Raw genomic sequence first — 57,001 nt, 5'->3', positions numbered from 1 at the left:
GCGCGGCTTGCCGCCGCCCGGGGCGAGTTCGGCGACGGTCGCCCACACCGTGGTCTCGGTCGGCCCGTACGCGTTGAAGACGCGCCGGCCCGGCAGCCAGCGTGCCGCCGACTGCTCGGGCAGCGCCTCGCCCGCGCAGACCAGCACGGCGAGGTCGGGCAGCGGGACGACCGGCAGGGTGGCGAGCACCGACGGCGGCAGGGTGACCAGGGTGATCCGCAGGTCGCGTAGTGCGTCGGCGAGTTCCGGGCCGGGCGGGATGTCCGCCCGGTCGGCGAGCACCAGCGTGGCCCCGGCCGACAGCGCCATGACCACCTCGAACACGGACGCGTCGAAGCTGGTGGGGGCGAACTGCAGGATCCGGTCGCCCGGCACCACCCCGAAGGTGCGGGCCTGTGCCCGGGCGAGGTGCACCAGGCCCCGGTGGGTGATTTCGACACCCTTGGGGCGGCCGGTGGAACCCGAGGTGTAGATGACGTACGCCAGGTCCTCCGGGCGGATCGCGGGCCGCGGCTGCACACCGGGGTTGCCGCGAGCGGGAGTTGCGGCGGGGGGCGCGGCGGGGGCTGTGGCGGGGGAGCCGGTCGGGTCCAGGAACTCGACGCCGCGGGCCGGCAGGTGCCCGGCCGTGGCCGGGTCCGCGATCACCAGCGAGATCCCGGAGTCCTCGATCATGTACGACAGGCGCTCGGCCGGGTAGCCGGGGTCGAGCGGGAGCCAGGCGCACCCGGCCCGCAGGACGGCCAGCAGTGCCACCGGGAAGTCGGGGGAGGCGCTCGCGGCCAGGCCGACCAGGGTGCCGGGGGCGATACCGCGTGCGGCCAGGGCGGTGGCGAGCGCGGCGGAACGGGTGTCGAGTTCCCGGTAGGTCGTCCGCAGCCCGCGGTACTCCACGGCGACCGCGTCCGGTCGGGCGGCGGCGACCTCGTCGAACACGTCGCGGAAGTTCATGCCCCGGCCGTCCCCGCCGAGTCGGGGAGGGACGGGAGGGACGGGACGTCCCCCAGCGGGGCGTCCGCCTTCGAATCCCTCGGCTCGTCGAAATACCAGCGCGCGGTGCCCCGTTCGACGACCAGGCGGGAGGTTTCCCCGAAATCGAATGCGGCCTGGTCCGGAATTCCTCCGGCAGGGGGGTCGGCGAGGTCCATCTCGATTTCCAGAACGCGTTCCGCGGAGTTCTCCGTGTAGGTCAGCAGCAGCCGCAGGCCGTACCCCTCGACGGACAGGCCGACGTCGACCGGGGTGCTGGTGTAGCCGAAGGCGGCGAGCGCCGCGGCGATCGCGGCGGCCCGGGCGGGCCGCAACGCGAGGGTGACGCCGACGACGTCCCGGAGCAGCCGGGGGCCGTCCTGCGGGGTGCCCAGCGTCGCGTCCAGGTAGGCGCTCCGGGGCATCGAGCCGTCCGGTGCGGTGCGGGCGCCGATCGCGTCGAAGTACTCGGGCGTCACCTCGTTGAGGAAGAGCAGTACCGGGCTCGCCTCGCCCAGCCCGACGCTGATCAGGTGGTACCAGGGCTGCCGTTCGTCGCTGCCCTCGACCGCGCGTCGTACCAGGTCGTAGTGGTGCACCACGGTTCCGGAGGCGTCGAGCAGGCCGCGCGCGGCGGGGGAGGAGCCGGGTTCCTCGAAGGAGAAGACCAGGCCGGCGGTGATCGGGGAGGTGCTCGGCAGGCCGGTGCCGAAGCACTCGACGAGGGTGTTGCGGCCGGCCACCCCGAGGGTGGAGTACTGCCCCGCGAGGGAACTGTCGGCGTCCTTGCGCTTGGTCCGGCCGAAGCGCTGCGCGAGGAAGCCGCTGTCGGCCGCGGAGCGGTAGGCCGGCTCGTCGAGCAGAACCATGACGTGGTCGAGGCGGGGCACGGGGCGCCCGCCGTCGAGTGCGGATCCGGTCGTCACTCAGTCACTCCGATCGGCGTCGGCCAGGGTGGGGAGCCGGGGGCGGCCCGGTGCGGAAATCCTGGCAGGACGGCCCGCCGGAACGTCATTGGGGGAATCCCCGGGACCCCCTGGGTCGCCCCTGTCCCCGACCCTGTAGCGGGTCCTGGCAGTTCCCCGGAAGGGAATTGACCGCTTGACATTCCTTTCGCGCGGCGACAACCATCGAATACCCGCCGAACTACCGAGGAGAGCCGTGCGCATTGAGATTCTCGGCACCGTCTCCGTGTACCCGGACCGGCGCGAGCAGCCGATCGGGGCCAACAAGGTGCGCGCCCTGCTGGCCACCCTGGCGCTGGACCCCGGCCGCTCGGTGTCGGCCGTGGAACTCGCCGACGAGCTGTGGTCGGGCCAGCCCCTCGGCAACGTCCACAACGCCCTCCAGGCCCACGCGACCCGGCTGCGAAAGATCCTCGACGGGCCGCAGCGGCGGCCGTCCGGAGCGACGGTGCTGCGCGCCGTGCAGGGCGGCTACATCCTCGACGTGCCCGGCAGTTGCGTGGACGCCAACCGGTTCCTGGGGCTGGCGGCCCAGGGCTCCGCGGCGCTCCCGGCCGACCCGCGACGCTCCGTGCGCCTGTTGGAGTCGGCGCTGCGGCTGTGGCGCGGCCCGGCCCTGCTGGACGCCGGCGACGGACTGCGCTGCCGGGCCGCGGCCGCGCTGTACGAGGAGCGCCGGCTGATGGTGTGGGAGAACCTCGCCCTCGCCCGCCTCGCGGTCGGGGACGCCGGACAGGCCACGGCCGAACTGCGCCGCCTGGAGACGGAACACCCGCTGCACGAACGCTTCTGCGAGCTGCTGATGATCGCCCTCTACCAGTCGGGACGGCAGGGCGAGGCACTGCACGCCTACCACCGGATCCGCGAACGCCTGGACCGGGAACTGGGGTTGGCGCCGGGCGCACCGCTGCGCGAGCGGCACATGGAGATCCTCGCCCAGCGGCCGGTGCTCACCCTGACCTGACCGGCCCGGTACGCCCTGCCGCGTCGCACCGCACCGTCACTTCACCACTTCACACCCTGGAGTCACCGTGTACGAGAAGCTCGCCGACATCCTGGTCGACCACTTCCAGGTGGAACGCGCCGCGATCACCCCGGACGTCACCTTCGAGGACCTCGAGATGGACTCGCTCTTCCTGGTGGAGCTCCTCGTGGTGGTGGAGGCCGAGCTCGGCGTCAAGATGGGCGACGTCCCGGCCACCCCCCGTGACACCATCGGCACGGCCGCCCGGATCATCGCCGAGCAGGCGGAAGCGGCGGCGTCCTCGTGAGCAGGGCGGCCGTCGCGGTCACCGGCCTCGGCCTGGTGACCGCTGCGGGAATCGGCGTGGAGCCGACCTGGCAGGGTGTGTGCTCCGGAGTGTCCACGGCCCGCAAGGACCCGGCGCTGGCCGGGATCCCGGTGGACATCTCCTGCACCGTCCCCGGCTTCGACGCCCGGAGCCTGGTCGGGCGGCGCAGCGCCCTGGTGCACGACCGCTTCACCCAACTGGCCATCGTGGCGGCCCGCGAGGCCGTTGCCGACGCCGGACTGGACCCGACGGGCTGGGACGGCGCCAGGGTCGGCGTGGTCGTCGGCTGCGGGCTCGGCGGCGTCGCGACCTGGGAGAAGCAGCACCGGTCGCTGCTGGAGGCGGGCCCGCGGTCGGTCTCGGCGCTGCTCATCCCGATGCTGATCCCCAACATGGTGGCCGGCCACGTGGCCATGGAGTTCGGCGCCCGCGGGCCCAACCTCGTCACCGCGACCGCCTGCGCCTCCGGTGCGACGGCCATCGGCACGGCCCTGGACCTGTTGCGGAACGACGTCTGCGACGTGGTGCTCGCCGGTGGTACGGAGTCCGGCGTGGTCCCGCTGATGGTGAGCGGGTTCGCGCAGATGGGGGCGCTGTCCGCCGGCCGGCTCGACGACCCGTCGGCCGCCTCCCGGCCGTTCGACGCCGACCGGGACGGCTTCGTGATCGCCGAGGGCAGCGGCATGCTGGTCCTGGAGCGCCCGGAGGATGCCCGGGCCCGCGGCGCCCGGGTCCGGGCCCTGGTGGCCGGGTACGGCGCTTCCGCCGACGCGCACCACATGACCGCGCCCGACCCCGAGGGCACGGGCATGACCGCGGCCCTGCGGTCGGCACTGGCCCAGGCCGGTGCGGACCCGCAGGATGTCGACCACGTCAACGCCCATGGCACCTCGACCCCGCTCAACGACGCCGTCGAGTCGCGGGCACTGCGCAAGGCCCTGGGCGCCGGAGCGGCGGTGACCTCGACCAAGGGCGTGCTGGGACACGCCCTCGGCGCCGCCGGGGCCATCGAGGCGGGCCTGACCGTCCTGGCCGTCGAGCGGTCGCTGGTCCCGCCGACCGCGAACCTGTCGACCTTGGACCCGGAGGTCGAGGTGGACGTGGTGACCGGCGCCGCGCGCCACCGTGACATCGAGGTCGCGGTGAGCAACTCCTTCGGCTTCGGCGGCCAGAACGCGGTGCTCGCCTTCACCGCCGCGTGACCCGCCGGGCGGACCGCGGCAGTGCACCGCACGGCACCCCACCGACCACGACCCGCGGAGGAGCGGCACACGTGACGAACTCAGACGGTTACGGCTCGCCCACCGGCGACTACGACGTCATCGTGGTCGGCGCCGGATCGGCGGGCTGCGTGGTGGCCCGCCGGGCGGTGGACCGGGGTGCGAGGGTCCTCCTGCTGGAGGCGGGCGGCCCGGCAGACAACCCGGCGATAGCCGACCCCAGGCGCTTCGGCGAGCTCTGGACGAGCCCCGAGGACTGGGCGTACACGACGGTCGAGCAGCCGCACGCGGCGGGCCGCCGGCTGTTCTGGCCGCGGGGGAAGGTCCTGGGCGGCTCCAGCGCGCTCAACGCGATGATCTATGCGCGCGGCGCGGCCGCGGACTACGACCACTGGGCCTACCTGGGCAACGACGGCTGGTCCTGGCGGGACGTCCTACCGGTCTACCGGAGCATCGAGGACTTTGACCAGGGAGCGGGCGAGCACCACGGTGCGGGCGGCCCGTTGCGGGTGCTCTCCGACTACCGGGTCGACCCGGTCCACGCGGGGCTGATCGAGGCGGCGGCGGAGATCGGAATCCCCTACCAGGAGGACTACAACACGGGCTTCCCGGAAGGCATTTCACGCACCCAGTTGACCATCCTGGACGGCCGGCGGCAGAGCGCCGCCGACGCCTACCTCGCCCCGGTGCTGGGCCGGGCCGAGCTCACGGTGAGGACCGGGGCCCGGGTCCGCAGGCTGCTGCTGGACGGTACCCGGTGCATCGGGGTGGAGTGGGCGCAGGATGGCGGGCTGCACACCGCGCGTGCCGCCGAGACGGTGGTGAGCGCCGGGGCGCTGGAGTCGCCGCGGCTGCTGATGCTCTCGGGCATCGGCGAGCCCGAGCACCTCCGCTCGGTCGGCCTCGCCCCCGTGGTCGGGTTGCCGGGCGTCGGGCAGGGGCTGCACGACCACGTCCTGGCCCCCGTGGTCTTCGCCACCGAGCGTGACCCGGGCCGCAGTTCGGCCGGGCTGTCCCCGGCTCAGACCCACCTGTTCTGGCGCAGCCGCCCCGGCCTGCCGGTGCCCGATCTGCAACCGCTGCACTTTCCGGTGCCGATGTACCCGCCGGGAGTAACGGGGCCGCCGACCGGATTCACCCTCCAGGCGGGCATCGTCCGGCCGACCAGCCGGGGCACCATCCGGCTCACCGGCCCGGATCCGGAGGACCACCTGCTGGTCGACCCCGCGACGCTGCGCACCGCCGCGGACCGGGCGGCACTGGCGGCGGCGGTCGAGCTCTGCCGGGAGCTGGGGGCGGCGCCCTCGCTGCGGGCGGAGTGGGGCGCTCGGGAGGTGTACCCGGGGCCGGACGCGAGCGACCCGGAGCGCGGGCCGGCGGCGTTCGACCGGCTCCGGAGCACGGTGGCGACCTACCACCACCCGGTGGGCACCTGCCGGATGGGCACCGACGCCGACGCGGTGGTCGACCCGCGGCTGCGGGTGTACGGCACCGAGGGGCTGCGGGTCGCCGACGCCTCGGTCTTCCCGGCGGTGACCACCGGCAACACCCACGCGCCCGCCCTGCTGGTGGGGGAGCGGGCGGCGGCGTTCATCGGGGGGTGAGGGAGCGGGGCGGGCCCGGTCGCGGTCAGGGCCGTACGGTCGCGGCCAGCCGCGCGGGGGCGTGCTGTTCGACGAAGTCGGCTAGCTGATCGGCGGTCAGGTCCAGCGGCGGGACGACCACCAGACGGTCCACGCCGAGGCCGCCGTACGCCCGGACCACGTCCGCGTCGAGGCGGCGGGCGGGCGCGACCGAGACGTGCAGCGGCCGGTCCCGGCCGCTGCGGCGCGCAGCGCGGCCAGGTGTTCGGCGGTGGCGCGCAGGCCCAGCAGGTAGCCGAACCAGGCGTCCCCGACGGTGACCGCCCGCCGGTGCGCCGCCGGGCTGTGCCCGCCGATGAACAGCGGGACGCGCTCCTGGAGCGGGCGGGGGTGGGCGTCGACGCCTTCGAAGTCCACGTGCTTGCCGTGGAAGGCGGGGCGCTCGTCGTACCAGAGGCTCTGCACCGCGCGCAGGTGTTCCTCCGCGCGGTCCCGGCGGTGGGCCGGGTCCACGCCCAGGGCCCGCAGTTCGGGCTCCAGGTAGCCGATGCCCGCCCCGAACAGCAGCCGGCCCGAGCTGAGGACGTCCACCGAGGCCAACTGCTTGGCCAGGAGCAGCGGATCGCGCTGCGGCAGGACGACGACGCCCGTACCGAGCAGGACGTGTTCGGTACGGGCGGCCAGGTGCGCCAGGGCCACCAACGGGTCCAGCAGCGGCGTCTCCGGAGCCAGCGGGGACTCCTCGGTGCGCGGAGAGGGCAGGACCACGTGGTCGGCGACCCAGAGGGAGTCGTACCCCAGCCGCTCGGCGAGCCCCGCGATCCGACCGGCGGTCGCGGGGTCCGCGGCGGCGTTCATGTTCATGGCGAAGAGCCCGACGGTGGGTGTCATGGCGGCCATGCTACTCGTCGTCAGGCGTCGGCCCGGTCGATGAACTTCCTTGCCAGTTCGAGAAATTGAGCGGGCTGTTCGAGGTGGGGGTGGTGGCTCGAAGCCTCCAGGACGGCCCGCTCGGCGTTCGGCAGCCCGGCGTACAGCTCGTCCGCAGCCGCCGGGGTGACCTCGTCCCGGCGCCCCGAGACGACCAGGACGGGGGAGCGCACCAGGTGCAGCCGCTCGCGGATGTCCCAGTCGCGGAGGCTGCCCGTCATGGTGAACTCGCTCGGGCCCATCATGGCCAGGCACACCGTGGGATCCGCCCGCATGGCCGCCACCGAGCGCAGCAGGCACTCCGGCGCCGGGCGGGCCAGGATGACGTGCCGACGGTAGAACTCCAGCATCGCCTCCTGGAAGGCGGCAGACTCCGTGGTGCCGGCCGCCTCGTGCTGCTCGATCACGGTACGCGTCGTCTCGGGCAGGGCGTCCACGAGTGCGCGCACCTCGGTGATGTACGTCCGCGAGGCGGCGTACGCCCCGACCGTGGTCAGCGAGCGCAGCCCGGCGGGTCGGGTGACCGCCAGCTCCAGGCCCAGCATCCCGCCCCAGGAGTGCCCCAGCAGGTGGAAGCCGTCCTCGATCCCCAACCGGGCCAGCAGCAGGCGGAGTTCCTCCAGGTAGAGATCCACCGTCCAGTGCTCGGCGGGGGCGTCGGGGCGGTGACCGGAGCGGCCGGCGCCGTACTGGTCGTACAGCACGCAGGGCCGGCCGCCGCCGGCCGGTCCGGACATCGCCTCCGCGAGCGGCAGCAGGTAGTCGTGGGGCAGGCCCGGCCCGCCGTGGACCAGGACCACCGGCGGGCGTCCGCCGTCGAGGTCGCCGAGGATCCGGTACCAGGTCCGCCGCCCGTGCCACTCCATCGTGGCCTCGAAGTCGGTCATCGTGCCTCCTGTCGTCGGGCGCGCCCACGGGGCGGGCGGCTGCCCGGACGAGTCTGGAACGGTCCCCTGACCGGGGCCTGACGGCTGTTTGACGGCGTGCGCGCCGGGGCGGGCCCGGGGCGACGGCCGGAACGGTCAAACAGCCGTCAGGGCCCGGTCAGCCCGGGGCCGCACACTGGTCGGCGACCCCATCGGACGAACGTGGAGGGCACACCGTGAGTGACGACAAGGCGCAGCAGGCGGCGCGGATCGCGGGGGCGATCCGGCAGGTCCTCGGGGATTCGCTGGGGTACCTGTACCCGGCGGCGCTGAGGGTGGCGGTGCGGGCGGGGATTCCGGACCGGTTGGTGGCCGGGCCGCGTACGGCCGAGGAGTTGGCGGCGGAGGCGGGGCTGCACGGTCCGTTCCTGTACCGGGTGCTGCGTTTCCTGGCCACCCGGGGGGTGTTCCGGGAGGACGGTGCCGGTGCCTTCCACCTGACCCCGGCCGCCCAGGTGCTGCGTTCCGACGTCCCGTACTCGGTGCGCAGCACCGCGCTGCTGCTGACCGACGAGATGTACTGGAAGTCCGCCGGGCGGCTGGAGGACACCGTCCGCGAGGGCACCACCGTGTTCAACGAGATCTTCGGCGCCCCGCTCTTCGACTACCTCAACACCCACGAGGAGAGCGCCCGGACCTTCCACACCGGCATCGCCGACCTCTCGACGATCGAACAGGGCCGGGTGGCCGAGAGCTACGAGTTCCCCGCGCAGGGCACGGTCGTCGACGTGGGCGGCGGCCCCGGTGGCTTCCTGCGCACCATCCTCACCAAGAACCCCGGCCTGCGCGGCGTCCTGTACGAGCAGGCCCCGGTGCTGGAGCAGCACATCCTGGACGCCCCGGAGACGGCCGGCCGGTGGGAGACCGCAGAGGGCGACTTCTTCGAGTCCACCGCGACCGGCGGCGACTTCTACGTGCTCAAGCGGGTCCTGCACGACTGGTCGGACGACGACTGCCTGCGCATCCTACGGGCCTGCCGCCGGGCGATGAGCGGCGACGCCAAACTGCTGATCGTCGACTGCGTCGTCCCGCCCGGCAACGACCCCGACCCCGGCAAGCTGTACGACATCGCCATGATGACGATCTTCGACGGCATGGAGCGTACCGAGGCCGAGTTCGACGCGCTGCTCACCGCGACGGGCTTCAAGCTCGCCAGGATCATCCCGACCAACGGGCCGGTCTCCATCGTCGAAGCCGTCCTGGCCTGACATGGGCGACCGCACTCGACGAACCCGGAGGACACACCGTGAGTGACGACCGGTCGGAGCAGCCAGGGCAGGCGGAACAAGCGCAGCAGGCGGCGCGGATCGCGGGGGCGATCCGGCAGGTCCTCGGGGATTCGCTGGGGTACCTGTACCCGGCGGCGCTGAGGGTGGCGGTGCGGGCGGGGATTCCGGACCGGTTGGTGGCCGGGCCGCGTACGGCCGAGGAGTTGGCGGCGGAGGCGGGGCTGCACGGTCCGTTCCTGTACCGGGTGCTGCGTTTCCTGGCCACCCGGGGGGTGTTCCGGGAGGACGGCGCCGGTGCCTTCCACCTGACCCCGGCCGCCCAGGTGCTGCGTTCCGACGTCCCGTACTCGGTCCGCAGCCCCGCGCTGCTGTTCACCGACGAGATGTACTGGAAGTCCGCCGAACGGCTGGAGGACACCGTCCGCGAGGGCACCACCGTCTTCGACGACATCTTCGGCATCCCGCTGTTCGACCGCGTCGACGGCGACGGCGCCCCCGCCGAACTGTTCTCCGCGGCGCTGGACAGCCTGTCCGCCACGGAGGAGTCCTCGATCGCCGACAGCTACGGGTTCCCGGCCTCGGGCACCGTCATCGACCTCGCGGGCGGCACCGGCGGCTTCCTGCGGACCGTCCTGGCCAAGAACCCGAAGCTCCGCGGCATCCTGTTCGAGCGCGCCGCCGTGCTGCGCCGCCACCGGCTCGACGACCCGGCGGTCGCCGGCCGGTGGGAGACGACGACCGGCGACCTCTACGAGTCCGTACCGCCCGGCGGGGACGTCTACGTGCTCAAGCGCATCATCCACGACAAGTCCCGCGCCGACTGCCTGCGCATCCTGGGCAACTGCCGCAAGGCCATGGGAGACGACTCGCGGCTGCTGATCGTCGACGCGGTGGTCCCCCGGGAGGACGTGCCGCCGGGGACGGTGCTCTCCGACGTCCTGATGCTGACCGTGTTCGAGGGCAAGGAACGCACCGAGGACGAGTTCGCGTCACTTCTCGAAGAGGCCGGGCTGAGGCTCTTGCGCGTGCACCCGACTCCCGGGAGCCTGTCGATCACCGAAGCTGCCATCGGCTGACCGTCCAACCCTACGGAGGCACCGGATGACCCCCCTACCGCGGATCGTCGTCGATCGCGGGCACGTGCAGCCCGGCTACGCCCACTACGACGACCTGGACCTCATGGGGTTCGTGCACAACTGCCGGTACCCGGTGATGGTCGAGCGGGCGCTCACCGGCTTCTGGTCGGAGAACGGCTTCACCTACACCGACGGGAAGTACAGCCAGCCGGACATCTTCCTGGCCGTCGCGGAGTTCTCCGTCCGGTACCTGGCGCCGATCCGCGGCACCGTGCCGTACGCGGTGCACTTCTGGATCAGCAAGCTGGCCGAGTCCAGCGCGGTCTACGAGTTCCGGGTGCTGTCGGAGGACGGCACGACCGTGCACGCGGAAGGGCGCCGGGTGCACATCCGGATCGACCAGGAGACCCTGCGGCCGACCCCCTGGACCCCCGCTTTCCACGAGGTGGCCGAGAAGCTGCTCTAGCCACCGCGCCACCTCCACCGAGCGACGGCCCCGGTTCCGCACCGGGGCCGTCGCTCCTTCGCGTCCGGGTGCACGGTGATCCGTCAGAAGCCTTCCGGCGGGCCCGCAGTGGCCGTCAGGCGGCGGTCAGGCCTCCGTAAGCGGTGCGGGACACACTGGCTGACGACCCGAGACGACGGAGGCTGCGATGTCCGAGGAACGCCCGACGATCGCCTACCCGGTGGTCCGCACCGACCCCGCCCGGCCGCCCGAGGAGTACGCGCGGCTGCGCCGCGAACAGCCCGTGTGCCCCATCACCCTGGCCACCGGCGACCCGGCCTACCTGGTCACCCGCTACGAGGACGTGCGCACCGTGCTGTCCGACCGCAGGTTCAGCCGGGCGCTGATGCTGGAGCCGGACGCGCCGCGCTTCCAGGCCGCGGCCCCCTCGCCGGACGTCATCCTGAACATGGACCCGCCGCGGCACACCAGGGTCCGCAAGTTCGCCGCCCAGGCCTTCACCACCCGCAGGGTCGACGAGCTGCGCCCCCGGATGGAGACGGTCATCGGCGAGGTGCTGGACGAGATGGCGGCGGGGCCCCGGCCGGCCGACCTCAACGAGGCCTTCGGCCGTCCCGTCCCGCTGCGCATCGTCTGCGAGATGCTCGGCGTGCCGCTGGCGGACCAGGACCGGTTCGTCGGCTGGACCGAGCGGATGATGTCGCTACGGGACTTTCCCGCCGCGGAGGTCCGCCAGGCCTACCTGGACATGCGCGCCTACTTCTCGGACCTGGTGGACCACAAGCGCGCCGACCCCGGGGATGACCTGCTCAGTGCGCTCACCACCTTCTCCGACGCCGAAGGGCCGCTCACCCAGGCCGAGTTGGTCGGTCTGGGCACCGCCCTGCTGGTCGCCGGACACGACACCAGCGTCACCGTCTTCGCCAGTGCGGTCCTGACTCTGCTGCGCCACCCCGAACAACTGGCGGAGTTGCGGAAGGACCGTTCGCTGTGGCCGGCGGCCGTCGAGGAACTGCTCCGGCTGGACAATCCCGGCGGCGTGATCTCACCCCGCCGGGCCGGCACCGACATCGCGCTGGGGGACGTCGTCATCCCGGCCGGTGCCGCGGTGATGCAGCACATCGGCTCGGCCTGCCGGGACGAGACGGTCTTCCGCGACCCGGAACGCTTCGACATCCACCGCACCGAGTCGACCCAGCTCTTCTTCGGGCACGGGCCGCACTTCTGCATCGGGGCGCCGCTGGCCCGGGCCGAGATGGAGATCGGGCTGCGCATGCTCTTCGAGCGCTTCCCGGACCTGGAACTGGCCGTCGACCTCCAGGCCCTGAAATGGCGGGACTTCGCGGCGCTCGGCGGCTACACGGAGTTCCCGGTCACATGGGCGTGACCGGGGCCGGGCGGCGCACGAACCCACCCGGCCCGCGCCCCGGCCCGGCCGGGGCCGGACCGGCGGGGCTCCCCGGGGAGCCGGCCGGGCCCCGGCCGGACCCCCGGGCGGGAGCGAGCCTGGTCACCGGCCTGGTCGTCGCCTCGCTCGGGCTCTGGACCGCCTTCTACACGCCGGCCCAGGTGCTGCTCGCCGGCCAGTTGGAGACGATCGACCCGCAGCGCAAGGAGGCCCTGCTCGCGCTCGTCACCGGGATCGGCGCCCTCGTCGGCCTGGTGGCCACCCCGCTGGCCGGCGCCCTGTCGGACCGCACCACCTCCCGCTTCGGCCGCCGCCGCCCCTGGGTGGCCGGGGGAGCCCTGGTCGCCGCCGCCGGCCTCCTGCTGACCTCCGGCCGGTCCACGGCGGCCGGGATCGCGCTGGGCTGGGCCGTCGTCCAACTCGGGCTCAGCGCCGTCCTGGCCGGGCTGATGGCCGAGCTCCCCGACCGGGTCCCGGTGGCCCGACGGGCCCGGGTCAGCGCCTGGACGGGGGCCGCCCAACCGGTGTCGCTGCTGGCCGGCACCGCCCTGGTGACCTCGGTGGTGGACGGCGGCGCCGGCCGCTACGCGCTGGTCGCGCTGGTCCTGGTGGTCTGTACCGTGGTGTTCCTGGTCCTGGTCAGGGACGACGCACGGCTGGACCGGCGGCCGGACCGGAGTTTGAACCGGTCGTCGGAGCGGCCGTCTCCGGGCACCGGCCTCCGTCGCTTCCTCGGTGGCGTCCGGCTCGCCTTCGCCGGCCACCCGGACTTCCGGTTCGCCTGGTCGAGCCGGTTCCTGATCCAGTCGGGCAACGCCGTCGGCACGCTCTACCTGCTGTACTTCCTGCGCGACGAGGTCCACTACGAGCAGCGCTTCCCGGGCCGCAGTGCCGAGCAGGGCCTGACGATCCTGGTGTCGCTGTACTCGCTGGGCATCGTGCTGGCCGCTTTCGCCGGCGGGGCCTACTCCGACCGGACCGGCCGCCGCCGCACCCCGGTCACGGCGGCCGGGGCGGTGATCGCCGCGGCAGCCCTGCTCCTCGCGGTGTGGCCCAGCTGGCCGGGCGCCTTGGTCGCGGCCGGGCTGATGGGCCTCGGGTACGGCGTCTACGTCTCGGTCGACCAAGCCCTGATCACCCAGGTACTGCCGAGCGCCGACGACGGGGGCAGGGACCTCGGGATCACCAACCTGGCCAACGTGCTGCCCCACCTGCTGGGCCCGCTGCTCGCGGCTGCCCTGGTGAACTCCCCCGGCGGCTACCGGTCGCTGTACGTGGTCACCGCCGGCCTGACGCTCGGCGGCGGGATGCTGGTCCGCCGCGTGCGCGGCGTCCGCTGAGCCGCCCCTCGCCGTGCCGAAGTCCCCGTCTCCCCAGCAGAGAAGGATCTCGATGACCGACGAGCTGTACATCGCAGGTTGCGCCTCCTGGCTGCCGCGGGCCGTCCCGGTCGCCGAAGCGGTCGCGTCGGGAGCGTTCCCGGAGAGCGAGGCCGTCCGGACCGGAATGCAGGCGGTGCGGATCGCCGCCGAGGAGGACTCGGCGGCGGACATGGCCGCGCGCGCGGCCCGGCTCGCCCTGCGGCGCGCCGGACGCGACCCTTCCGAGATCGGGCTGCTCCTGCACGCCACCCTCTACGACCAGGGCCACGACCTCTGGGGCGCGGCCTCGTACGTCCAGGCCCTGGCGTTGGGCACCGGACCGGCGGCCTGCCCGGCCGTCGAGATCCGCCAGGTCTCCAACGGCGGCATGGCCGCCGTCGAACTCGCCGGTGCCTTCCTGCGGGCCGGCGGGTCGTCGGCCACTGCGCTGCTGACGGCCGGGGACGTCTTCTGCCCGCCCGCCTTCGACCGCTGGCGTGCAGACCCCGGGACGGTCTACGCCGACGGCGGCGCCGCCCTCGTCCTCGCGCGGAGCACCGGCTTCGCGCGCCTGCGTGCCCTGGTCACGGTCTCCGATCCGGGGCTGGAGCGCATGCACCGCGGAGACCACGCCTTCCGGCCGCCCGCCGACGGCGGCGTCCGGAAGGTGGACCTGGAGGAGTGCAAGGAGCAGTACCTCGCCCGGCACGGGATGCGGGCGACGGTGGAGCGGGCCGCGCGCGGGCAGCGCTCGGCCGTGGAGGGCGTCCTGGCGGAGGCCAAGGTCGAGCTGGCCGACATCGCCCGGTTCGTGCTGCCCCACCTCGGACGCCGCAGGCTGGAGTCGGCATTCTTCCGGCCCTTCGGCATCGCCCCGGAGCGGACCACCTGGCCGTGGAGCCGAGGCGTGGGCCACCTGGGCGCCGGCGACCAGTTCGCCGGACTGGCCCGGCTGGTCGAGGACCGCCAGGTGGGCCCCGGAGATCTGGTGCTGCTGCTCGGTGTCGGAGCGGGATTCACCTGGTCCGCCGCCGTGGTGGAGGTCCTCGAAGTCCCGGACTGGAGCGCCCCGGAGAGGTGAGGTGCGGATGTCCCTGAGAAGCGTCGGTAGCGGCGACGACACCGAGGACGACGGCACCGAGGACGACGGCACTGAGGACGACGAGGCCCCCGTCGTGCGACCGGCCGTCGTCCTACGCGATGCGCAGGCGGCCCCTCGGGCCGATGTGTCGGCGCTCCCGCAGCGCCCACCGGGCCAGCTCCCGGCGAGCTTCGGCCAGCTGTTCCAGCAGATCGGCGCCGAACTCGCGATCGGCCTGACCCTCCGGCATGGGGGTCGCCCCCGGGGCGGGCGGGGCGGGGGCGAGGGTGGGGTGGGTCAGGGGGCGTAGCCGGTCCGGCCGTTGGTGGCGGTGGCGTCCGCCGGCGTCGCGCTCAGAGGGTGCCGGTGATGAAGACGTCGAGGGCCTGGGTCACGACGTCGATCGGGTTCGCGAACGCCCTGCGCTGATCGACGGTGCCGGCGAAGTGCATGCCGACCGGGTTGCGGTTGTCGTCGTCGGTCCAGACGATCGCCCCGGAGTCCCCGAGCGCGGCGAACGGCCCGAGGTTTCCGGTGATCGCGAGGGAGCCGGAGAAGAAGGCGGAGTTGCCTCCCGCGTAGTCGGCCCAGTGCGAGGCTCCCACCTCCTGGACGGTGCCCGCGGTGACCTCCGTCGTCCGCCCGCTCTTGCCGACCGCCAGGCCGACCGTCGCGGCCGCGGTGGTGGAGCTGATCGCCAGTTCGAACGTCCCGCCCGGCCCCCGGGCCAGGACGTTGGGGCTGACCTTGGCCGGGTCCGCCCATGCCGTCGCGCAGTCCACGAGGTTGACGGGCCCGCCGAAGGTCACCGGGACGAAGCGTTCCAGCACGGCGATCAGGTCGTCCGGGCAGACCCCGAAGTCGCCGGTGGCGGGCTGGTCGACGCAGTCCCCGAGCTGCCCCAGGTTGCTGTTCGCGAGGACGTGGTTGCAGCTGAGGATGAGCGTCCGCTGGTCGCGCGGGGAGGACCGGCCGGTGGTCAGGCAGCCCAGCGTGCCGAAGCCGAAGCCGAGGGCGTTGGGGTTGCCGAGGACCGACGCGCCGCCCGGCGCCGGCCGCTGCCGCAGCTCGAAGGTGTGCGCCTCGATCGGCCCGGTCACGACCGGGACCACGACCACCCCGGGTGACGCGGCGGCGCCGACGCCCATGCGCTCGACGAGCACCGCCCTGACGTCCTCGGCCGTCCTCGGCCGGGTCAGGTAGACCGTCAGCGTCGGCCGCCCCGGCCCCACGGCAGTGCCGGCCGGGCCGCGCTCCGACGGTGTGGATCTGCCGATGCCGATCCCCTGGATGTTGGTCAGCTCGGTCACGTCGTCCGCGGAGCGGGCTCCGCTGCGCTCGTCACCCTGCCCGCTCAGGACCTCCTCGATCGCGGCCCGCGCCTCCAGCAGCTCCGGCGGGAGCTCGGCGGGGTCGAAGCCGGGGACCTCGGGCAGGCCGTTCGGTGGTCGCAGTTCGACGCCCTCGCCGGACCGTGCGAAGTCCTCGGGCGGTGGCTGAATGGGCCCTGACATGGGAAGAGCTCCTCACGGATTCCAGGTCGCCAGGAATCCGGATGGCCGTCATCACTACGACCATGCTCCCATCCCGGCAACTCGTCCGCCTCCGCACGGGTGTGCTCCCGCACGGAGGTGCGCCCCGACGGCGTCGGGGCGGGCCGGTAGGGGCCGAGGTGCGTCGGCGGCGGCCGGTACACGGCTGATACACGACTGCGTGCCGGTGGAAGCCCCGCTCCGACCGGGCGGAAGCGCTGGTCGCGGAGGCTGTGGGCACACCCGGTGGCCGTCGGCGGCACCGGGGCCCGTGTCCCTCTGCTCCGGGAGGCAGCCGTCGTGTCCGTCGTTAGGAAAGTCCTCACCAACCATGAAGGCCGGGACCGTCGTCCCGGGTCCGGCCGGGGCCGGGTGCCCCGCCGCGGGGTGCTGTGGGCGCTGGCCGGGGTGCTGGTCGCCGGTGCCGGCGGGGGCGTGCTGGCCGCCCTGCCCGACGGCGGCCCGGGCGCGGGCCCCGGTGCGGGCGGGGACGCCCGGGCGGACGGGGCGCTGGTGCTCCCGGCGCCCGAGGCCGTCGCCGACCTCGACCTCCCGTGGCCGACGGACGGGCAGGCGGCCGTCGCCGTGGCGAAGGCCGGCGTCCTCGGGGTCAAGGGGCCGCAGCAGCAGCCGGTGCCGATCGCGAGCGTCACCAAGGTGATGACGGCGTACGTCGTCCTGCGGGACCACCCGCTCAAGGACGGCGAGGACGGGCCGACGATCACGGTCGACGCGCAGGCCGCGGCCGAGTCGGTCTCGGCGAGCGAGTCCACGGCTCCCGTCACCGAGGGGCAGCGGCTCACCCAGCGCAAGCTGCTGGAGGTGATGCTGCTCCCGTCCGCCAACAACGTGGCCCGGCTGCTGGCCCGTTGGGACGCGGGCAGCCAGGAGGCGTTCGTGAAACGGATGAACGCGGAGGCGGCCCGGCTGGGGATGACCGGCACGACCTACACCGGGGCCAGCGGCTTCGAGGCCACGACCGTGTCCACCGCCGCCGACCAGCTCAAGCTGGCCCGCGAGGCGATGAAGGAGCAGGCGCTGCGGGCCACCGTGGCGCTGCGCAGCACCACGCTCCCGGGGCGGGCCGAACCGCTGCGGAACACCAACACGCTGCTCGACCGTCCCGGGGTGGTCGGCTTGAAGACCGGGTCGAGCACACCGGCGGGCGGCAACCTGATGTGGGCCCTGGAGGTCCCGGACGGCAAGGGTGGCCCGGGTCGCCGGCTCGTCTACGGCGTGGTGCTCGGGCAGCGCGCGGGCACCACGCCCACCGAGGGCCTGCGGGCGGCGCTGGAGAACAGCGGGCGGCTCGTCGACGCTCTGCGGCAGAAGCTGCCGGGTGCCCTGGCGGCGCTCGACGGCGGTCAGCGGGAGTGGGCGTGAGCGCGGGCAGCGGGGCGGCTCCGGTGGTGGTGGCGGCCTCCGGGACCGGCCACCGCCGTCCGGCCCGTCGTCCGGTCCACCGTCCGGGCCGTCGTCCGGGCCGTCGTCCGGCGCGGCAGGCGCGGCAGCGGCGGCCGCGCGGGCGGCTGATCGTGGTGGCGGCCGTGCTCTGCGCCGCCCTGATGGCCCTGAACGCCCAACTGCCCAACGGCGTCGGCCACCTCGGCAGCCTCTGGCAGACGGTGCTGCCCTGGTCGGGCGTGGCCGTCGCGCTGCTGCTGCTCCTGGCGGCGGTCCGGCGGTCCGTCCTGGCGGCGGCCGCCGTCCTCGTCCCCGCCCTCGTCTGGACCGTGCTCTTCGCTCCCGCCCTCGTCGACAAGCGCGCCGGCGGCGGGGACCTCACCGTGGTCAGCCACAACGTCAACGAGGAGAACCCCGACCCGCGCCGGACGGCCCGCGCGCTGGCCGCCTCGGGCGCCGACGTGCTGGCGGTGGAGGAGCTGGCGAGCCGGGCGCAGGAGACCTACCGGCACGAACTGGCCGCCGCCTACCCCTACTCCGAGGTGCGGGGCGGAGTCGGGCTGTGGAGCAGGTACCCGCTGGAGGCGGTGGAGCCGGTGGAGATCATGCCCTGGACCAGGGCCCTGCGCGCCACCGTCCGGACCCCGAAGGGTCCGGTGGCCGTCTACGCGGCGCACCTCGCCTCGGTCCGGGTGCACCCGGCCGCCGGTTTCACCACGGCCCGCCGCAACGAGGCGGCCGCCAAGCTGGCCGAGGCCGTACGGGCCGAACGGCTCCCGCGGGTCGTCGTCCTGGGGGACTTCAACGGCTCGGTCGACGACTCCGCGCTGGACGTGCTCACCGGGCCGCTGCGGTCGGCGCAGCAGGAGGCGGGTGACGGCTTCGGCTTCACCTGGCCGGCGTCGTTCCCGGTGGTCCGGATCGACCAGATCCTGGTGAAGGGCATCACCCCGCGCTCGGCGTGGACCCTGCCCGACACCGGCAGCGACCACCGGCCGGTCGCCGCGACCCTGCGGCTGTGACCGGCCGCCGCCCGACCCCCGGCAAGCCGTCCGGCCGCCGCACCGGTGGCGCCCCGGGCATCCTCGGTGCCCCGCCCCGTGCGGCTACGATCGGTCACCAGTGAGCTCGAACGAGCGCGAATCCCCAGGCCACGACACGGGAGAACTCTTGTCCGGAACCCGCGTACCCGACCCGGTCAGCGTGCTGGTCGTCGAAGACGACGCGGTCATCCGCCGCTCGGTCCAGCTGGCCCTGGAGCGCTACGGGTACCGGGTCGAGGTCACCGGGGACGGGCTCGACGGCCTGGAGGCCTTCCGGGCCGGGGCGCACGACGTGCTGATCCTGGACGTGATGCTGCCCGGCCTCGACGGCATCGGCCTGTGCCGGCGGATCCGCGAGGAGGGCCTCACCCCGATCCTGATGATGTCCGCCCGCGGCGACGCCCTCGACGTCGTGGCCGGACTGGAGGCCGGCGCCGACGACTACGTGGTCAAGCCCGTGGACATCCCCGTCCTGGTCGCCCGCATCCGCTCCCTGCTGCGCCGCGCCACCTTCCACCGGGGGCCGGCCGGGGAGCGCGCCCAGGAGCCCGCGCCGGAGCGCCCGCAGGACACCCGGCCCGGGCCGGACCTCCTGGTCCTCGGCGACCTGACCATCGACCTGCGCGGCCTGGACGTCCGGCTGGACGGTCGGGCCGTCCCCCTCACGCCCACCGAACTGCGCCTGCTGCTGGCCTTCGCCGAGAACCCCGGTACGGTCCTGGACCGCCGCCGCCTGCTGCGCGACGTCTGGGACTACGGCTGGGAGGGCGACACCCGGGTCGTCGACCTCTGCGTGGTACGGCTGCGCAAGAAGATCGGCGCCGACCGCATCGAGACCGTCCGGGGCTTCGGCTACAAGCTCGTCCGGAGCTGACCGGATGACCGAGCGGACCCCCGACCCGCGCCGCCGTGAGCCGCGGACCCCCGACCCGCGCCGCCGTGAGCCGCGAACCCCCGACCCGCGCCGCCGCCGAGACCTGTGGCGCCTCAACCCGCGCTCCCTGCGCTGGAAGATCGCCGCCCTGGTCGCACTCGCCTGCTGCACGGTCGCCGCGACCATCGGCCTGCTCGTCCACCGGGCGACCGCGGAGCGCGGCGACCGGACCGGACGCGACCGCGCGATCGCTCAACTGAGTGCCGCTGAGAAGGAGTTCACCCGCACCGGCCGCCGCCCCGACCCCGCCGACCTCCAGCCCCCGGCCGACCTGCCCGGGCCGCTGGCGCACGCCGTCGCGAACCTGCGGACACCGGGGGAGTACGCCCTCTGGTACGACGTCAAAGCGCCCAACTGGTACTGGATGTGGGCGGCCGTACCCGTCAGCGACAACCAGGTCCTCACCGTCCGCACCGACATGAGCGCCGAGGTGCGCAACCTCCAGCTGCTGGACCGGAACATGGTCAAGGCCGCCCTCGTCGCCCTGGCCGTGATCGTGCCCGTCACCGCGCTCGCGGCCGAGCAGATGAACCGGCGGCTGCGCCACGGCTCCCGGACGGCCCGCCGGATCGCCGACGGCGAGCTCGACGCCCGGATCGGCCGTCGGGGCCGCGCCCGTGACGAGATCACCGAGATGTCGGCGGCCGTGGACGAGATGGCCGGGACCCTGCAAGGGCGGCTGGCCGCGGAGAAGCGCTTCACCGCCGACGTCGCCCACGAACTGCGCACCCCGCTGATGGGCCTGGTCACGGCCGCCGGACTGCTGCCCGAGGACGACGAGGCGGCGGACCTGGTCCGGACCCAGGTCCGCACCCTGCGCGGCCTGGTCGAGGACCTGCTGGAGGTCTCCCGGCTCGACGCCGGGGCCGAGCGGGCCAGGCTCGACGAGGTCCCCCTCGGCGACCTCGTCGCGCACGCGATCGGGCAGGCGGGCGGCGACACCCGGTTCCGGCCGGCGGCCCCCGCCGTCGTCCGGACCGACCCGCGCCGGGTGGAGCGCATCGTCACCAACCTGGTGGCCAACGCCCACCGGCACGGCGCCGCCCCGGTCGAGGTCGCCGTCACGGGCAGCCGCGTCACGGTGCGCGACCACGGTCCCGGCTTCCCAGCCGACCTCCTCGCCCACGGGCCGCAGCGCTTCCGCACCGGCGCCGCCGAACGCGGCCAGGGCCACGGCCTCGGCCTCACCATCGCCGTCGGCCAGGCCGCCGTCCTCGGCGCCCGCCTGACCTTCACCAACGCCCCGGACGGCGGAGCCCTCGCCACCCTCGACCTCGCCACCCTCGACCTCGGCCACCCGGAGGGTCCGGACGCCCCGGAGGAGCGGGAGCGCCCGGACGGCGTCTGAGGAGGTCAGGCCGGCTGCCAGGCCGCGTCGCCGAGGTGCGACAGCTCGTACGAGAAGATCGCCGCCTGGGTGCGGTGGTCGAGTTGCAGCTTCGTGAGCAGCCGGGACATGTACGTCCGCACCGAGGAGCCGGTGATCCGGAGGCGGTCGGAGATCTCGGCGTCGGTCAGCCCCCGGCCGAGCAGGCGCAGCACGTCCTTCTCCCGGGCGGTCAGTGCGCCGAGGAGCGGGATCCGGGACCAGTAGAGCGGTGGCTGGCGGTCACCGGCGCCGCCGGCCACGTCGCGCAGGGTCGACGGGGAGACGGCCGCGCCGCCGGAGGCGACGAGCCGGATCGCGTTGCGCAGCTGGCCGGGAGGTGTCGACTTGAGCAGCCAGCCGCGGATGCCGGCGGTCAGCACCCCACGGGCCGGTCGGCCGTCGGAGGCGGGCGTCAGCACGATGACCGGCGGTGGCTTGAGCGAGCCCTGCACCAGTCGGGCGGTGTGGTCGAGGGCCGAACCGGGCGACTCCACCCCGATCAGGACGACGTCGGGTCGGAAGTGGTGCACGCACGCGATGAGGTCGACGTCCGGCTTCCCCTCGAACACGACCACGAGGTCGCCGCGCTCGCCGAGCGCCTGGCGCAGGCCCGTTCGGAAGTCCGCCCGGTCGTCGACCAGGGCGACGCGGATCGGGCGCCGGCCGGGGGTCTCCCGGACGACCGGGGGCCTGCGCCCGGCGAGTGCGGGCGGGGTGCCCGCCGGGCGGCGGGTCGTGCTGCGGTCGGTGGTCATGGGGCGACTGTCACTCCTTCGGACAGGGCGCGGCGCGGGCGGTCAGCCGCGTGCGTCGGGCCGGGAGGGGGCGGGGAGGTACTCCGGGATCCCCCGGCGCAGGTGGCGGTGGTCGGTGAAGAGGCGCCGGATCTCACGGTCCCCGTCGCGCAGGGTCCGGGCGGCGCGCTCGTTCCGGTACCACGCCTTCCGGGTCCGTTCCCAGCGGACGCCGTCGTGGAGGACGCGGTCGCCGGGCGCGAAGGCGCCGGGTACGGCGGGGTAGGGGACCGGCGGCAGGTCGTCCGGATCGTGGCGCCGGTACGCGAGGACCGGGACGCGGTGGCTTCCGCTGAGGCGGTGGGTCCGGGGGAACTGCCAGAAGGCGTCCGGCAGTTCGACGGCGTGGCCGCGGGTGGGGCCGGTGACGGTGCGGACGGTCTGCCGGACGTGGCTGCTGCCGATCCGGAACACCTCCGTCACGACGGCCTCGCTGCCGGAGGCGGTGTGGACCGTCACGTCGCCGTGGGACAGCCTGCGCGCGGGGAGGTTCATCACGCCGGACGGGCCCACCGGGAGGTCCGGGTGGCGTGCGGCGGGTGTCAGCTGCCAGCCGGCCAGGTAGCCGGCGAGCGCCCGGACCGCCGCCGCTGGGGTGGCGGGCAGCGGGACGACGTCCCGGAGGACGGTCCCGGTGCTCCCGGTGCTCCCGGTGGTCCCGAGGTGGTGATCGGCGCGGGGCCGGGTGGGACCGGTCGGGCCGTCCGGGCCGTACGGCGGCAGGTGGATCCGGAGCTGCGACCGGTCCGGGAGGTCCACGGCCAGCCAGGAGCCGGCCGGCGCGGCTCCCTCGTGGAGCGTGCCGGTGATGCCGTGGGCGGCGAGGGCGTGGCGGAGGTGCTGTCGTACGGCGGGTGCGGTGGTCACCGGTGCTCCCGGGGGCTTGCGGATGCGGAGGACGCGGAGGGCGCGGAGGATTCGGCGGACGCGGCGCTCATGAGCGGTGGTCGGCGACCAGGTCCTGGACCAGTTCGTAGGAGCGCAGCCGGAGGGCGTAGTCCGGGCAGACGGTGGTGACCGCGAGCGTGTCGGGTCGGTGGAGGTCGAGCAGACGGGCCAGTTGCGGCCCGATCCGGGCGGGCGTGCCGACCAGCGCCCCGACCGGTGCGGGCTCCCAGCGGCCGCCCGCGTCCGGCCGGATCGGAGGGTCCGTCGGTCCGGGGCGGTCGGCCCAGGCCAGCAGGGCCCCCATGAAGGCGGCGTCGTCGGCTTCGTCGGCGCAGGCGATCCGCACGGCCAGGCCGACGCGCGGCCGGGTTCCGCCGGTACCCGCGCGGAAGGTGTCCCGGTAGCGGTCGACCGGGTCGGGGTCCGGGGCCTCGGGGGTGGCGGGGGCGTAGCAGAACGCGAGCCCGTGGTCGGCGGCCATGGCGGCGTCCCGGTGCTCGCCGCCCAGCAGCCAGGTCGTCGACGGACCGGGCTCCTCGCGCGCGGGAGCCGTGCGGCCAGGGGACCGTTGCGGTCGGAGGGTGTCCAACAGGCCGGCGAGTTCCGAGAGCGGGCCGCCGGCCGTCGGACCGGGCAGCGTGAGGTCGGACCCGACGGGGATCCGGGCCTTGTCGAGGGTGATGACCAGGTCGGTGCGGGCGGGGTAGATCCGGCTGAGCAGGCCGTAGCCGGTCGACACCGGGATGCCGCCGGCCGGGGGCGGGAGCACGGTGCCGACGCCCACGTGCAGGGCCTCGGCGGCGGTGGCGACGGCGGCCGTCATCGAGGCCAGCAGCCGCGAATCCTCGGGGACGCCGACCTGCGGGTCCGTCCAGTAGCCGTGCCAGCCCAGGAACTCGCAGTCGAAGGCCAGCCGGATCGCCTCCTGGGCCGCCTGCGCGGCACCGCCCAGCGCGTCGTCGGCGACGGAGATGTGCACCGGGGCGTGGTCGTGGACGATCAGCTCCATCGGGCGGGTCCTTGCTGTTGCGGGGCGTCGGAGGCGTCGGAGGGCTCGGAGGGGTCGGAGGTGTCGGGGGCGCGCGGACGGCCGGGATCGAGGTCACCGACCCGGAGCAGCCGGGCCCGGGAGGGCCCCAGACGGCTGAACGGATCGCCGAAGTCGTTGACCAGCGCGTCGTAGATCGGCGTGCCGACCCCCGGTGCCCCGCGCGCCACGTCCTCCGGGCCGGCAGAGCGGGGCGGTCGTACGACGAGTTCCCGGGAACGCCTGGAGACCGGTTCGATCGGTCCCGGCTGCGCGCTCACCCGGCACCACCGCCGACGTGCCCCGCCTGCTCGCACGCCATCAGGGCGACGGCGGCCGGGACCGCGGTGGAGAGGACGGCCGTGACCCGGCGGATCGGTGGGAGTGCGGAGAAGGAGAAAGCGAAGGCAGGCATCGGTCGGCGTTCCGTGGTGGGGGGAAAGGGCGGGCGAGCGGCAGGGCGCGGACTTCCCGGCGCCCTGCCGCTCGGTGGTGGACGGGTGATCCGAAGGGGCGGCGGCAGCGTCGGATCCGGGGCGGGGCATTTCGAACGGATCTGACATTCCGTCAAGATTCGTCTACTGCACGGGATTTGGCTCAGCCTCCGCCGAACGGCGTGGGGTCGGTGCCGGCCTCGGGGTACGCGGTCGGACGATCGGTGCGGGGCATGCGGTGCGCGCCCAGCCTCGGGGAGTACGGCGTCCCGAGGCGTTCGGCGATGGCGAAGGCCTCGTGCAGGTGCGCCTCGCCGGCGCTGGAGTGGCCCCGCTCCTGGAGGAGGGAGCCGAGCCCGTCGAGGGCGAGCATCTCCTGGAACGGGGAGGAGATCGTGCGGGCGATGAGGAGCGCGGGCTCGTAGTGGGTCCGCGGGTCGGACCAGCCGACGTCGAGCAGGAGGGTGCCCAGCCGGTTGAGCGACTCCGCTTCGCCGCCGGGGTGTTGGAGGTCGCGGTACAGGCAGAGGGACTGCCACAGACTCTGCACCGACGCCTCGTGGTGGCCCATCGTCCGCTGGACGTCGCCGAGTCGGCCCAGTGCACCGGCCTCGCCCGCGCGCAGGCCGAGTTCGCAGAAGCCCTCCACGGCCCGGCGCAACAGGTCCGCCGCCACCGGGAGTTGGCCGAGGTCGTGGGCGAGGTCGCCCAGTTGGGCGAGCGCGGCCAGCTCGCCGTGGCGCCTGCCGCCGTCGCGATGGATGTCGAGGGCCGCCCCCAACTCGCGGGAGGCCTCCTCGAACCGTCCGGTCAGGCGGTGGAGGTTCCCCAGGGCGAGCAGGGCGTCCGCCTGGCCGGTGTCGTGGCGCAGGACGCGGTAGCGGGCCAGCGCCTCCTGGAGACCGGCGGCGGCCTCCGGGTAGTGGCCCATCAGTTCCAGGATCCGCCCCAGGCCCAACAGGGCGTCCGCGCATCCGAGTTGGTCGCCCCCGGCGGTGTGGAGGCGCAGCGCCTCCTCGTGCTGCTGCGCGGCCTCCTCGTACTGCCCGGTGTGCTCGTGGAGCAGGCCGAGCCCGTGCAGGGCGCGGGCCTGGCCGTTGCGGTGCCCCATGGTGCGGAAGGACGCGAGCGCGGGCTGGAGGTTCTGGGTCGCCTGCGGGTACTGGCCCGCGAGGACCTGGACCCGGCCGAGGTCGACCATCGCGTGGGCCTGGCCGATCTGGTGGCGTTCGCCGAGGTGGATCGCCAGGGCACTCCGGTGCCGTTCGGCCGCTGCCTCGTACCGGCCTTCGGTCTCCAGGACGTGGCCGAGCCGGGTCAGGGCGACGGCCTCGCCGTGCGGGTCGTCCAGGGAGCGGTAGAGCTCCAGCGCCTGGTCGAGCCGCTCGACGGCGCTCGCCGGCTCGCCGGCCAGGTGCTCCAGGTCGCCCAGGTTGACCAGGGCCTCGGCCCGGCCGAGGCGGTCGTCGAGGACGACCGAACTGTCCAGCGCGATGTGGTGCAGGGTACGGGCCTGTCGCCAGTGCCCGTGGCCCCGCAGGTAGCCGTGCAGGGTGGCGGGCAGCAGGACGGCGTGGGCGTGGCGCCCGGTGCTCGCCGCGATCCTGACGGCCTCGTCGATGCTCGGGAGTTCGAGGCGCATCCAGGCGAGGGCCCGATCGAGGCCGGACAGGTCCGGGGTCCGCTCGGCCGGGAGGGGCGGGTCGTCGGCCGCGACCGGGGGGCACTCGCCGAGTTGGCGGGCCACCGTGGCCGCGTTCGCGAGGTAGTGGTCCAGCAGCCGGTCGACGGCCCCGGCCCGGGTCGCGGGCCCCTCGGTGTCGGCCAGGGCCTGGAATCGGCCGCGCAGCCCGGCGGGGATCCGGTAGCGGCCGACGGTCCGCTCGTCCAGCAGGCGGCGGGCCACCAGGTCGTCGAGCAGCGGCCGGACCGCCGCCACGCCCGCGTCGACCAGGGCCGCGGCGCCGTGGTCGTCGAAGTCCTCGCCGGGGAGCAGCCCGAGGCGCCGCACCAGCCGCTGCTGGGCGAGCGTCAGGTTCTGGTAGGCGAGCCGGACGGCGGCGGCCAACGGGACGTCCGACTCCCCGCCGAGGGCCGCCTCCCGGGTGTGCGCGGCCAGTTCGGAGGCCAGGTCGGCGACCCGGGCGAAGGGGTTCTTGCGCAGGCCGGCGGCCGCCAGGCGGACGGCGGCAGGCCGGTGGCCGCACAGGCGAAGGACCTCGGCCAGCGCCGGGTCGTCGCAGGACGCGCGGGACCGCCCCGCCTCCGCGGCGAACAGGGCGACGGCCTCGTGCGGGGGGAGCGCGGGAGCGGTGGCGGGGCCGGGGGGCGGCGAGGCGGTGGGCTGCCGGCGGCCGAGGGGGGCCGCAGGCGCTGTGGGCGCTGCGGGTGCGCTGCGGGGTGCCGGGGCCGGGCGGGCGGTTGCCGGTCCTAGGGCGCGGTGGACGCGCTGCGGCGCGAGTTCGGCCCTGGTGAGGCCGGCCGCGGCTCTGGCGATGCCGATGCCGAGGGTGCGGAGACGTCGAACGTTCATGGTGCTCTCTGTCGGGAGGGAGTACGGGGCAGGAGCCTCAGCCGGGGCCGAACCGTCCGGCAGCGGGCACCTCGGGGGACGGGAGGGCGCAGCCGGCCCGGTCGGGGACCTGGTCGCGGAGGCGGTGCAGGACGCGCAGCAGCAGGGCGAGGTCGGGCGCCTGGTGGTCGGCGGACAGCAGCCTGTGGAAGGCGGCGGCGTCCTCGGGTGTGGGTGGTGGGGTGGGCACGGGTTTTCCTGTTCGGGACCGACGGGTCAGGCGGCCGCTGAATTGCGCCGATCGGTGAATTCACGGCCGGGGCCGGAGCCCTGGCTTCTGGAAGTCGGGGTGCGGTTCGAGTGAATTCCGCGTGAGTGAGTGCCCAACGGTACGGACGCCCTGTCCCCGGGCTCAGTGACGAAGGTCCTGAACAGGAAGGACCTCCGGCAGGCCTTTGCTGGAACAGCGATTGACGATCGGTCGGCTGTAGCCGCGTCAAGGTTCGTGTGGCCCGTTCCGGAACTCTTCGGATAGCTTCCGGAGGAAGGGCGCCCGTTGATTCGGATTTCGAGGGGCGACTTCTTTTCGATGAGCGTGCCGGAACGGCGCGGACTTTCGTCCATTCGGGCACCTCCCCCTCTCCGGTCGGCCCGGGACGTCTTTTCGGTGTCCGGCGTTCGGCGTTCCCGGGGCGCCGAGGCCCGTCACGGGTGTCCGTCACCCCGCTGTCGCGCCGTGAGCCGGTAGCCGGCGCCCCGGACGGTGAGGATGCTCATCCGTCCGAAGGGTGTGTCGAGTTTGCGGCGCAGGGCGCTGATGTAGACCTCGACGACGTTCAGCGGCCGTTCGGACTGGCTCTCCCAGACGCGTTCGATGATCTCGGGTTTGGTGACGACCTGCTCGGCGCGTTCGGCGAGGCAGGCGAGGACGGCGAACTCCTTGGCGGTCAGCTCGACTTCGCGTTCCCCGCGCCAGACCCGCATCGACACCGGGTCCACCCGGAGGTCCCCGACCAGCCACTCGGTCGGGGAGCGCTGCGCGGTGCGCCGCAGCAGCGCGTTCAGCCGGGCGACGAGGACGACGAAGGAGAAGGGCTTGATCAGGTAGTCGTCGGCGCCGGTCTCCAGGCCCTCGGCGATGTCGTACTCGCCGTCCTTGGCGGTGAGCATCAGGACCGGTGTCCGGTTGCCGTTCGCGCGCAGCCGGGCGACCACGTCGTACCCGTGGATCCCCGGCAGCATCACGTCGAGGACGATCACGTCGTAGCCGCCGTCCAGCGCCCGCCGCAGGCCGAGCTGCCCGTCCGCGACCCAGTCCGTCTCGAAGCCCTCGGCGGTCAGGCCCTGTCTGAGCAGGTCGGCGAGGCGGACGTTGTCTTCCACGATCAGGAGGCGCATGGGATCAGGATGCCGTTCGGTCCGGTGACCCGGCGGTAACCCTGTAGCGGGGTTCAGCTCGCCGCCCCGGCGGGCAGCCGGAGCACCAGGCGGGCGCCGCCGTGCGGTGCGGTGGGCTCCTCGGCGGTGAGCGTGCCCTGGTGGGCGGTGGCGACGGCCTTCGCGATCGCCAGGCCCAGGCCCGCGCCGCCGTCGTCGCGGGTGCGCGCCTCGTCGAGCCGGGTGAAGCGTTCGAAGACCCGCTCGCGGTCGGCGGCGGGGATGCCCGGGCCGTCGTCGGTCACCTCCAGGGTCACTAGGCCGCCGTCCGAGGCCACCCGGACCCGGACGGCGCTGCGCGCGTGGCGGCGGGCGTTGTCCACCAGGTTGGTGAGGAGCCGGGACAAGTGCGAGGGGATCCCGAGCACGGGGGCCGGCCCGGGGGCCGTGACGTCCACGGCGATCCCGGCGGGCAGGGCACGGGCATCGGCCTGGGCGAGGGCCAGCGCGGCGAGGTCCACCGGCTGCTCGCGGCCGGGGCGGTGGGCGTCGACGCGGGCGAGCAGCAGCAGGTCGTCGACGAGGTCCTGGAGCTGCTCGGTGTCCTTGAGCGCCTCGGCGGCCGTCCCGGGCCAGTCGACGCCGGCGGGGTGCGCCAGCGCGAGCTCCAGGCGGGTGCGCAGGACGGAGAGCGGGCTGCGGAGCTCGTGGGACACGTCACCGGTGAAGGTGCGCAACCGCCCCACCGCCCGGTCCAGCCGTTCCAGGGTGGTGTTCATGGCCGTGGCGAGGCGGGCGACCTCGTCGCGGCCCTCGGGCACCGGGAGCCGCCGGTGCAGGTCCGTGGAGGTGATGTCGGAGACCTCCCGGCGCAGGGCCTCCACCGGGGCCAGCACCCGCCCCAGCGCGGCCCAGGTCAGCCAGGTGCCGGCGGCGACCAGGAGGAGGACGACGGGGGCGGTCCACAGGAGCATGCGGTGGAGCGCCCGGTGCGCTGCTTCCGGGTCCACCATGGCGGTGGACACGAGCCCTCCGTTCGCCGCCCACTCGCTGTGCTCCGGCGGGTTCTCGGGGGTGACCAGCGCCGGGGCCTCACCGACGGTGAGGGGGGAGGGGGAGGGGGCGGTGGGGCCCGGCGCGCCGGGGCCCGGCGTGGCCGGCTCGCCCGCCGCCGGAAGGCTCCGGCCGGCGTCACTCCTGGGCGTGACGCCGAGGCCGGACACCGCCTGGCGGCGCGCCTCGTCCTGCACGACCGCCTGGAGGTCCGAGTGCATCACGGTGACGACCAGCGCTCCGGCGCCCGCCATCGCCGTGAGGAGCAGGGCACCGACCGCTGCCGTCGTACGGGCCCGCAGCGTGCGCGGCCGCCAGCTGCGTGACAGTGGGTGACGGATCACCGGTGCGCGACCACGGAGGAGGGCGCGGTGGCCTCGGTCGGCTGGTCGACGGCTCCGGACATCACTGTCTGCATCACACCAAAATGCCTGATCATTCGCGCAGACGGAAGAAACCTCCGGAATCCGGACGATCTCCGCCTCGCCGTGGAGCGCTCCGGGAGGAGGCCGCCGGCGGCCGCCGAGTGGTCCGGCCTTCACCGGGCGGCCGCGGACGCCGCCCGCTCCCGGGCCCTCCTCACAGCCCGGACCAGGGGCGGTGCGGGGCCCGTAACGCGACCGAAGCGATCACCGTCGCCGGTTGCAACACCCGGTTCCTACGGTGACTTCCGGCCGGAGTACGGTATTCGGCTGCTGGTTGCCGGCGGATGCGACCGGCGGTGCCACGGCACTCGTACGGGTGAGGGGGGCAACGATGGCGGGGACGGACAGGAGCCGGGTACGGACGGTCTGCTCGTACTGCGGGGTCGGCTGCGGGATCGTGCTGGACCTGGAGCAGGACGCGGGCGGCCGCCGGACCGTCGCGAAGGTGTCCGGTGACAAGGCGCACCCCGCCAACGGCGGCCGGCTGTGCACCAAGGGAGCGACGCACGCCGACCTGCTCGCCGCGCCCGGGCGGCTGGAGACGGCCCTGATGCGCACCGCCCGCGGCCGGCCGCGGGAGCCCGTCGACGTGGAAGCGGCGGTGGCGGCGGTGGCCGACGGGCTGCGGGCGGTCCTGGACGAGCACGGCCCCGACGCGCTGTCCTTCTACGTCTCCGGGCAGATGAGCCTGGAGGCCCAGTACCTGGCGAACAAGCTGGCCAAGGGGTTCGTCCGGACCACCGGGATCGAGTCCAACTCCCGCCTGTGCATGGCCAGTGCGGGCAGCGGCTACAAGCTCTCGCTCGGCGCGGACGCCCCGCCCGGCTCGTACGCCGACTTCGACAGCGCGAACGCGTTCCTCGTCATCGGCGCCAACATGGCGGACTGCCACCCGATCCTCTTCCTGCGGATGGCGGACCGGATCAGGTCCGCCGGTGCGAAGCTCATCGTCGTCGACCCGCGCCGCAACGCCACCGCCGACCGGGCCGACCTGTTCCTGCAGATCAGGCCCGGCACCGACCTCGCCCTGCTGAACGGCCTGTTGCACCTGCTGGTCGAGAACGGGCACACCGACGAGGAGTTCATCGCCGAGCACACCGACGGCTGGGACGGCATGCCGGGTTTCCTGGCCGACTACCCGCCGGCCACCGTCGCCGGGATCACCGGCATCCCGGAGGAGGACATCCGCACCGCCGCCCGGTGGATCGGCGAGGCCGGCGACTGGATGAGCTGCTGGACCATGGGCCTCAACCAGTCCACCCACGGCACCTGGAACACCAACGCCCTGGTCAACCTGCACCTGGCCACCGGCGCGATCTGCCGGCCGGGAGCCGGCCCGCTCTCCCTGACCGGCCAGCCCAACGCCATGGGCGGCCGCGAGATGGGGTACATGGGACCCGGCCTGCCCGGCCAGCGCTCCGTCCTCGTCGACGCCGACCGCGCCTTCGTCGAGGACCTCTGGGGCATCGCGGCGGGCACGCTGCGCGCCGAGACCGGGCGCGGCACGGTGGAGATGTTCGAGCGGATGGCCGCCGGCGAGATCAAGGCCTGCTGGATCATCTGCACCAACCCGGTCGCCTCGGTGGCCAACCGCAGGACTGTCATCGCCGGCCTGGAGGCCGCCGAACTCGTCATCACCCAGGACGTCTTCGCCGAGACCGAGACCAACGCGTACGCGGACGTGATCCTGCCCGGCACGCTGTGGGCGGAGTCCGACGGCGTGATGATCAACTCCGAACGCGGCCTGACCCTCGTGCCCGGCGTCGTCACCCCGCCCGGCCAGGCCACCGCGGACTGGCAGCTGATCGCCCGCGTCGCCTGCGCGATGGGCTTCGCCGACGCCTTCACCTACGCGAACTCCGAGGAGGTCTTCGAGGAGATCAAACAGGCCTGGAACCCGCACACCGGATGGGACGTGCGGGGCGTCACCTACGAGCGGCTGCGCCGGACGCCGGTGCAGTGGCCCGCCGCACCGGGCGGGCCCGACCGCAACCCGATCCGCTACCTCAACGACGGGATCAGCCAGGCCCTCCTGGAGCGGGAGGACGGCACCCGGCCGAGACTGAACTTCCCGACCGCGAACGGCCGCGCGCAGTTCTTCCCCCGACCGCACCTGCCGGCCGCCGAACTCCCCGACGACGACTACCCGTTCGTCCTCAACACCGGCCGGTTGCCACACCAGTGGCACACCCTCACCAAGACCGGCAAGGTCGCCAGGCTGAACAGGCTCGATCCGGGCCCGTTCGTCGAGGTCCACCCCGAGGACGCCGCCGCGCTGGACGCCCGGGACGGGGACCGCATCGAGATCGCCTCCCGCCGCGGCCGGGCGGTGCTGCCCGCCGTCGTCACCGACCGCGTCCGTCCGGGCAACTGCTTCGCCCCGTTCCACTGGAACGACCTCTTCGGGGAGTACCTCGCCGTCAACGCCGTCACCAACGACGCCGTCGACCCGGTGTCCTTCCAGCCGGAGTTGAAGGCCTGCGCGGTGTCGATGCGGGTGGTTGCCGCTCCTGTCGCCGTTCCTGTTCCTGCTGCTGCTCCTGTTGCTGCTCCGGCTCCGGCCCCGGCGGTGGCCCCGGCTTCGGCGGTGGCCGGTAGCCCGGCCGCTGCCGTGCCGGCCCTCGCCGCGCTGCTCGGAATCGGCGACCTCACCCCGCCCGCCCTCACCGAACCGGAGCGCCGCTACCTGTCCGGCTACCTGTCCGGCATCGAACTCGCCCCGCCTGGCGGGGTTCCGGTGCTTCCCGGGGACGCCCCCCTCGGCCCGGCGACGGCACAGTGGGTCAACGGTCTGACGGCCGGGATGTTCTCGCGGACCGCTGCCCCGGTCGCGCCCGTCCCCGGGCCTGCCGCGCCAGTGCCCGAGACGTCCGTGCCCGAGACGTCCGTGCCCGTCCCCGGCACGACCGCCGATCCGGCCCGGAGCCTCCTCGTCCTGTGGGCCTCGCAGACCGGCACCGCCGAGGAGTACGCCGCCACCGCCACCGCCGCCCTGGCCGAGGCCGGCCGCACCCCGGCCCTGCACGCCATGGCCGACGCCACCCCCCGGCAACTCACCTCCGACACGGACCTGCTGATCATCACCAGCACGTTCGGCGACGGCGAGGCCCCGGACAACGGTGCCCGCTTCTGGCAGGACCTCCTCGCTCCGGGCGCTCCGCGCCTGGAGGGCGTGCGCTACTCCGTGCTGGCGTTCGGCGACTCCAGCTACGCCGACTTCTGCGGCCACGGCCGCCGACTGGACGAGCGCCTCGCCGAACTCGGGGCCACCCGCCTGCACCCGCGTACCGACTGCGAACCCGACGACGACGGGCCCGCCTCGCACTGGCTCGACGAGGTCACCGCCGCTCTCGCCAGGGCGGGCGCCGTGGTGGGGCCCGGTGGGCGGGTCCCGGCCGAGGTGCTGCCGACCGCCGCGCCCCCCTCCTTCGGCCCGGCCGTACCCGTCACGTACTCGAAGTCCGCCCCCTTCGCGACCCTCCTGATCGGCAATCGGGTGCTGAGCCGGTCCGGATCGCGCAAGGAGGTACGGCAGTTCGCCTTCGACACCCGCGGCGGTGAACTCGCCTACGAGGCCGGTGACGCCCTCGGTGTCTGGCCCTCGAACGGGTCCGCGCTCGTCTCCGAGTGGCTGGCCCTCACCGGTCTCGATCCCGAGGAGACCGTCCAACTGCGCGGCGACGGAGGGATCCCCCTGGGCGAGGCCCTGCGGACCCGGCTCGACATCACCCGCCTCACCCCGGACCTGCTCGGGTTCGTCGCCGAGCGGACGGGGGACCGCCGGCTCAGGCGGCTGCTGCGGCCCGGCAACACGGGCGAACTGGCCAAGTGGAGCTGGAGCCGGCAGGCCGCCGACGTCATCGGCGAGTTCCCCGTCCGGGCCTCCGCCGCGGAGTGGGCGGGCGTGCTCAAGCGGCTCCAGCCCCGGCTGTACTCGATATCCTCCAGCCCGCTGGTGCACCCGGGCGAAGTCCACCTCACGGTGTCCGTCGTCCGCTACACCAACGACCTCGGCCGCGATCGCGCGGGTGTCTGCTCCACCTACCTCGCGGACTGCGCCGACGACGGCCCGGTCCAGGTCTTCGTCCAGCCTTCCCGGCACTTCCGACCGCCCACGGCCCCCACCACCCCGATGATCATGGTGGGCCCGGGGACCGGCGTCGCGCCGTTCATCGGGTTCCTGGAGGACCGGCGCGCCCGCGGCCACACCGGACCGAACTGGCTGTTCTTCGGCGAGCAGCGCGAAGCCACCGACTTCTACTACCGGGAGGAGTTGGAGGCGTACCGGGCATCCGGTCACCTGGACCGCCTCGACGTCGCGTTCTCGCGCGACCAGCGCAACAAGGTCTACGTCCAGGACCGCATGCGCGAGCACGGCGCGCGCCTGTGGCGGTGGCTCCAGGACGGCGCCCACTTCTACGTCTGCGGCGACGCCGGCCGCATGGCCAAGGACGTCGACCGAGCCCTGCGGGAGATCGTCGCGGCCCACGGCGGCACGGACGAGGAGACGGCCGCCGCGTACGTCCGTCAACTCGCGAGCGACAAGCGCTATGTCCGTGACGTCTACTGATCCCGCCGCGCCGGCCGTGCGGACCCGAACGCGGCGAACCCGACTGGATCGGAGCGGATCGGACCGAATCGGAACGGACTGGACTGGACCTGATCAGACCGAGAGCGAGATCTCGGTCGACTTGATCAGAGCGACGACGGGGGAGCCGGCGGCGAGGGCGAGGGCCTCCACGGCGTCCTTGGTGATGGCGGCGGTCAGCTCGCCGCCCTCGACGTCGACCTTGACCGAGCCCATGGCCCCGCCGGTGGCGACATCGGTGACGGTGCCCGCGATCTGGTTGCGGATCGAGATGCCCTCGACCCGGGCGGTCGCGAGCGAGACCTCGGTGGACTTCACGAGCGCCTTGACGGCCGTGCCCTCGGCGATGCCGAGGTCCTTCACGGCGTCGGTGGTGATCGCCGCGGTGATGTCCTGACCGCCGGCCAGGCGGACCTTCACCGCGGACATGGCCTCGCCGGCCGTGACGGAGGTGACGGTGCCGGGGATCTGGTTGCGGATGCTCAGGCTCATGGACGTACGCCTCACTCGGGTCGGTCGTGGAAACCGCGGCTTTCGGGCCGCCACCGGCCACGCTAGCCGCGCCGATCACGCCCCGGAGAAAGCCCCTCGCATCCGCGAGGGCAAGGGGCGCGGAGGCGTCGCATTTCCCGTTCGGTCGAACGTCAGGAGAATTCGGGCTCTCGGGCCTCCCCTTTCAGAGCTTTCGGGGCTGCGGATCGCCGCCGCCTCTGATAGGCGGCGGCGTGGCCACGGGGCAGGGGCCTGACGGCGCCTCCCGGAGCCGCCGTCAGGCCCCGCCCAGCACCTCCACCAGCGCGGTCAGGAACTCCTCCGGCCGTTCCACCTGCACGCTGTGCCCGGCCCCTTCGACGGCGACCTCGCGCACCCGCCCGCCCGCGGCGGCGTAGCGGTCCAGGACGGCGCGGGTCTGCGCCACCATCGGCTGCGCCGGGCAGGTGTCGGCGCCGGGCCAGCCCGGGACGGCGCCGATCGCCCCCAGGTGGGCCAGGTCGAAGAGCGAGGTGTCGGAGACGATCACGTCGGCCGTGCCGCGGATCCACAGGACCGGCGGCTTCGGTTCGACCGACTCCAGGTCGTCGATCCGGAAGTGGGTCGGCGCCATCGAGTTGAGCACCCCGCGGTCGCCGGGCCGGAAGCCCGGCCAGGCCCCGCTCGGGCGGCTGTCGCCCGGGTAGTGGTCCTCGCCGGTCCGGGTGGTCAGCATCGCCGCCAGGTAGCGGTCCGGGTCCGGCAGCGGCTCGCTGACGTAGGCGGTGTTCAGCACGGAGAGCGGCGCGAACGGCGACCCGGAGCCCGTCTCGCCCTCGTCCAGCAGCCGGACGAACTCGGGTGCCGCGCCGCCGGCGCCCGAGCCGGCCCCGTCGGGGGAGTTGAGCCGCCCGTCCACCCCGTGGGTGCCGCCGAACCCGTAGGGGGAGACCGGATTGACCAGGGTGAGCGTACGGACCAGCTCCGGGCGGTCGCGCAGCAGTTGCAGCGCCACGCCGCCGCCCATGCTCCAGCCGACCAGGTGGACCGGGCCGAGGGCCAGCGCCCGGAGGTAGGACAGCAGGTCCTCGCTGTGGTCGCGCAGGCCCCGGGTGGCGTCCACCGGCAGCGGCTCGGTGCGGCCGAAGCCGCGCAGGTCGGGTGCCAGCGGGCGGTAGCGGTCGGGGAGCGCGGTCATGGTCGGGTGCCAGAAGGCGCCGGAGGAGACGTTCCCGTGCACCAGGACCACGGGTTCCCCGGTGCGGCCCTCGATCTCGGCGTGGTGCACCGTGAGCCGGTCGGTGGTGACCAGTCGTTCGGTGACCAGTCGTTCGGTGACCAGCCGCTCGGTGGTCGGTCGCTCGGTGGTCGGTTGCTCGGTCGTCGGTCGCTCGGTGGTCATCCGGATCGTCCTCAGTTCAGCCAGCCGGCGACCTGCGCGCCCGCGGCGCCGTCCCAGCCGAGTTGCAGGTGGTTGGCGAGGGGGATCAGCGCGGTGCCGCCGACGGTGCCGAAGCCGGTGGTGTCCAGCGCGCTGGACACGAACACCACGCCGTCGCTGGGCCCCCGGTTCTCGTTGAAGATCCCGACGATGCTCGGCGTGCCGCCGGCCAGGAGGTACGCCGTCACCGAGGAGGGCACTCCGGCCCGGTGCAGCGGGGCGATCAGCGAGCCGGCGTCGATCGCGGCCTGGATGCCGCCGCCGTCGGTGTAGAAGCCCTGCCCGCCGTAGTAGGTGGTGTACCAGTCCTGCTGGGTCTGGTCGACGCCGAACACCGAGTCCCAGCGTGCCAGCATCTGCCGCTGCCCCGGGTAGTCGTCGTAGCCGCCCGCCGCTGTGAAGGAGAACTCCGGGTGCGCGGTGTAGGTGCCGTAGCAGGTCATGCGCAGGTGCGGGGACGGGGCGTTGACCGCGCCGCCGCACTGCGGCCAGATCGAGAAGTCGTGCGCCCACCCGTGCGCGAACGGGTAGTCGTAGCCGCCGTTCGGGCCGCCGAGGGTGATCAGCTTGCGCACGTCGCCCGCGTACGGGCGGCCCCAGGAGGGCTTCACCGAGGAGGCGTAGGCCCGCGCGGACATCTCGCCCTTGCTCCAGCCCACCACGTCGACCTGCGGGACGCCGAGCTTGGCGCGGATCAGCGCGACGGCGTCGCCGACCTCCTGGGCCTGCATCAGGTTGTCGCCCTGCTTGTGGGCGAACCCGATCGCGAACACCCGGTAGCCCCGCCCGGCGAGGTTCTGCATCAGCCCGGTGTTCGGGCAGGAGGCGGAGCCGCAGCCGTACCCGCCGGACTCGCCGGGGTTGGCCCAGGCCCGGTCGGGGTTGTCGTTGGCACCGTGCACCAGCAGTACCGGGACCGGGTGCGCGCCGGTGTTCCAGCCGGGGGCCGAGTAGAGCAGGAAGCGGCCGGAGAAGGGCTGCTTGACGCCGCCGAAGAAGGTCAGCCGCTGCCCGTCCTGGTCGCCGCGGCCGTCCGGCGGGTACTGCTCCTGCCGGAAGCCGGCGGTGGTGTCGAGGTAGCGCTCCACGCGGTCCCAGCCGTTGGCGACGGTGCCGTAGGTCGCCTCCAGGGTCAGGTTGGCGGGCACCGCTGCTGCTGCCCGCCCCGCCGGGACGACCACGCCCACCAGCGCCAGCACGGTCGCGAGCAGCCAACCCGCGCCTCTGCGCCCACCACTGCTTCTCCCCGAGCCGTGTTCCATGCCGCGTCCACTCCTCCGCATCGCGCCGCCGGTTCGCGACACCCTACGAACGCCGGAGTGCCCCCTCCATGGCGGCGAGCCATACCCTGGCGACCCCGCTGTGGTCGCCGACCACATGGTCACGACGCGAACCTGGACGACCCGGCACGACGACACCCGGGGCCCCGCACCGACCGGGTCCTCTGGCGTTCCGCCGCCCCGCCGGTAACATGAGTACCCCTCACATTTCCGTCGTGTTCGCGCCAGGAGGCTGTCATGCCGGACCGCTACGACCTGCCGGCGGGGTTCCGCTGGGGTGCCGCCACCGCCGCCTACCAGATCGAGGGGGCGGTGACGGAGGACGGCCGCGGACCGTCCGTCTGGGACACCTTCACCGCCCGCCCCGGGGCCGTCCGCGACGGCCACACCGGCGCGGTCGCCTGCGACCACTACCACCGCTACCCCGAGGACATCGCCCTGATGAAGGGCCTCGGGCTGGACGGCTACCGCTTCTCCCTCGCCTGGTCCCGGATCCTGCCCACCGGCAGCGGGCCCGTGAACCCCGCCGGACTCGCCTTCTACGACCGCCTGGTGGACGCGCTGCTGGAAGCGGGCATCACCCCGCTCCCCACCCTCTTCCACTGGGACCTCCCGCAAGCCCTGGAGGACCACGGCGGCTGGCTCAACCGCGACACCGCCCACCACTTCGCCGACTACGCCGCCGTCGTCACCGACCGCCTCGGCGACCGCGTCCCCACCTGGATCACCCTCAACGAGCCCTTCGTCCACACCGTCTTCGGCTACGCCCTCGGCACCCACGCCCCCGGCCGCACCCTGATGTTCGAGGCCCTCCCGGCCGCCCACCACCAGCTCCTCGCCCACGGGTTGGCCGCCACCGTCCTCCACGACCGCGGCCTGGAGGTGATGCTCTCCAACAACCTCACCCCCGTCGAACCGGCCACCTCCTCACCCGAGGACGCGGCCGCCGCCGCGGCCTACGACGCCCTCCACAACCGGCTGTTCACCGATCCCGTCCTCCTCGGCCGCTACCCCGACCTCTCCGCCCTCGGTGTCCCCGACGACATCTTCGGCGCCGTCCACCCCGGCGACCTCGACCTCATCCACACCCCCGGCCTGGACGGCCTCGGCCTGAACTTCTACAACCCCACCCGCGTCGCCGCCCCCACCACCCCCGGCCTCCCCTTCGACCTCGTCGACATCCCCGAGGCCCCCCACACCGCCTTCGGCTGGCCCGTCGTCCCTGACGCCCTCCGCCAACTCCTCCTCCACCTGCGGGACTTCTACGGCAAGGCCCTCCCACCCGTCACCATCACCGAGAACGGCTGCTCCACCGCCGAGGACCTCGACGACACCTTCCGCATCGACTACCTCGCCACCCACCTCGACGCCCTTGCCACCGCCACCGCCGAAGGCCTCGACATCCGCGGCTACTACACCTGGTCCCTGCTCGACAACTTCGAATGGGCGGAGGGGTTCAATCAGCGTTTTGGTCTGGTCCACGTCGACTGCGCGACGCAGCGCCGTACTCCGAGGGCGTCGTACGCCTGGTACCGCGACCTGATCGCCGCCCACCGGGCGAAGTCGGCGGATCGGTAGCAGCGGCCGGGCCTGGTGGATCCCTGCGGGGCGGTGTGGCGGCCTGTGCCGGGATCCGTGGAGAGCGGTGGTGGGCGGTGCGCCCTGAACGGTTCCCTGGGCCGGATCTCGCTGGGCGCTGCCCATTGACTCCGACTTTCACCCCTCTTACTGTAGCGGTCACTACATGAGTCTGTAGTGACCGCTACATGAACGGGTGCGTCCGCGGTGACGCAGACCCGCTGGTCCGGCGTGCCTGCTAGGTGCCGATGCCGGCCCGCCCACGGTTCATGCTGCGTCCCACTGCCCACAGGAGGTGTGCGTCATGACCGGCGCCGAAACCGAGAATGCCCCAAGTCCCGGGCGACGAAGGCTCCTCAAGGCCGCCCTGCCGCTCGCCGTCGCCACCGCGGTGCTCGATGCGACGCCGGCCCGCGCGGCATCCCCCGACCCGACGGTGCGGTCGCCCGGATCGCGCGGCGGGGGCCGCATCGACGTGCACTGCCACCTGCTCCCGGACTTCTACCGGCAGTCCCTCGCCGCGCACGGCGTCGTCGAGATCGGCGGAGTGCCGGTCCCGGTGTGGAGCCCGGCCCTCGCGGTCGACTTCATGGATCGCTACGGCATCGAGGCGCAGGTGGTCTCCGTCTCCGAGCCGGGGGTCACCTATCTGGATGCCGCCGCCGACCGCTTGGCCATGGCGCGGCGCCTGAACACCTACATGAGCCGTGAGCTCGTCGGCGGATCCACCTACCGCCAGGGGCGCTTCGGCGGCTTCGCGGTCCTGCCGCTGGGCCGCAGGGTGACCGCGGTGGACGTGGGCGACGCGGTGGTGGAAGCCCGGAGGGCGGTGCGTGAACTCGGGCTGGACGGCGTGGGCCTGTTCAGCAGTTACGGCGGGACCTACCTGGGCGATCCCGTCTTCGAGCCGTTGCTGCGCGAACTCGACGACCTGCGGGCCATGGTGTTCGTCCACCCGGTGACCCCTTCGGCCTATCCCGACCTGGGGCTGCCGCCCTTCCTCTACGAGTTCACGTTCGACACCACGCGTGCGCTGGTCAACATGCTCTACAAGGGGGTGTACGAGCGGCATGCGCGCATCCGCTGGCTGGCCGCCCATGCCGGCGGCACGCTGCCCTACATCTCCTACCGTGCCAGCCTGTTGGCGCCGGCCCCCGAGCCCGCCCAGCGGTTCGGCGCCTCCGGGTCCGCGGACAGCAACGCGCACTTCCGCGGCCTCTTCTACGACACGGCCCTCTCGCCCGCGCCCCAGGCGATGAAGTCGGTGCGGGAGCTGGCCGGCGCCGAGCACGTCCTGTTCGCCACCGACTGGCCGTTCAGCAGTCCCTTGTTCCTGGGGGCCGGGGATCCCGCGCCCCAACTGGACGAGACCTTCGGTCCCGATGAGCGCCTGGCTGTCGAGCGGGGCAATGCGCTGGCCCAGTTCCCGGCACTGGCCGCCCGGCTCGGGACCCGTGCGGGCTGAGCCCCGAGCCGGCCGCGCTCGGCCGATCCGGCGGGCGGCGCGCGCCGACGCGACGCCCTGTGGCACACTTGCTGTAGTGATCGCTCCAATTGGAGCGAGCGTTGCAGTAGGCTCGCCGTCGACGACAGTCGAGCGCACCCGAACACGAGGAGGCACCCGCCATGGCCGGGCCGCAGACGACCCGCAAGAAGCGCGCGAACGGGGTGGAGTCGCGCCAGCGCATCCTGGACGCCGCCGTGGAGATCGCGGGCGAGCGCGGCTACGAGGGCACCTCGATCGCGGCCGTCAGCACGAAGTGCGGGCTGCCCGCCAGCTCGATCTACTGGCACTTCAAGGACAAGGACGACCTGATCGCCGCGGTCATCGAACGCAGCTTCGCGACCTGGCTGGCCGCCGTCGAACTGCCGGGCGAGGAAGCGGGCACCCCGTTGGAACGGGTCACCGCCATGGCGGTGAGCGTGGCGAAGTCGCTGATCGCCGCCCCCGACTTCCTCCGGTTCGGGCTGATGCTCGCGCTGGAGCGGCGCCCCACGGAGCCCCGGGGTCGGACGGTGTTCCTCCAGGTCCGTGAGATCGCGGGCGCGAAGATCGCCGAGATGGCCCGGGAGCTCGTCCCGGACCTCGACGAGGAGTCCGTCCGCCTGCTCACGGCCTATGCCGTCGCCGGTGCCGACGGACTGTTCGTCCAGCGCGAGATCAACGGGGACGGCGTCGACCTGGTCGCGATGTTCGAACTGCACGCCCGGCTCGTCTACGAGGCGGCGACACGCATGGCGGCGGCGAAGGAGGAGTGAGCCCGGCCGGTCGCGCCACTCCGCGGCCGGCTCCCAGCGCCGCCCGGCCGCCGACCCGGCCGGAACCGGGCAGGGCCGTGCCGCCGGCCCGGACCCGCCCGGTGCCGCCCGGTGCCGCCCGGTGCCACCCTGTACGCGTCCGGGGCCGTCGGCCGCTCCGACGCCGAAGCACGCGTCCCCGCCCGAGCGTCGCCTCCCGACCCTGCCGCTGTGATGCGCCCGCCCTGCTCGCCCGCCCGGTTGCGGCGCTTCCGAGCCGTGCGGCCCGGTGCACCCGCGGCGCGTCCGCCCTTCGGGGCCTCCCAGCACAGCATCGACCGAGACAGGTTCCCCATGTCCACCATCCCTCATCACCAGCCCGACGACCGGGCCGGGGAGGGCCTCGGCGCCGTCCCGACCGGCCGGGCCGGCCACAACGGCGTCCTCGCCGCCATGTGCCTGGCCCTGGTCCTCGTCGTGGCCTCCGTCTCCGCCCTCAACCTCGCACTGCCGGACCTGGCGGTCGACCTGTCGGCCACCAACGGTTCGCTGACCTGGATCGCCGACGCCTACACCGTGGCCCTGGCCGCGCTCGTGCTGCCCCTGGGCGCGATCGGCGACCGCCTCGGGCGCCGCAACGTCCTCGTCGCGGGAACCGTGGTCTTCGGCGCCGCCTCCCTGGCCGGTTCCTTCGCCGACTCCACGACCACGCTCATCGTCTGGCGGGTCGTCATGGGGCTCGGCGCCGCGATGATCATGCCGGGCACGCTGTCCACCATCACGGCCGCCTTCCCGCCCGAGCAGCGCGCCAAGGGCGTGGCCACCTGGTCGGGATTCGCGGCGGCCGGCGCCATCCTCGGCATGCTCGCCGCGGGGACGCTGCTGGAGCGGTACTCCTGGCGGTCGATCTTCGTCACGAGCGCCGCGGTCGCCCTGGTCGCCGCGCTCGCCGCGATCCTCCTGGCGCCCGACACCAAGGACCCGCACCCCGAGCCGCCCGACGTGCCCGGGGCCGTCTGCACCGCGCTCGGGATCGGCACCCTGGTCTTCGCCATCATCGAGGGCAACGAGCAGGGCTGGACGCAGCCCCCGGTCGTCGCCGCACTCGTCGTCACGGTCCTGGCCTTCACCGCGTACGCCTGGCTCGGCCTGCGCAACGAGCACCCGCTCCTCGACCCCGCCCTGTTCGGCATCCGCGGTTTCCGGGCCGGCGCGATCACCGTCCTCGTGCAGTTCATGGCCGTCTTCGGGTTCTTCTTCGTCGGCCTGCAGTACCTGCAGCTCGTCCTCGGCTACAGCCCGCTCAAGGCCGCCGTCGCCCTCGTCCCCGTTGCCGTGGTCGTCCTGCCCACGTCGCAGCTCACCCCCCGCCTGGTGCGACGGGTGGGGATGAAGGTCACCATGGCCGCCGGCCTGGCCCTGCTGAGCGCCGGCCTGTTCGTCATCTCCCGGATCGACGTCGACTCCGGCTACCTGCCGTTCCTCGGCGGGCTCGTCCTGGCGGGCTTCGGCATCGGCCTGTCCGGGGCCGTGGGCACCTCCGCCATCACCGGCTCGCTCGGCCGCGGCCGGCAGGGCGTCGCCTCCGCGATGAACGACACCACCCGCGAGGTCGGCTCGGCCGTCGGCATCGCCCTCATGGGCTCGATCTACGGCAGCCACTACCGGTCCAGCCTCCCCGCCTCCCTCGACCAGCTGCCCGCCGAGGCCGCCTCGGCCGCGCGCGACTCCGCCGCCGCCGGCCTGCACGTCGCCGAGCAGCTCGGTGCCGGTGCTGGTGGCGGGGCCCTGGCCGACGGCGTCAAGGCCGCCTTCATGGACGGGCTGTCGGCCTCGCTCGTCGCGGTCGGTGCCGTCGTCCTGGCCGCCGCCGTCGGCTGTCTGTTCCGCGCGCCGAGGACGCCGCCGACATCGGACTGAACCCGCGCCTCGCACCCGGCCGGTGACAGGCCGTCGAAAGACGTGGCCGTCCGTTCGGCAGCCGGCCCGGTCGCCAGAAGGACCGCGGGCACGGCCATGCGGTACCTCCCCTACGACGAGTGGGCAGCTCGCCCGCGACGACGTCGCCCGGAGCTTCTTCCAGCGCGAGGCCCGCACCGCGGTCTCGCTCGACCATCCCGGTCCCGGCCCGGTGTTCCCCCGTTGCCGGTCCAGCACTGACGAACCGACACCGCCGCTGTCCGACACCACGGTCGGACCAGGTCGTCACCGCAGAGGAGAGAGAACATGCACGGACCGGTCGACGGCCGGGCGCCGCGGCTCAAACGCGGCCGCAACCGGTGGATCGCGGTGGCGCTGACGCTGCTCGCCGCCGCCGGCGGCGGCGAGGTACTGGCCACGCAGTACACGCAGGAGCGCATCGCCGACTCGGCTCGCCGGAACCTCGGCCTCGCCGCCGCTCCCGAGGTGCGCGTGCACGGGTTCCCCGTGTCGCTGCAGTTGGCCCGGGGAGTGGTCACCGAGGCGGACATCGACGCCGCAGGCGTGCCGGCCGACCTGGACGGCCGCGTCCTGACCGTCCAGGACGTCGCCGTCCACCTGCGAGGAGTGCACCGGGAACGGGACGGCGGGGAGCGGGCCGACGAGGCGGAGGTCACGGCGACCGTCGCGTACGACGACCTCTCGGCGTTCTACGGGGTCGCCATCGGCCGGGGCGAGGGTGACGACCGGGTGGCGGCGACCGCCCGGCTGCCGCTGCTCGGACAGGTCACCGGCTCCGCCCGGATCGGCGTCGCCGCTCCGGACGCCGTCGGACTCGACGACGTCCGGCTCCCCGAGAACGTGCCCCCCGCCGCGCGCACCCTGCTGGAGAGGGCCTTGGAGCGCCGGACCCCGCTCGACCGGCTGCCAGAGGGCCTCGCGCTCCAGTCCGTGGCCGTCACCGACCACGGCATCGTCGCCCGCATGTCCGGGCACGGCGTCGAGCTGCGGCCCCGCACCGCCTAGGCCCTGTCCGGCAGGATCGGCCGGACAGGGCCTAAGGCGCGGCGACGTCCGCCGGCCCGGGGCGTGCGGGGGCTGTCCGGTCAGTCGGCGGAGCGGGCCGTCGCGAGGTCGAGGGCGATGTCCGTGATCATGTCTTCCTGGCCGCCCACCAGCTTGCGTCGTCCGACCTCCACCAGGATGGCGCGGGTGTCGAGACCGTACCGCCGGGCGGCGGTCTCGGCGTGGCGCAGGAAGCTGGAGTACACGCCCGCGTAGCCGAGGGTGAGGGTCTCGCGGTCCACGCGCACTTCGCGGTCCTGCAGCGGGCGGACCACGTCGTCGGCGGCGTCCATCAGCGGGAACAGGTCGCAGCCGTGCTCCCAGTTCATCAGGTCGGCGACCGCCACGAACGCTTCGAGTGGGCAGTTGCCGGCGCCCGCCCCCTGGCCGGCGAGGGAGGCATCGACGCGCGTGACGCCGTTCTCCACGGCGACGACGGAGTTGGCGACGCCCAGGCCCAGGTTGTGGTGCGCGTGGATTCCGAGCTCGGTGTGGGAGGACAGGACGTCGCGGTAGGCGCGCAGGCGGTCGCGCACGCCGTCCATGGTGAGGCGGCCGCCCGAGTCGGTGACATAGACGCAGTTGGCGCCGTAGGACTCCATCAACGCCGCCTGCCGGGCGAGTTCGGCGGGCTCGGCCATGTGGGACATCATCAGGAAGCCGGACACGTCCATGCCCAGGCTGCGGGCGGCGTCGATGTGCTGGGCCGAGATGTCGGCCTCGGTGCAGTGGGTGGCGATGCGGACCGAGCGGATGCCGAGGGCCTGGGCCTGCCTCAGGTCGTGCAGGGTGCCGATGCCGGGCAGCAGCAGGGTGGTGGGCACCGCCCGGTGGACGCTGTCGCAGACGGCTGCGATCCACTCCCAGTCGGTGTGGGCGCCGATGCCGTAGGTGATGCTGGAGCCGGCCAGGCCGTCGCCGTGGGCGATCTCGATCGCGGCCACGCCGGCCGCGTCGAGGTGGGTGGCGATGGTGCGGGCCTGCTCGACGGTGCAGCGGTGGCGGACGGCGTGCATGCCGTCCCGCAGGGTCACGTCCTGGATGTACAGGTGAGTCATCGCGTCGCCACCTCCGGGGCGCGGTGGGCGGCCATGCGTTCGGCGGTGCGCAGGGCGGCCGAGGTCATGATGTCGAGGTTGCCGGCGTAGGCGGGCAGGTAGTGGGCGGCCCCCTCCACTTCCAGGAACACCGACACCTTCGCGGCGCCGCCGGCGCGGGAGGACGCGGGCAGCAGGGCGCGGAGCGGGTCGTCGGCGGCGACGCGGTCGAACTGGACCTTCTGCTTGAGGCGGTAGCCGGGGACGTAGGCCTGGACCCGGGCGACCATCTGCTCGACCGAGTCGGTCACCGCGGTGTCGTCGCAGTCGCCGACCAGGCAGTACACCGTGTCGCGCATGATCAACGGGGGTTCGGCCGGGTTCAGGACGATGATCGCCTTGCCGCGGGTGGCGCCGCCCACCTTCTCGACGGCCGAGGACGTGGTCTCGGTGAACTCGTCGATGTTGGCCCGTGTGCCGGGGCCCGCGGAGCGCGAGGAGATCGAGGCGACGATCTCGCCGTAGTGGACGGGTGCCACGGCCGAGACCGCGGCCACGATCGGAATGGTGGCCTGGCCGCCGCAGGTGACCATGTTGACGTTGGAGGCGTCGAGGTGGTCGTCGCCGTTGACCGGCGGGACGACGTACGGACCGAGCGCGGCGGGCGTCAGGTCCACGACCCTGCGCCCCAGGGAGCGCAGCACCTCGTCGTGGCGGCGGTGCGCTCCGGCGGAGGTGGCGTCGAAGACGATCTCCACGTCCGTGAACTCGTCCAGTCGCACCAGGCCGTCCAGGCCCTCGTGGGTGGTGGCGACCTTCAGGCGGCGGGCGCGTGCCAGGCCGTCGGAGTCGGGATCGATCCCGGCCATCGCGGCGATCTCCAGGGACTCGGAGAGCCGCAGGATCTTGATCATCAGGTCGGTGCCGATGTTGCCGGATCCGATGACGGCGACCTTCGTGGTCATGCTCCGGCTCCTTCCGTGGTGGTGGACGCGAACCTGGTGGTGACCGTGCCGAGCCCGGTGATGTCGGCGGTGAACTCGTCGCCCTCGGCGGCGACCGCCATCGGGCCCAGCGCGCCGGTCAGGACGATGTCGCCGGCCCGCAGCGGGTCGCCGAGCCCGGCGAGGGTGGAGGCGAGCCAGAGGGCGGCGGTGAGCGGGCTGCCCAGGCAGTCGGCCCCGGTGCCCTGCGAGACCCGCTCGCCGTTCTTGGTGAGGGTCATGGTCGTGGCCCGCAGGTCGACCCGGTCCAGGGGGACCGGGGTGCCGCCGAGGACGTACAGCCCGCAGGAGGCGTTGTCGGCGACGGTGTCGACGATGGTGATGTCCCAGCCGGCGATGCGGCTGTCGACGATCTCCAGCGCGGGCAGCGCGAACGCCGTGGCGCGCAGCAGGTCGGCCGAGGTCGGGTCGCGGTGCGGCAGGTCGGTGCCCAGTACCAGGGCGACCTCGGCCTCGACCTTCGGCTGGAGCAGCCGGCCGGGGGCGACCGGTTGTCCCTCGGGCACCGCCATGTCGGCGAACAGGACGCCGAAGTCCGGCCGGTCCACGCCGAGTTGGCGCTGCACGGTGGGAGAGGTCAGGCCGATCTTGCGGCCCACCGGCCGCCGCCCGGCCTCGATGGCCCGCTCGACGTGGAGCCGTTGCACGGCGTAGGCGGCTTCGACGTCCGCCTCGGGCAGCAGCGGGCGCACCGGGGGGCACGGGACGCCGGTACGGGCGGCCTCCGCCAGGAGTGCCGCCGCCTCGGCCACGTGGGCGGGCCGGGACCGGTGGGGTGGTGCGGAGCCGAGCACGAAGAACCTCCGAGGGATGGTTGCGGGGTGGTGGGGGAGTGACGAGGGTGCGCCGGTCTCCGCCGGGTGCGGGCGCGCGCTCCGGACACCGGGTGGGCGAGGACGGCGCCGCATCGGCGGCGCGGTGACCGTCCGGGTCAGTCGTCGGCGATGCCCGTGCCGCTGAGGGCGGGCACGGTGAGTTCCGGGTGGGCCAGGGAGCGGGCCCCGAGGCGGAACTGGTCGAGCTTGTCGATGATGGTCCGCCCGACGGGGAGGTGGCCCCAGGTGCTGATGCCTCGGTGCGTGGTGGGGACCCAGGTGCTCTCGTCGATGACGAGGGGGTTCCAGCCGACTTCCCATTCGAAGCCCGAGGGGGTGCGGGCGTAGTAGGACAGTTCCCGGTCGTTGGTGTGCTGGCCGACGGTCAGTGCCATGTCGAAGCCGAGTTCGTGGACGCGCTCGTAGCTGCGGGCGACGTCGTCGAGGGTGGCGGCCTGGATGTTGAGGTGCTGGACGCGGGTGCGGACCGGGTCGATCGGCAGTCCGCGGACGGCTGCGACGGCGATGGAGTGGTGGCGTTCGTTGACGCGCAGGAAGCGGATCTTGAGTTTGACGCCGCTGATGGTCTCGTCGATGTAGTCGGTCAGGCGGGCGTCGAAGACGGTGGTGAAGTAGCCGCGCATCAGCTGTGGCTTGGTCGAGGTGATCGCGACGTGGCCCATGCCTGCGTCTCCGGTGACGAAGCCGGAGGCGAGCATCCGCAGCGGTTCGGCGGTCGTGGTGGGGTTGGTGCAGATCTCCTGGGTGATGCCCTTGGGGCCGCGGAAGCGCAGCAGGCGCTCGACGCCGCGCAGGGCGGCTTCCTCTTCGGTGCCCTGGACGAGGGGGACGCCGTGGGCGCGGATGCGGGCCTCGATCTGTTCGAAGGCGGTGTGGTCGTCGACGTGCCAGCCGGTGGCGACGACGTCCTCGGCGGGGCCGCGGGTGAGCAGGAAGCGGCACTCCCGGTCGTCGAGGCGAAAGCGCATCAGGTCGGACGCGAGGCTGTCGTGGTGCATGCCGATGGCGTCGGTGCCGAAACGGCGCCAGTCGGCGAAGCGGTCGGTCTCGATGACGATGTGGCCGAGGCGGACGGCGCCGAAGACGGTGGCGGTGGCCGGTGCGGTGGTCATCGCCGGCCCGCCAGGAAGTCGGCGCACAGCCGGTTGAAGAGTTCCGCGCGTTCGAACTGGACCCAGTGTCCGGTGTTGGCGACCGTGTACAGGTCGCAGTCGGGCATGCGTTCGGCGAGCATCCGGCCGCCGGAGGGCCGGTTGACCTTGTCCTGTGCCCCCCACAGCACCAGCGTCGGTACGGGCAGTCGGGACAGGCGGGGGTCGCGGGTGAAGTCCATCTTCCACACGGTCCGCAGGGCGTTGCGCCCGGACGGCCGCCTCAGGGGCGGTGCGGCGATCACCTCCGGGTCGATGCTGGCGCGGTAGCGCTCGTCGATCACGGAGTCCGGGACGTCGGCGGCGTTGAAGACGAGGTGGTTGCGGATGAACTTCTCCAGCTCGGGGCGTGAGGGCCCGTCGCCGGTGTAGTAGTTCAGCAGGCTGTTGAGGCCGGGAGTGGGCAGGGCGCGGGTGGTGCCGACGCCGCCGGGGCCCATCAGGACCATGCGGTCGACCCGGTCGGGGGTGTCCAGGGCCAGGCGCAGAGCGCAGGCGCCGCCGTAGGAGTTGCCGACCAGGTGGGCCGTGTCGAGGCCGAGCCGGTCGAGCAGGCCGCGGATGCCGTCGGCGAGGAAGCCGAAGGGGTCGCCGGCGTCGACGCCCTTGGTGCTGCGGCCGTAGCCGGGCAGGTCGGGCACGATGACGCGGTGGCTCCGGGCCAGCGCGGCGATGTTGCGGGTGTAGTTGGAGACGCCGGAGGCGCCCGGGCCGCCGCCGTGCAGCAGCAGGACCGGCGGACCGTCCCCGGTCTCCGCGACGAAGATCCTCCTTCCGCCGATGTCGTACGTCGTCTCCTGCATCGTCGGCAGGCCGGTCGGTGTCGTCGTCATGGTGCCGGGGTCCTCACTGGGCGGTGGACGCGTGCGGGCGGGAGGTGGCGGTCGGGGCGAAGCCCCGGGGCGGCTGCGGGAGCGGGGAGCCCGCGGGGGCCGCCGCGTAGACGTAGGCGTCGGGGCGCAGGGCGAGCACGGCCGCGCCGTGCCGGGCCATCCAGGGCAGCAGGACGCCGTCGCTGTCGACGAGGGTGCCCTCGGCCGGCCCGGAGCCGAGGGGCGTGACGGTCAGGGACCGCACGCCCAGGGCGTCCCAGGCGAGTTGGGGGGTGGCGGTCCGGGCGTGCAGGAGGTGCCACCGGGCGCTGAGCGCGTCGTCGAGGCGGACGCGGGTGCCGTCGGGGCCGGTGACCCAGGGCTGGGGCACCTGGTGGCCGGTCGCCTTGACGCGGGAGGGGGCCTGCAGGCCGGCGTCGTACCGGGCGACGGGGATCCAGTTCGCGTTCTGCAGCCAGTTGCTGAAGCCCGGTACGCGGTCCAGGGTGCGCAGGGCGCCGTTGCGGGCCCGGGTGATCGGCGGGCGGCGTTCGGTGATGGTCCGTCCGACGAGCACCGCCCGCCGGGTGACCTCCTTGACGTGCGGTTTGCGCTCGGCCTCGTAGCTGTCGAGGACCGTCCCGGGCAGTTCGCCGTGCAGGACGGCGTCGAGCTTCCAGCAGAGGTTGGCCACGTCGCGCACCCCCGCGGCCATGCCCTGGCCGATCCACGGCGGCATGGCGTGGGCGGCGTCGCCGGCGAGGAAGACCCGACCCGCGCGGAAGCGGGTGGCGAAGCGCACGTGGTGGCTGTAGACGGTCGCGCGCAGGACCTTGACGCTGTCGCGGCCGATCCCGTACCGGGAGATCAGCCGGTACGCGGCGTCCTCGGTGACCAGGTGCTCCTCGTCGTCCCCGGGGAGGAGGGGGAACTCGTAGCGGTGGTGGCCCAGCGGGGTCGGGCAGTCGACGGCCGGGCGCGCGGGGTCGCAGTGGAAGCGCAGCTTGTCGTGGTCGGGCCAGGGCTTGAGCATCTCGGTGTCGATGACGACCCAGCGGTCCTCGTACGTCCTGCCCTCGTAGCCGATGTTCAGCTGGGCGCGGGTGAGGCTGGAGCCGCCGTCGGCCGCGATCACGTAGGAGGCGCGCAGCCGGTGCACGGAATCGTCCGCCGTGCCGACGACCGTCAGCTCCACCCCGTCGGCGTCCTGGCGCAGGCGCAGGCACTCGTGGCGCAGCAGGACCTCCACGTTCGGGTACCGGTCGACGCCGTCGCGCAGGACCTGCTCCAGCGCGGGCTGGTAGATGAACATCTGCGGCGGGTGCCCGTGCCCGCGCGGGGTGGGGCGCGCGCGGATGAAGGGGCGGCCGTCCGCGTCGACGAAGTCCACGGGCCGCTCGGTCAGCATGTCCTGCTTGAGGCGCTCGGCCAGGCCGATCCGCTGCCAGATCCGCACGACCTCCTCGTCCGTGGAGATGGCCCGGGCGCGGGTGAAGATCTCGGCGTCCCGCTCCAGCACGACGACGCGCAGCCCCATCGCGCCCAACAGGTTCGCCGCGGTCACGCCCGTGGGCCCGTAGCCGATGACGGCCACGTCGTAGGCACTGTCCTCGGGCTCTGTCCCAGCCCCGGTCTGACGCATCAGGCCACCTCACCGTGTCGATCGCACTGCGCAGCTCTTGCTGTAGCGATTACTCCAATTGGAATGACTGCTACGGTATGCTCGCCGTCAGAGAGGGTCAAGTGACCGGAACCGCGCACCACCGAAGGGGACGCCCGTCACGGCCGAGCCGCGGACGATCCGCGGGGAACACGTGCACGGCGCGGCGTCCCACGGCCGGCGGCCGGTACGACACGCCTCTCTCCGCCCCCACAGAGCGCACGAAAGGCCGCGGCATGTCTCCTTCGGCACAACGCATCGACGTCCACCAGCACGTGGTGCCCGGCTTCTACCGCGACGAGCTCGCCGACGCCGGCATCACCGATGCCGGAGGCCGGGCCCTGCCCGACTGGAGCGCCGGGTCGGCACTACGCCTGATGGACCTGCTGGAGACCGCCACCGCGATCGTCTCCGTGTCCACGCCCGCAACGGGCTTCCTCGCCGACCCCGCCGCAGCTGCCGACCTGGCCCGACGCCTCAACGACCACGGCGCGTCCCTGGTCTCGGGCCACCCCGGCCGCTTCGGCTTCTTCGCCACCCTGCCCATGCCGGACGCCGCCGCCTCCGCCGCCGAGGCGGTACGCGCGCTGGACGAGCTGCGCGCCGACGGCGTCACCCTGCTCGCCAACAACCGCGGCGCCTACCTCGGGGCCGACGGCCAGGACGTCCTGTGGCGCGCGCTCGACGACCGTGGCGCGGTGGTCTTCGTCCACCCCGCGGAACTGCCCGCTGAACCGGTCCGCGGCATCCCGGCCTTCGCCGCCGACTTCCTGCTGGACACCACCAGGGCCGCCTACCTCCTGGTCCGCAACGGCATCCTGCGCCGCCATCCGAACATCCGCTTCATCCTCAGCCACGCCGGCGGCTTCGTCCCCTACGCCTCGCACCGGATGGCCGTCACCCTCGCCAACGACACCGTGCGCAGCCCGCTCGACGTGCTGGACGACTTCCGCTCCTTCTACTTCGACACCGCCCTGTCCTCCAGCCCGGCCGCCCTGCCCACCCTCCTCGCCTTCGCCCGCCCCGGACACGTCCTCTTCGGCAGCGACTGGCCCTTCGCCCCCACCCCCGCCGGGCAGTACTTCGCCAACGGCCTCGACCTGGGCGTCGACCCCGACACGCTCACGGCCGTCAACCGCACCAACGCCGAAGCACTCTTCCCCCGGCTGGCGGCGACCCGCCCGGCACCGCCGACGACACCGCCGGCCACGGTGCGCATCCGCCGGGCGGCCCAACGCGCCGCAGCGCGCCTGGCGTTCAAGCTCGTTCAGCCCGGTACGGACTGATCCGGCGTTCCGGGAGCCGGAGCGCGCCGGGTGTGCCCGCGATCGCGCCCGGCTCCCGGACGACGTGCGCCGCTGTACGCGGTCGCTCACGCCTACCGGCAGTTCCTGGACGACCTGCGCGAGGGTACGTCGGCGGTACCCGATTTCGCGCACGGCGCCGCCCGGCACCGCAGCATCGAATCCGCCGTGACGACAGACTGACCTGACGTGCCGACCTCACGTGCGCCCGCGGTCCGCTGTGGTGACCACCGCTGTTGCGGCTACCCGACCGCCGCCGGGGAGCGGGGTGCTTCGGCGGCGGTGTGCGGCTGGTAGAAGTCGGTGTGTCCTTCGACGTGGAGGTGGGGCAGGCGGCGGTCCAGCCAGCCGGGCAGCCACCAGTTGCCGCGGCCGAGCAGGTGCATCACGGCCGGTACCAGCAGCAGTCGGACCAGCGTGGCGTCGATCAGGATGGCCGACCCCATGCCGACGCCGATGACCTTGATCGGCAGGTCGGGCGCCGGGACGAAGGCCGCGAACACGGCGACCATGATGGCCGCCGCCGCGGTGATCACCCGCGCGGTGCCCGCCAGTCCGCTGACGATGGACTCCGCGTTGTCGTCGGTGCGCAGCCAGGCCTCACGCATCCGGCTCACCAGGAAGACCTCGTAGTCCATCGAGAGGCCGAACAGGACCGCGAAGGTCAGTACCGGGACGAAGGCCGGCAGCGGGGTGGGGCTGTCGATGCCGATCAACCGGCCGGCGGTGCCGCCTTCGAGGACGAGGGCGACCACGCCGTACGCGGCGCCGACGGAGAGCAGGTTCATCACGGCGGCCTTGAGAGCGACGGCGAGGCTGCGGAAGGCCACCAGGAGCAGGAGCATCGACACCGTGACCACGCCGCCGACCAGCAGCGGGATGCGGCCAGTCCGAGCCGGGCGCGGTGTAGTCCGCGCTGTACTTGCCGCCGAGGCCGGCCGAGAGGCCGAAGGCCGCGCCGGCGGCGAGCAGCCAGAGCAGCACCGTGCGGCCTCGGTTGCGGAAGCTCCAACCGGCTATTCGGCCGAGCGGGCCGGGCCCGTGCGGCCCGTTCCCCCCCGGCGGCCGTCCGCCGGTCCTCGCGCGGTCCCTGGGACATAGTGGTCCTCCGTGCGTCGTCAGGGGCGCCGCCCCCGGCAAAGCGTTACGCTTCATAACGGGTCTTATGAAGCGTAACGTTTCCTTCGACGGGTACGGATTGTCAATGCGGTGACCGGTCACCGGTGGCAGCGAGCCGATGGAGATGTGATGACGGGTGGGGCGACCGAGGAGAGCGGGGGGCGGAGCCGCCGTGAGAGGCTGCGCGCCGACACCGTGGAGGAGATCAAGCACACGGCCCTGGGCCTGATCGTCGAGCGCGGCGCGGCGAACCTCCGCTTCACCGACATCGCCCGCGTCATGGGGATGACCCCGCCCGCGCTGTACCGCTACTTCGCCGACCGGGACGAGCTGCTCACCGCCCTGGTCGCCGACTCTTACGACAGCCTGTCGGACGCGTTGGCGGCGACCGGCGGGACCGTGCCGCCGGACGACCTGGACGGACGCTTCGTGGCCACCTGCACCGGCTACCGCACCTGGGCGCAGCGGAATCCGGAGCGCTTCGCCCTCATCTTCGGCTCCCCCGTGCCCGGGTACGCCGCCCCGCCGGACGGACCGACCGTGGTGGCCGCCCGGCGGGCGATGGAGCACATGGCCGAACTCGTCGCCGACACGGCCGAACGCGGCCGGCTCGGCAGCCCACTGGTGCCGGACGCGGCGGAGGCCCTGATGCTGGCCTGGGCCACCGTGCACGGCTTCGTCGCCCTGGAGGCGCACGGCCACTTCCACGCGCTCGACCAGGACGCGCGGGACCGCCTCTTCGCGGTCCAGGCGGGCGTCGCCGCGCGCACCGCGGGCCTGTCGCCGGCCGCGGACCGGTGGTGACCAGGGCCCGCGCGGCGGACGGTCACAGCCGCCGCTGACGTACCGCCACCCGTCCGACGGGTGTCCCGGTCGATCCTCGGCGGGGCCCAGGCGGCGGCGGGCACTGCGCGTGGCGCGGCCGAACGGGCGAATCCCACCCGCTGACGGGCGGTGACCGAACGTACGGCTCGACACCGGTCGGCCACGGAGTGTAGCCATACAGTGCTTCGGCCGGTGTGGTGCACGTGGGGCGGGAGAGGGACCGGTGGCCCGTGCGGTCGGGACGGGGCGCCGGGCAGGATGGGGTACGGCAGGGAGGTGGGCGGATGAGAGGGCTCGGCGTCGGCGGTGCCGGGGTTGCCGCGGCCCTCGCGGCCGCCGGGACCACGCTGGTGTGCGTGGCGGCCTGGTCGCTCCTCGCGCTGACCCACCCCGGGGTCGGGGGTGTCAGCGACCAGTACCTCTACAACGGCGTCTGGGTGGCGGTCGGCCTGGCGTTCACGCTCGCGGGCCTGTTCCTGGTGGTGAACCGGAACGGCCAGGCCCTGGGGGCGCTGCTGCTGTTCGCCGGTCTGCTGCAGTCCTTGCGCATGGTGACGCTGCTGGCGGCCGCGTTGGCCGGAGCCGGACCGACGGCCGTCGCGGTGGTCGCGGGGGTGATGCTGGCCGCCGACATCGCCAACGCCTCCGTGGTGATCGGCTTCCCGCTCTGGCTTCCCGACGGCAGGTTGCTCGGCGGGGCCTGGCGCGGCATCACCGCCTCGGTGGCCGCCTGGAGCGCCCTGCTCGCCTTCGGCAACACCGCCCAGGTGCCCGCGTGGTACGGCCTGCCCAACCCGCTCCACCACACCGCGCTGTTCGCCTGGCTGGACGGGTGGCTCAGTCCTTACGCCGTCAGGGAGTTCGCCGCGACCCTGGTGTTCACCCTGACGGTGGCCGCGGTCCGCTGCTGGCGCCTGCCCGGACCGCACCCGTACCTGCGTGCGGTGATCGCCGCCTACCTGCTCTGGTGCGTGCTGGCCGTCGTCCCGCACTTCGTCGGCGAGTGGCTGCCCTACGCGGTCGTCGTGGCCGGTGAGGCCGCCTGGATGCTGGTGCCGATGGCCGCCTTCCGCCGTGACCGCCAACTCTCGCTGGACCGGGCCACCCGGCGCTACCTGGCGGCGTTCGCGTTCTGCGCGCTGCTGTTCGTCGGAGCCCTGCTCACCGCCTGCTTGACGTACCGCCTGCTGCCCACCGCCGGGCCCGGCGCGCGTTGGTGGCAGGTGGTGGCAGCAGGGGCCGTGGGTGCGCTGCTGCGGCCCACCGCCCGGGCGGTGGGCCGCGCCGTGGACCGGTACTACTACGGCGAGCGGGCCCACCCGTACCAGCTGGTCCGGCAGCTGGCGGAGCGGATGAGCCATGCCGTCGACCCGGCGGACGCGCCGCCGCTGCTCTGCCGGACGGTGGTGCAGGCCCTCGGGCTGCCGGCCGCCGTGGTCCGGGTGCGGACCCGGAGCGGGCCGCGGGAGCTGGCCCGGCTCGGGACGGTCGAGCCGCCCGGCGTCCGCTTCCCCCTCACCTACGAGGGCGCCGAGATCGGCGAGCTGCTGGTGCCGCCCCGCCTCGGGCAGTCCGAGCTGGACCGGCAGGACCGCGAGGTGCTGGGCCTCCTCGCGGACCAGGCATCGCCCGCGATCGCTTCGCTCGGCCTGTCCGAGGACCTCCGGGCCAGCCGGGAGCAGCTCGTCCTGGCCCGGGAGGAGGAACGCCGCCGCCTGCGCCACGACCTCCACGACGGCCTCGGCCCCGCCCTCTCCGGCCTGCGCCTGCGCATCGACGCCGCCGGCACCGACCTGCCCGACGGCTCCGGGGCCGCCGCCTCGCTCACCGCGGCCTCCGCGGGCATCGGCCAGGCGATCACCGAACTCCGGCGGATCACCGGCGGCCTGACGCCCGGCCCCCTCGACAGCAAGGGCCTGGCCGACGCGCTCCGCCGACTTGCCGACACCCTCGGCAGCCAGGCCCTCCGGATCACCCTCGACCTGCGCCCCGACCCGCTGCCCGCGCTCTCCGCCGCCGTCGAGGTCGCCGTCTACCGGATCAGTGGTGAGGCCCTGAACAACGTGGTCCGGCACTCGGGTGCCACCGCCGCCAGGCTCAGCCTCCGCGCCCTCGCCGACCGCGTCACCGTCGAGGTCGCCGACAACGGCGCGGGCTTCGCCGGCCGCGACTCCACGTCCGGCGTGGGCCTCCGCTCCATGGCCGAACGTGCCGAGGAGCTCGGCGGCACCTTCACCGCCGGCAACGCCCCCGCCGGTGCCGTCGTCCGCGCCGTCCTCCCCCGCGGCCGCGCCGACTGATCCGGGAGGTGGTCGGCGGGAGGTGGTCGGCGGGCGGCGGGAGTGGCCGACGGGAGTGGGTGGTGGGCTGGGTAGGGTGCCGGGCATGAGCCGGAACGTGAGTGGTGCCGCGGGTGTCGGAGACCTGGTGATCGTCGGGGCGGCGGCGGTGGGTGGGGACTTCGCGGGGGCGGCGCAGGCGATGCTGGCGGAGTTGGTGCTGGGGGGCGCCGCGTTGGGGTGGGTGGAGCCGCCGTCGCTGGAGGAGGTGGCGGCGCTGGTGGAGGAGGTGGTGGCGCGGTCGCGGGCCGGGGACGGGGCGTTGCGGGTGGCGTACCTGGGCGGGCGGCCGGTCGGCTTCGGCTACTGGCTGCGCCACCGGCGGCCGACGCACCGTCCGCACGCGGAGCTGGAGAAGCTCGCGGTGGCTGCCGACGCTCAGGGGCGGGGCATCGGGCGGGCGCTGACCACGGCGTTGATCGCGGACGCGAGGGCCGCGGGTATCGAGGTGCTCACCCTCGACGCCCGCGGCGACAACGCCGACGCGCTGCACCTGTACTACTCGCTCGGCTTCACCGAGTACGGGCGGCTCCCGGACTACGTGGCCGTCGGGGAGCGCCGGTACGACAAGGTGTTCGCGATGGTGGACCTGCGCCGGGCCCACCCCCGGACCTGAACCGGCCCGGGGGTGGGCCCGGGGGTGAGCCCGGCGCAGGCCGGCGTCACGCGGTGGGCTGCCGCCGGTCGACCACCGCCCGGAGCTTGCCGCTGGTGGGCGTCCGTTCGAAGGCGGCGGAGGGGGCGGTCTCGACCGTGACGTCGAGCAGGCCCTCGGCGACGGCCGAGCCCAACTCCGGGACGGCGGCCAGGAACGCGGCGCGGGCGGTGGCCGCGGGCGGGGCGTAGCGTTCGTCGAGGCGGACGGTGGCGTGCTCGCGCTCCGCGCCGGTGTCCAGGACCAGCTGGAGTTCGCCCTGGTAGCCGAACTCCTCCTGCGCCACCGCGCCGAGGCGCCGGACGTTGAGGAAGTACGTGCCGACCCGGACGACGTCCCCGTAGCGGCCGAGGAGTTCGATGCGGGGGGTGTGGCTGCCG

At 73.9% G+C, this 57,001-nt stretch carries 50 protein-coding genes (2 of these 50 only partly in view); 25 read left to right on the top strand and 25 right to left on the bottom strand.

All coding sequences use genetic code 11. The annotated features are described in order from the left end of the window. A protein-coding gene (locus ACFC1T_RS20255; protein ID WP_375890421.1) for an amino acid adenylation domain-containing protein crosses the window boundary here: on the bottom strand, positions 1-951 show its beginning. Its footprint begins 4,209 nt before the window's first position; the window shows 951 of its 5,160 coding nt (coding positions 1-951); the start codon lies at positions 949-951; its stop codon lies off the left edge, out of view. After that, positions 948-1,895: a DUF5829 family protein gene (locus ACFC1T_RS20250; RefSeq protein ID WP_375890419.1), complete on the bottom strand. Its 948-nt coding sequence runs from the start codon at positions 1,893-1,895 to the stop codon at positions 948-950. The genes ACFC1T_RS20255 and ACFC1T_RS20250 overlap by 4 nt, the downstream gene beginning before the upstream one ends. A gap of 235 nt (positions 1,896-2,130) precedes the next feature. On the opposite strand from ACFC1T_RS20250, the gene ACFC1T_RS20245 reads away from it, so the two are divergent. The 4 genes from ACFC1T_RS20245 (at position 2,131) to ACFC1T_RS20230 (ending at position 6,050) form a co-directional block, all read left to right on the top strand. Next, positions 2,131-2,898, top strand: a complete 768-nt coding sequence (locus ACFC1T_RS20245; protein WP_375890417.1) for a BTAD domain-containing putative transcriptional regulator — start codon at positions 2,131-2,133, stop codon at positions 2,896-2,898. 67 nt (positions 2,899-2,965) lie between these two features. Further along, positions 2,966-3,205, top strand: coding sequence for a phosphopantetheine-binding protein (locus ACFC1T_RS20240; RefSeq protein WP_375890416.1), 240 nt, complete (start codon positions 2,966-2,968; stop codon positions 3,203-3,205). Continuing rightward, the gene (locus ACFC1T_RS20235; protein ID WP_375890414.1) at positions 3,202-4,428 is read left to right on the top strand and encodes a beta-ketoacyl-[acyl-carrier-protein] synthase family protein; all 1,227 of its coding nucleotides are present in this window, start codon (positions 3,202-3,204) and stop codon (positions 4,426-4,428) included. Before ACFC1T_RS20240 ends, ACFC1T_RS20235 begins: the two co-directional genes overlap by 4 nt. A gap of 71 nt (positions 4,429-4,499) precedes the next feature. Then, positions 4,500-6,050, top strand: coding sequence for a GMC family oxidoreductase (locus tag ACFC1T_RS20230; protein ID WP_375890410.1), 1,551 nt, complete (start codon positions 4,500-4,502; stop codon positions 6,048-6,050). A 96-nt stretch (positions 6,051-6,146) separates the two neighbouring features. On the opposite strand, the gene ACFC1T_RS20225 is transcribed toward ACFC1T_RS20230, so the two are convergent. Further along, positions 6,147-6,920: a TIGR03619 family F420-dependent LLM class oxidoreductase gene (locus ACFC1T_RS20225; RefSeq protein ID WP_375890408.1), complete on the bottom strand. Its 774-nt coding sequence runs from the start codon at positions 6,918-6,920 to the stop codon at positions 6,147-6,149. Positions 6,921-6,940: 20 nt separating this feature from the next. Next, positions 6,941-7,846 carry a proline iminopeptidase-family hydrolase gene (locus ACFC1T_RS20220; RefSeq protein WP_375890406.1) on the bottom strand — a complete coding sequence of 302 codons (906 nt, stop codon included), beginning with the start codon at positions 7,844-7,846 and terminating at the stop codon, positions 6,941-6,943. Between the two features lie 215 nt (positions 7,847-8,061). Here ACFC1T_RS20220 and ACFC1T_RS20215 point away from each other — a divergent pair, with 215 nt between their 5' ends. The 7 genes from ACFC1T_RS20215 (at position 8,062) to ACFC1T_RS20185 (ending at position 14,816) form a co-directional block, all read left to right on the top strand. Next, on the top strand, positions 8,062-9,093 hold the full coding sequence (locus tag ACFC1T_RS20215; protein ID WP_375890404.1) for a methyltransferase: 1,032 nt from the start codon (positions 8,062-8,064) through the stop codon (positions 9,091-9,093). A gap of 38 nt (positions 9,094-9,131) precedes the next feature. Next, positions 9,132-10,190 carry a methyltransferase gene (locus ACFC1T_RS20210; RefSeq protein WP_375890402.1) on the top strand — a complete coding sequence of 353 codons (1,059 nt, stop codon included), beginning with the start codon at positions 9,132-9,134 and terminating at the stop codon, positions 10,188-10,190. A gap of 25 nt (positions 10,191-10,215) precedes the next feature. Next, entirely contained in the window at positions 10,216-10,656 is a 441-nt protein-coding gene (locus ACFC1T_RS20205; protein ID WP_375890400.1) for an acyl-CoA thioesterase, read from the top strand. A 187-nt stretch (positions 10,657-10,843) separates the two neighbouring features. Next, entirely contained in the window at positions 10,844-12,043 is a 1,200-nt protein-coding gene (locus ACFC1T_RS20200; RefSeq protein WP_375890398.1) for a cytochrome P450, read from the top strand. After that, a complete protein-coding gene (locus ACFC1T_RS20195) occupies positions 12,034-13,404 on the top strand; it encodes an MFS transporter (protein ID WP_375890397.1) in 1,371 nt (456 codons plus the stop codon). Before ACFC1T_RS20200 ends, ACFC1T_RS20195 begins: the two co-directional genes overlap by 10 nt. Positions 13,405-13,456: 52 nt before the next feature. Next, positions 13,457-14,506: a ketoacyl-ACP synthase III family protein gene (locus ACFC1T_RS20190; RefSeq protein ID WP_375890396.1), complete on the top strand. Its 1,050-nt coding sequence runs from the start codon at positions 13,457-13,459 to the stop codon at positions 14,504-14,506. A gap of 7 nt (positions 14,507-14,513) precedes the next feature. After that, positions 14,514-14,816 (top strand): hypothetical protein, encoded by a 303-nt coding sequence (locus ACFC1T_RS20185; RefSeq protein ID WP_375890394.1) that lies wholly within the window; start codon positions 14,514-14,516, stop codon positions 14,814-14,816. 43 nt (positions 14,817-14,859) lie between these two features. Here the strand turns inward: ACFC1T_RS20185 and ACFC1T_RS20180 are convergent, their stop codons facing one another. After that, entirely contained in the window at positions 14,860-16,020 is a 1,161-nt protein-coding gene (locus tag ACFC1T_RS20180; RefSeq protein WP_375890392.1) for a hypothetical protein, read from the bottom strand. Between the two features lie 390 nt (positions 16,021-16,410). On the opposite strand from ACFC1T_RS20180, the gene ACFC1T_RS20175 reads away from it, so the two are divergent. The 4 genes from ACFC1T_RS20175 to ACFC1T_RS20160 all read left to right on the top strand — a co-directional run bounded on the left by ACFC1T_RS20175 (position 16,411) and on the right by ACFC1T_RS20160 (position 20,767). After that, positions 16,411-17,421 (top strand): D-alanyl-D-alanine carboxypeptidase family protein, encoded by a 1,011-nt coding sequence (locus ACFC1T_RS20175; protein ID WP_375890390.1) that lies wholly within the window; start codon positions 16,411-16,413, stop codon positions 17,419-17,421. Between the two features lie 146 nt (positions 17,422-17,567). Further along, on the top strand, positions 17,568-18,464 hold the full coding sequence (locus ACFC1T_RS20170; protein WP_375890434.1) for an endonuclease/exonuclease/phosphatase family protein: 897 nt from the start codon (positions 17,568-17,570) through the stop codon (positions 18,462-18,464). Between the two features lie 148 nt (positions 18,465-18,612). Next, a complete protein-coding gene (gene cseB / locus ACFC1T_RS20165) occupies positions 18,613-19,359 on the top strand; it encodes a two-component system response regulator CseB (RefSeq protein WP_375890388.1) in 747 nt (248 codons plus the stop codon). A gap of 4 nt (positions 19,360-19,363) precedes the next feature. Beyond that, positions 19,364-20,767 (top strand): sensor histidine kinase, encoded by a 1,404-nt coding sequence (locus tag ACFC1T_RS20160; RefSeq protein ID WP_375890386.1) that lies wholly within the window; start codon positions 19,364-19,366, stop codon positions 20,765-20,767. Positions 20,768-20,772: 5 nt separating this feature from the next. On the opposite strand, the gene ACFC1T_RS20155 is transcribed toward ACFC1T_RS20160, so the two are convergent. The 9 genes from ACFC1T_RS20155 to ACFC1T_RS20115 form a co-directional block, all read right to left on the bottom strand. Next, positions 20,773-21,543, bottom strand: coding sequence for a LuxR C-terminal-related transcriptional regulator (locus ACFC1T_RS20155; protein ID WP_375890384.1), 771 nt, complete (start codon positions 21,541-21,543; stop codon positions 20,773-20,775). 42 nt (positions 21,544-21,585) lie between these two features. Then, the gene (locus ACFC1T_RS20150) at positions 21,586-22,449 is read right to left on the bottom strand and encodes a hypothetical protein (RefSeq protein ID WP_375890382.1); all 864 of its coding nucleotides are present in this window, start codon (positions 22,447-22,449) and stop codon (positions 21,586-21,588) included. A gap of 67 nt (positions 22,450-22,516) precedes the next feature. Further along, on the bottom strand, positions 22,517-23,479 hold the full coding sequence (locus ACFC1T_RS20145) for a hypothetical protein (RefSeq protein ID WP_375890381.1): 963 nt from the start codon (positions 23,477-23,479) through the stop codon (positions 22,517-22,519). Beyond that, positions 23,470-23,688: a hypothetical protein gene (locus ACFC1T_RS20140; protein WP_375890379.1), complete on the bottom strand. Its 219-nt coding sequence runs from the start codon at positions 23,686-23,688 to the stop codon at positions 23,470-23,472. The genes ACFC1T_RS20145 and ACFC1T_RS20140 overlap by 10 nt, the downstream gene beginning before the upstream one ends. Before the next feature lie 86 nt (positions 23,689-23,774). Further along, the gene (locus tag ACFC1T_RS20135) at positions 23,775-23,912 is read right to left on the bottom strand and encodes a hypothetical protein (protein WP_375890377.1); all 138 of its coding nucleotides are present in this window, start codon (positions 23,910-23,912) and stop codon (positions 23,775-23,777) included. Positions 23,913-24,094: 182 nt separating this feature from the next. After that, entirely contained in the window at positions 24,095-26,464 is a 2,370-nt protein-coding gene (locus ACFC1T_RS20130; protein WP_375890375.1) for a tetratricopeptide repeat protein, read from the bottom strand. A gap of 37 nt (positions 26,465-26,501) precedes the next feature. Further along, positions 26,502-26,693, bottom strand: coding sequence for a hypothetical protein (locus ACFC1T_RS20125; RefSeq protein ID WP_375890373.1), 192 nt, complete (start codon positions 26,691-26,693; stop codon positions 26,502-26,504). A gap of 455 nt (positions 26,694-27,148) precedes the next feature. Continuing rightward, positions 27,149-27,841 carry a response regulator transcription factor gene (locus tag ACFC1T_RS20120; RefSeq protein ID WP_375890371.1) on the bottom strand — a complete coding sequence of 231 codons (693 nt, stop codon included), beginning with the start codon at positions 27,839-27,841 and terminating at the stop codon, positions 27,149-27,151. A gap of 53 nt (positions 27,842-27,894) precedes the next feature. Then, positions 27,895-29,217, bottom strand: a complete 1,323-nt coding sequence (locus tag ACFC1T_RS20115; RefSeq protein ID WP_375890369.1) for a sensor histidine kinase — start codon at positions 29,215-29,217, stop codon at positions 27,895-27,897. A gap of 412 nt (positions 29,218-29,629) precedes the next feature. On the opposite strand from ACFC1T_RS20115, the gene ACFC1T_RS20110 reads away from it, so the two are divergent. Next, a complete protein-coding gene (locus tag ACFC1T_RS20110) occupies positions 29,630-33,868 on the top strand; it encodes a molybdopterin-dependent oxidoreductase (protein ID WP_375890367.1) in 4,239 nt (1,412 codons plus the stop codon). Between the two features lie 93 nt (positions 33,869-33,961). On the opposite strand, the gene ACFC1T_RS20105 is transcribed toward ACFC1T_RS20110, so the two are convergent. The 3 genes from ACFC1T_RS20105 to ACFC1T_RS20095 form a co-directional block, all read right to left on the bottom strand. Then, positions 33,962-34,378: a molybdopterin-binding protein gene (locus ACFC1T_RS20105; protein ID WP_375890365.1), complete on the bottom strand. Its 417-nt coding sequence runs from the start codon at positions 34,376-34,378 to the stop codon at positions 33,962-33,964. Positions 34,379-34,655: 277 nt separating this feature from the next. Next, positions 34,656-35,759 (bottom strand): alpha/beta fold hydrolase, encoded by a 1,104-nt coding sequence (locus tag ACFC1T_RS20100; protein WP_375890363.1) that lies wholly within the window; start codon positions 35,757-35,759, stop codon positions 34,656-34,658. A gap of 11 nt (positions 35,760-35,770) precedes the next feature. Next, complete coding sequence (locus tag ACFC1T_RS20095; protein ID WP_375890361.1) at positions 35,771-36,997, bottom strand: esterase/lipase family protein; 1,227 nt, start codon at positions 36,995-36,997, stop codon at positions 35,771-35,773. Positions 36,998-37,315: 318 nt separating this feature from the next. Here ACFC1T_RS20095 and ACFC1T_RS20090 point away from each other — a divergent pair, with 318 nt between their 5' ends. The 5 genes from ACFC1T_RS20090 (at position 37,316) to ACFC1T_RS20070 (ending at position 43,840) form a co-directional block, all read left to right on the top strand. Beyond that, complete coding sequence (locus tag ACFC1T_RS20090; RefSeq protein ID WP_375890359.1) at positions 37,316-38,656, top strand: GH1 family beta-glucosidase; 1,341 nt, start codon at positions 37,316-37,318, stop codon at positions 38,654-38,656. A 304-nt stretch (positions 38,657-38,960) separates the two neighbouring features. Next, entirely contained in the window at positions 38,961-40,121 is a 1,161-nt protein-coding gene (locus ACFC1T_RS20085) for an amidohydrolase family protein (RefSeq protein WP_375890357.1), read from the top strand. A gap of 161 nt (positions 40,122-40,282) precedes the next feature. Beyond that, positions 40,283-40,915 (top strand): TetR family transcriptional regulator, encoded by a 633-nt coding sequence (locus ACFC1T_RS20080; RefSeq protein ID WP_375890355.1) that lies wholly within the window; start codon positions 40,283-40,285, stop codon positions 40,913-40,915. 333 nt (positions 40,916-41,248) lie between these two features. After that, positions 41,249-42,814: an MFS transporter gene (locus ACFC1T_RS20075; protein ID WP_375890354.1), complete on the top strand. Its 1,566-nt coding sequence runs from the start codon at positions 41,249-41,251 to the stop codon at positions 42,812-42,814. A gap of 306 nt (positions 42,815-43,120) precedes the next feature. Beyond that, on the top strand, positions 43,121-43,840 hold the full coding sequence (locus ACFC1T_RS20070) for a DUF2993 domain-containing protein (RefSeq protein WP_375890352.1): 720 nt from the start codon (positions 43,121-43,123) through the stop codon (positions 43,838-43,840). Between the two features lie 80 nt (positions 43,841-43,920). On the opposite strand, the gene dmpG is transcribed toward ACFC1T_RS20070, so the two are convergent. The 6 genes from dmpG to ACFC1T_RS20040 form a co-directional block, all read right to left on the bottom strand. Then, entirely contained in the window at positions 43,921-44,937 is a 1,017-nt protein-coding gene (dmpG, locus tag ACFC1T_RS20065; RefSeq protein WP_375890351.1) for a 4-hydroxy-2-oxovalerate aldolase, read from the bottom strand. Next, on the bottom strand, positions 44,934-45,881 hold the full coding sequence (locus ACFC1T_RS20060) for an acetaldehyde dehydrogenase (acetylating) (RefSeq protein WP_375890350.1): 948 nt from the start codon (positions 45,879-45,881) through the stop codon (positions 44,934-44,936). The genes dmpG and ACFC1T_RS20060 overlap by 4 nt, the downstream gene beginning before the upstream one ends. Continuing rightward, a complete protein-coding gene (locus ACFC1T_RS20055) occupies positions 45,878-46,714 on the bottom strand; it encodes a 2-keto-4-pentenoate hydratase (RefSeq protein ID WP_375890348.1) in 837 nt (278 codons plus the stop codon). The genes ACFC1T_RS20060 and ACFC1T_RS20055 overlap by 4 nt, the downstream gene beginning before the upstream one ends. A 137-nt stretch (positions 46,715-46,851) precedes the next feature. Next, positions 46,852-47,868 carry a VOC family protein gene (locus ACFC1T_RS20050; protein ID WP_375890346.1) on the bottom strand — a complete coding sequence of 339 codons (1,017 nt, stop codon included), beginning with the start codon at positions 47,866-47,868 and terminating at the stop codon, positions 46,852-46,854. Next, entirely contained in the window at positions 47,865-48,740 is an 876-nt protein-coding gene (locus tag ACFC1T_RS20045) for an alpha/beta fold hydrolase (RefSeq protein WP_375890344.1), read from the bottom strand. The genes ACFC1T_RS20050 and ACFC1T_RS20045 overlap by 4 nt, the downstream gene beginning before the upstream one ends. 13 nt (positions 48,741-48,753) lie before the next feature. Next, positions 48,754-50,361, bottom strand: coding sequence for a bifunctional 3-(3-hydroxy-phenyl)propionate/3-hydroxycinnamic acid hydroxylase (locus tag ACFC1T_RS20040; RefSeq protein WP_375890343.1), 1,608 nt, complete (start codon positions 50,359-50,361; stop codon positions 48,754-48,756). A 254-nt stretch (positions 50,362-50,615) separates the two neighbouring features. Between ACFC1T_RS20040 and ACFC1T_RS20035 the strand changes: the two genes are divergently transcribed. Further along, positions 50,616-51,665, top strand: coding sequence for an amidohydrolase family protein (locus tag ACFC1T_RS20035; protein WP_375890342.1), 1,050 nt, complete (start codon positions 50,616-50,618; stop codon positions 51,663-51,665). Between the two features lie 260 nt (positions 51,666-51,925). Here the strand turns inward: ACFC1T_RS20035 and ACFC1T_RS20030 are convergent, their stop codons facing one another. Further along, the gene (locus ACFC1T_RS20030; protein WP_375890341.1) at positions 51,926-52,534 is read right to left on the bottom strand and encodes an MMPL family transporter; all 609 of its coding nucleotides are present in this window, start codon (positions 52,532-52,534) and stop codon (positions 51,926-51,928) included. 397 nt (positions 52,535-52,931) lie between these two features. On the opposite strand from ACFC1T_RS20030, the gene ACFC1T_RS20025 reads away from it, so the two are divergent. The 3 genes from ACFC1T_RS20025 to ACFC1T_RS20015 all read left to right on the top strand — a co-directional run bounded on the left by ACFC1T_RS20025 (position 52,932) and on the right by ACFC1T_RS20015 (position 56,582). Continuing rightward, the gene (locus tag ACFC1T_RS20025) at positions 52,932-53,606 is read left to right on the top strand and encodes a TetR/AcrR family transcriptional regulator (RefSeq protein WP_375890340.1); all 675 of its coding nucleotides are present in this window, start codon (positions 52,932-52,934) and stop codon (positions 53,604-53,606) included. A gap of 305 nt (positions 53,607-53,911) precedes the next feature. Continuing rightward, entirely contained in the window at positions 53,912-55,927 is a 2,016-nt protein-coding gene (locus ACFC1T_RS20020) for a sensor histidine kinase (protein ID WP_375890338.1), read from the top strand. 85 nt (positions 55,928-56,012) lie between these two features. After that, positions 56,013-56,582 carry a GNAT family N-acetyltransferase gene (locus ACFC1T_RS20015; protein WP_375890336.1) on the top strand — a complete coding sequence of 190 codons (570 nt, stop codon included), beginning with the start codon at positions 56,013-56,015 and terminating at the stop codon, positions 56,580-56,582. A 46-nt stretch (positions 56,583-56,628) separates the two neighbouring features. Here ACFC1T_RS20015 and ACFC1T_RS20010 read toward each other — a convergent pair whose 3' ends face one another. Beyond that, positions 56,629-57,001 carry the final stretch of an acyl-CoA reductase gene (locus tag ACFC1T_RS20010; protein WP_375890433.1) on the bottom strand. 2,207 nt of this gene lie beyond the right edge of the window, so the window shows 373 of its 2,580 coding nt (coding positions 2,208-2,580); its start codon lies beyond the right edge, outside the window; it ends in the stop codon at positions 56,629-56,631.

This window comes from Kitasatospora sp. NPDC056076, assembly GCF_042266305.1.
Taxonomy (GTDB): Bacteria; Actinomycetota; Actinomycetes; order Streptomycetales; family Streptomycetaceae; genus Kitasatospora.
The sequence above is the reverse complement of the archived record's forward strand: the minus strand, read 5'-3'. Positions and strand labels throughout refer to the sequence as shown.

Bases quoted from the DNA above. Each gene is read 5' to 3' on its own strand.
- ACFC1T_RS20225 (WP_375890408.1), bottom strand. From the start codon at position 6,920: ATGACACCCACCGTCGGGCTCTTCGCCATGAACATGAACGCCGCCGCG.
- ACFC1T_RS20220 (WP_375890406.1), bottom strand. From the start codon at position 7,846: ATGACCGACTTCGAGGCCACGATGGAGTGGCACGGGCGGCGGACCTGG.
- ACFC1T_RS20205 (WP_375890400.1), top strand. From the start codon at position 10,216: ATGACCCCCCTACCGCGGATCGTCGTCGATCGCGGGCACGTGCAGCCC.
- ACFC1T_RS20200 (WP_375890398.1), top strand. From the start codon at position 10,844: ATGTCCGAGGAACGCCCGACGATCGCCTACCCGGTGGTCCGCACCGAC.
- ACFC1T_RS20195 (WP_375890397.1), top strand. From the start codon at position 12,034: ATGGGCGTGACCGGGGCCGGGCGGCGCACGAACCCACCCGGCCCGCGC.
- ACFC1T_RS20190 (WP_375890396.1), top strand. From the start codon at position 13,457: ATGACCGACGAGCTGTACATCGCAGGTTGCGCCTCCTGGCTGCCGCGG.
- ACFC1T_RS20185 (WP_375890394.1), top strand. From the start codon at position 14,514: ATGTCCCTGAGAAGCGTCGGTAGCGGCGACGACACCGAGGACGACGGC.
- ACFC1T_RS20180 (WP_375890392.1), bottom strand. From the start codon at position 16,020: ATGTCAGGGCCCATTCAGCCACCGCCCGAGGACTTCGCACGGTCCGGC.
- ACFC1T_RS20160 (WP_375890386.1), top strand. From the start codon at position 19,364: ATGACCGAGCGGACCCCCGACCCGCGCCGCCGTGAGCCGCGGACCCCC.
- ACFC1T_RS20155 (WP_375890384.1), bottom strand. From the start codon at position 21,543: ATGACCACCGACCGCAGCACGACCCGCCGCCCGGCGGGCACCCCGCCC.
- ACFC1T_RS20145 (WP_375890381.1), bottom strand. From the start codon at position 23,479: ATGGAGCTGATCGTCCACGACCACGCCCCGGTGCACATCTCCGTCGCC.
- ACFC1T_RS20135 (WP_375890377.1), bottom strand. From the start codon at position 23,912: ATGCCTGCCTTCGCTTTCTCCTTCTCCGCACTCCCACCGATCCGCCGG.
- ACFC1T_RS20130 (WP_375890375.1), bottom strand. From the start codon at position 26,464: ATGAACGTTCGACGTCTCCGCACCCTCGGCATCGGCATCGCCAGAGCC.
- ACFC1T_RS20120 (WP_375890371.1), bottom strand. From the start codon at position 27,841: ATGCGCCTCCTGATCGTGGAAGACAACGTCCGCCTCGCCGACCTGCTC.
- ACFC1T_RS20110 (WP_375890367.1), top strand. From the start codon at position 29,630: ATGGCGGGGACGGACAGGAGCCGGGTACGGACGGTCTGCTCGTACTGC.
- ACFC1T_RS20105 (WP_375890365.1), bottom strand. From the start codon at position 34,378: ATGAGCCTGAGCATCCGCAACCAGATCCCCGGCACCGTCACCTCCGTC.
- ACFC1T_RS20100 (WP_375890363.1), bottom strand. From the start codon at position 35,759: ATGACCACCGAGCGACCGACGACCGAGCAACCGACCACCGAGCGACCG.
- ACFC1T_RS20090 (WP_375890359.1), top strand. From the start codon at position 37,316: ATGCCGGACCGCTACGACCTGCCGGCGGGGTTCCGCTGGGGTGCCGCC.
- ACFC1T_RS20085 (WP_375890357.1), top strand. From the start codon at position 38,961: ATGACCGGCGCCGAAACCGAGAATGCCCCAAGTCCCGGGCGACGAAGG.
- ACFC1T_RS20080 (WP_375890355.1), top strand. From the start codon at position 40,283: ATGGCCGGGCCGCAGACGACCCGCAAGAAGCGCGCGAACGGGGTGGAG.
- ACFC1T_RS20075 (WP_375890354.1), top strand. From the start codon at position 41,249: ATGTCCACCATCCCTCATCACCAGCCCGACGACCGGGCCGGGGAGGGC.
- ACFC1T_RS20070 (WP_375890352.1), top strand. From the start codon at position 43,121: ATGCACGGACCGGTCGACGGCCGGGCGCCGCGGCTCAAACGCGGCCGC.
- dmpG (WP_375890351.1), bottom strand. From the start codon at position 44,937: ATGACTCACCTGTACATCCAGGACGTGACCCTGCGGGACGGCATGCAC.
- ACFC1T_RS20060 (WP_375890350.1), bottom strand. From the start codon at position 45,881: ATGACCACGAAGGTCGCCGTCATCGGATCCGGCAACATCGGCACCGAC.
- ACFC1T_RS20050 (WP_375890346.1), bottom strand. From the start codon at position 47,868: ATGACCACCGCACCGGCCACCGCCACCGTCTTCGGCGCCGTCCGCCTC.
- ACFC1T_RS20045 (WP_375890344.1), bottom strand. From the start codon at position 48,740: ATGACGACGACACCGACCGGCCTGCCGACGATGCAGGAGACGACGTAC.
- ACFC1T_RS20040 (WP_375890343.1), bottom strand. From the start codon at position 50,361: ATGCGTCAGACCGGGGCTGGGACAGAGCCCGAGGACAGTGCCTACGAC.
- ACFC1T_RS20035 (WP_375890342.1), top strand. From the start codon at position 50,616: ATGTCTCCTTCGGCACAACGCATCGACGTCCACCAGCACGTGGTGCCC.
- ACFC1T_RS20025 (WP_375890340.1), top strand. From the start codon at position 52,932: ATGACGGGTGGGGCGACCGAGGAGAGCGGGGGGCGGAGCCGCCGTGAG.
- ACFC1T_RS20020 (WP_375890338.1), top strand. From the start codon at position 53,912: ATGAGAGGGCTCGGCGTCGGCGGTGCCGGGGTTGCCGCGGCCCTCGCG.
- ACFC1T_RS20015 (WP_375890336.1), top strand. From the start codon at position 56,013: ATGAGCCGGAACGTGAGTGGTGCCGCGGGTGTCGGAGACCTGGTGATC.